The organism is Myxococcus eversor (genome assembly GCF_010894455.1).
Lineage (GTDB): Bacteria > Myxococcota > Myxococcia > Myxococcales > Myxococcaceae > Myxococcus > Myxococcus eversor.
Genome location: NZ_JAAIXY010000006.1, coordinates 342892 through 400562, shown reverse-complemented (window position 1 = coordinate 400562; position 57671 = coordinate 342892). Strand labels below are relative to the sequence as shown.

Here is a 57671-nt window from a genome sequence, read left to right as displayed (position 1 = left end):
GAGCCACTCGGCGGCGTACGGCCTCGTCACCATTCACACCGCGTGGCTGAAGGCGCATTACCCCTGCGAGTTCATGGCGGCCCTTCTCTCCAGCGAGAAGGACAACACGGACAAGGTGGTGAAGCACATCGGCGAGGCGCGCGAGTCGGGCCTCCAGGTGTTGCCGCCGGATGTGAATCAGTCGGACCTCCAGTTCGGCGCGGTGGAGGGGAAGATTCGCTTCGGGCTGGGCGCCATCAAGGGCGTGGGTGAGGGCGCCATCGAATCCATCCTGGAGGCGCGCAAGGACGGCTCCTTCAAGAGCCTCTTCGACTTCTGCGAGCGCGTGGACAGCCGGCGCGTCAACAAGAAGGTGTTGGAAGCGCTGGTGAAGGCGGGCTCGTTCGACTTCGAGAAGCGTCCGCGCCGGCAGATTTTCGACACGATTGAGCGCGCGATGAACCGCGGCTCGTCCAGCCAGAAGGACAAGGCGGCGGGGCAGAGCTCGTTGTTCGGCATGCTGGCGGGGCCTGCTTCGGGTGGCGCCGCGATGAAGGACGACTACGTCGCGGTGGAGGAGTGGTCGGAGAAGGAGCGGCTGGCGCTGGAGAAGGAGGCCATCGGCTTCTACGTGTCCGGCCATCCGCTGCATCAGTACGACAAGGAGCTCAAGCGCTACGCGAAGCCGATTACGGCGGTGCAGCGCGCGCGCAAGGACGACAAGCTCACGGTGGCGGGCGTTGTCACGGTGTTGCGCGAGCGGCCCACGAAGACGGGCAAGCGCATGGCCTGGGTGACGATTGAAGACCTGTCCGGGTCGATTGAGCTGGTGTGCTTCCCGGGCAAGGACGGCACGCGCAACGTGATGGGACGGGACGGCAAGTGGGCGAAGCAGGGGCCCAAGCCGGGGTTCGAGAACTGGGAGCACCTGCTCAAGTCGGACGACCCGATTCTGGTGACGGGGACGGTGCAGATCAGCCAGCGCGACGAGGACTCGCCCACGCCGGAGTTGATTGTCGACGACATCCAGAGCCTGAAGGAGGTGCGTGAGAAGCGCACCAAGCGGCTGGAATTGCGCGTGCCGGCGGACCTGCTGACGGAGGACCGCGTGGCCAAGCTGCATGAGCTGGCGAAGAAGTACGCGGGGGCGACGCCGGTGGCGGTGAGTGTGTTGTTCCACGGTGAGGCGGAGGCGCTCATCGGGAACACGTCGCTCAAGGTGCAGGTGCATGACGACCTGCTGCTGGCCGTGGACCGGCTGTTTGGAATGCGGGTGGTGGAGTTCGGGTGACGGTGGGGTGCTTCGGCACCACACTGCTTCCGCGTGGGTGAGGTACGGTTCGCCCACTCACGCGGGAGGCCGTCATGGACACCACCTACAAGTCGCTGCGCATCGAGAAGGCGGATGGAGTCGCCGAAGTGATTCTCCAGGGCCCCGGTCGCGGCAACGCCATGGGCCCGGACTTCTGGCGGGAGATGCCTGAAGCCATCCGCGCGCTCGACGAAGACGAGTCCGTGCGCGTGGTGCTCGTCCGGGGCAACGGTGACAACTTCACCTACGGCCTGGACCTGATGGGGATGATGGAGTCCCTGGGGCCGCTGCTCACTGGGGACACCAATCTGGCCCTGGAGCGCACGAAGCTCTTGAAGCTGATTGGCGACATGCAGCAGGCCACCGAGGGTGTCGCCCGCTGTCGCAAGCCGTTCATCGCCGCCGTGCATGGCTGGTGCATCGGCGCGGGCATGGACCTCATCGCCGCGAGTGACTTCCGCTACTGCTCCCGCGATGCGAAGTTCTCCCTGCGCGAAGTGAAGGTCGGCATCGTCGCGGACATGGGCGCCCTCCAGCGCCTTCCCCGCATCATCGGCGAGGGCCACACTCGCGAGCTGGCCTACACCGGTGGCGACGTGGATGCAGAGCGTGCCCTCCGCATGGGACTCGTCAACGACGTCTTCCCGTCGGCCGAGGAGCTGCTCACCCACGCCCGCGCCACCGCGCGACGCATCGCCGAGAACCCGCCCCTCGTCGTCCAGGGTGCCAAGCAGGTGATGGAGTACTGCGCGGATAAGTCCACGTCGGACGGCCTGCGCTACGTCGCGGTGTGGAACTCCGCGTTCCTCCAGTCGCATGACCTCGCCGAAGCCTTCTCCGCCTTCGCCGAGCGACGCCCCCCGAAGTTCGTGGGGCGGTGAGCCCGCCCCTCTCACGAGGGGCTTTCGCCCGCTGCGCTCACAGTGCGAGGATTCCCATGAAGTCGAGGCTCGGGAGTCCCACGGAATGACGGAGACGGTTGGGTTGCTGGGCTACGGGCGCTTCGGTCGCGCCCTCTCGGGGTTGCTGTCCGACGCGGGCGTGCCGCACAGCGTGTTCGACCCGAGGCAGGACGAAGTTCCTCCGAAGTTGCAGGCCACCTCGCTCGCGGAGCTGACCTCGCGCTCCACGGTCCTCGTCCTGGCGATGCCCGTCACCGCCATGCACGACGCGCTGACCGCGCTGCGCCCCATGTTGTCGCCCACCCAGCTCGTCATCGACGTGGGCAGCGTGAAGGTGCGGCCGGTGCAGGTGCTCGCCTCCGTGCTGGGGCGTGACATTCCCTGGGTGGGCACGCATCCGCTCTTCGGCCCCGCGAGTCTCGCGCGAGGAGATGCCCGGCGCACCGTGGTGTGTCCCAACTCGCTTCACTCCGGAGCCACGCATCGGGCCCGCGCCCTTTTCGAGCGGCTCGGCTGCGCGGTGACGGAGATGTCACCGGAAGCGCATGACGAGCTGATGGCTCGCACCCATGTGCTCACGTTCTTCCTGGCCCATGGGCTCGTGAAGGCGGGAGTGGGGAAGGACCTGCCCTTCGCTCCGCCCAGCTTCCAGCCCGTGGCCCGGCTGGAGGAGTACGCGCGCACGGAGGTTCCCCACCTCTTCAACGTCGTGCAGTCGGAGAACCCCTATGCGCGCGAGGCCCGCGCGGGGCTGCTCGACGCGCTCACGGAGCTGCACCAGGGGTTGGAGGCCTCCGCGAAGGCCATTCGCACCCCAGCCGCGCCTCCCGCGCTGCTGGACGTGCGTCAGCGCATCGACCAGGTCGACCGCGAGCTGGTGGCCCTGCTGGCGCGTCGGGCTCGGCTCGTCCAGGAGGCGGCCCGTGTGAAGTTGGAGCACGGACTTCCATTCCCCGACACGGAGCGGGAGTCGTCCATGCTCGACATCCGACACGCCTGGGCGGAACACGATGGGCTCCACACAGGTGCGCTGGACGACGTCTTCCACGCCGTGTTGCGACTGTGCCGCGACACCGCGAGCACGAGCACCGATTCGGTGGCGTGAGGCCTCTCATCGGCTGATGAGAGCTGCCCCCGGGCCTTGCGGCACTGCTCGCGGACTCACACCGCGAAAGGCAGTCTCAGCGCTGCACGGTGAACGTGGGATTGAGCACCTTCATCGTCCCCTTCGTCACGCCGAACTGCTCATGCACGGCCGCGCGGCGCACGGTCTCCGCCGGTGAGATACGGCCCGCGAGCAGCTCCTGATACGCGCCCAGCACGCGCGTGGCCTCCTCGCGAGACTCCCGGACGAACTCCACCCGGAATCTCCGCACGCCACGCGCCAGCAATGAAGGCACCAGTGACGCCGCGCTCTGTGCCTGCGCGTTGAACACCGTGTTGCGGCAGCCCACGTCCACCACCACCGGATGCTCCAGGCCCTTGTGGTCTCGCAGCGACAACCGGTGCTTCTCACACGGACGTCCACAGCTCTTGAAGTCGCGCCCGTGCGACAGCGTGTGCGAATACACGCAGTGCTCGGTGTGGAACGTCGAGATGTGGTGGTGCACCGCCACCGCGAAGCGCTCGGCGGGCAGGTGCTCCAACATCGCGCCCAACTGCACCGCGTCCAAGTCATGCGCGAAGGTCAGCGTGTCCAATCCCAACCCGAGCAGATGGAGCGCCGTCACGGAGTTGGTGACGTTGAGCGAGAAGTCGCCATGCAGCGCGGGCCGCGTCTCCCCCGGAGCGAAGGGCCGCTCCAGGAAGTGCATCATCGCGCCCCAGTGCCGCGCCAGCACCGCGTCCGGCTTCAGCTTCGCGATGCGCGCGTCGTAGCCCTCCTCTCCGGGCTTTTGCACCCGCACCGTCGCAATCGTCACGCGCAGCCCCGCCGCGCGCGCCCGCTCGACCGCTCGCTGGAGGCCCACCAGCTCCATCCAGTCCAGCTCCACCTCCGGCAGCCCCGCGGCAATCACCGCCTCGAGCTGCTCGTCCGTCCGGCACAGCGGCAACAGCCGCGCGCCCTCGGCCGCGGGTGACGCGACGACGCGCTCCCGCTGCGAGGCCCGCACCTCCTCCAGCACCGCCGTCTCCCGCACCGTGCGCGCCGGCCCGCGCGACACCGTCTCCGTCAGCTCCGCCACCAGCGAGCGACGCAGCGCCTTCAGCTCCGACACCGGCAGATGCAGTCCCGACTCGAGCGCCGTCGTGTCCAGCTCCGTCAGGTGGAACGACGTGCCACCCAGCGCCGCCAGCTTGTCCTTCAGCAGCGCCGCATCCATCCCGCCACCGCGCGCCTGCGCCAGCGGCACCGCGCTCGACGCCGTGGCCACATGGCCTCCTCGCGCCGTGCCCATCACCACCAGCGGACCACCGGCCGTCCCCGACACCGTCAGCGCCAGCGGGACACGGCCCTCGGGCTCACCCTGCGCCAGCAGCTCCTCGGTGTGCTTCACCAGGGAGGGATCACTCGTCACCCAGACGCGCTGCCCCCGCGTCACCCGAGCCATGTCCGGCCCGGGATTGCCGAAGCCCAGCACCCAGCCGTCACCCCTGCGCTCGACGCGGAACAGCGGCCCGCCCGCCTCGTGCTTGTCCTCCGGGTGACCATCGTCGAAGACCACGCCCATGCCCGGGCGAGGGGACAGCTCCGCGGCCACCGGCGCATCACCCTCCAGCGGAGACGACACCTTGCCCTGCGGCGCCGCCGGCTTCGTCCGCGCGTCGTCCTGCCCCAGCCCGCCCGTCCACGGACGTCCCTCCGGGTCCTCCGCCACGAGCACGTCGCGACCCTGCACCGCCTCCACCACGCCCAGGTACGCGCCCCGGTGCTTGGGGAAGCGCCCCTCCACCAGCGTCTGATGGTCCGAGCCCGCGAAGAAGCCGTGCGAGAAGCCCCGGCTGTACGACAGCGTCATGTCGGCCAAATCGCGGCGCAGCGCCCCCGTGTCCGCCTTGCCCGCCGCCACACCGTCCACCCAACGCCGATAGCCCTGCACCGCCGTGGCCACGTACTGCGGCCCCTTCTGTCGGCCTTCAATCTTCAGCGAGTGCACGCCAATCTCGATGAGCTTCGGCACCGCCATGACGCCAGCCAGGTCCTTGGGGCTGAGCAGGTAGCGCACGTCGCCCAGGTCCTTCGTCTGCCCGTCCACCACCAGGTCATACGGCAGCCGACACGACTGCGCGCACTGGCCCCGGTTCGCCGAGCGTCCACCCCATGCCTCGCTGGTGAGGCACTGGCCGCTCCACGACATGCAGAGCGCGCCGTGGATGAACACCTCCAGCTCGATGTCCGTCTCCGACGCCAGTCGCCCAATCTCCGCCACCGACAGCTCGCGCGGCACCACGATTCGCGTGGCACCCAGACCGCGAGCGAAGCGTGCACCCTCCGCGCTCGAAATCGTCATCTGCGTGGAGGCATGGACCTCCATCCGCGGACACACCGCGCGCGCCACCAGCGCGATGGCCGGGTCCTGGACGATGAGCGCGTCCACGCCCGCGGCGGCCACGCGGCGCAGGATGTCCTCCACCACCGGCAGCTCCGGCTCGAACACCAGCGTGTTCATCGTCAGGAACGCACGGGCCCCCGCGCGGTGCACCAGCGCCAGCGTCTCGGGCAGGGTGGCGAGCGAGAAGTTCTCCGCCCGGGCCCGGGCATTGAAGCCCTCGTCCAGCCCGAAATAGATGGCGTCCGCGCCACTGGCCAGCGCGGCCTTCATCGAGTCGAGGTCACCAGCGGGGGCCAGGATTTCAGGACGACGGCGCATGGTTTTGCCCTCTACCACAGCGAGCCCTGGCACGCGCCCGTGGACGCAGTGCGGGAGGTTCTGTTCAAGTCGCCGCCAGGTTGCTTCCACAGGAGACGAGTCATGGCTGAAGGCGTGTTCAAGGACGGGCTGCTGGCGGGCAAGGTGGCGTTCATCTCGGGCGGCAGCAGCGGCATCAACCTCGGCATCGCCGAGGCGTTCGTGAAGGCGGGCGCCAAGGTGGCCATCAACGGCCGCAACGTGGAGAAGCTGGAGGGCGCGGTGAAGGGCCTCCAGGCCCACGGCACCGCCATGGGCGTGGCCGCGGACGTGCGCGACTATGCCTCCGTGGAGAAGGCGCTCCAGACGGTGCGCGACGCGTACGGTGAAATGGACATCCTCATCTGTGGCGCCGCGGGCAACTTCCCCGCGCCCGCGCTGGGCATGTCCTCCAACGGCTTCAAGGCCGTGATGGACATCGACGTGCTGGGCACCTTCAACCTCTGTCGCGCCGGCTTCGAGCACCTGCGCAAGCCCGGCGCCTGCGTCATCAACATCTCCGCGCCCCAGGCCTATCTGCCCATGGCCATGCAGGCCCACGTGTGCGCCGCCAAGGCCGGCGTGGACATGCTCACCCGCGTGCTGGCGCTCGAGTGGGGCGGCGCCGGCGTGCGCGTCAACGCGATTACCCCCGGCCCCATCGAGGACACCGAGGGCATGCGCCGCCTGGCCCCCAGCCCGGAAGGACACGAGAAGCTCGCCCAGGCCCTGCCGCTCCAGCGCTTCGGCACCAAGACGGATATCTCCCGGCTCGCCCTCTTCCTGTCCTCGGAAGGCGCGTCCTACATCACCGGCTCCATCATGGTCTGCGATGGCGGCCAGTCCCTGCTGGGCGGCGCCGCGCTGATGGCGGCCATGGGGATGTAGCCAGTCCCCAAGGCTCGAGAGGAGGCTGGGGCACCCACGACCTCCTCCTGGGTGGGATTTGTTGTAACTGCAAACTTGTGGCGTGGGTCTACGTGGAGGCGCGATGTCTGGTACAAGGCATCGCACCTCGCGAGCGGAGTCTTCCCTGGGGGGACTGCTCGCATCCCGGAGACACGCATGTCCGTACGCCTTGCCCCGTCAGCCCGACTCCTCGGGTTGGCTGTGTTGAGCCTTGGCCTGTTGCTTGGCTGTGGCGATGACCCGAAGCCCCTGCCGTTGCCGGTGCCCTCGACGCTTCCGGACGCCACCGCGTCCACCGTGTCCCTGACGCCGACGAGGGAGCTGCTGGCGGACGGCGCGGACCGGGGCGAGGTCACCGTCATCGTGAAGGGCAAGGACGGCGCGCTGCTCGCGGGACGTTCGGTGATGGTGGCGGTGGCGGGCGAAGGCAACACGGTGACGCAGGCGGGGCTGACGGACAGCCAGGGTGTCGCCGTCGCCTTCGTGGTGTCCACGCGCGCGGGCGTAAAGCGGGTGACGGTCTCCGTCGCCGCCGAGGGAGGCGCGGTGGTGCTCGCCTCGCAGCCCTCGTTCACCTTCGTCGCGCCGGTGGCCACGCGGCTGGCGTTCTCCACGTCGGCCGTGGAGGCCACGGCGGGCGCGGTCATCAACAGCCTGGAGGTGCGCTTCCTCGACTCCCAGTCGCGACTCGTCCCAGGTGCGACGGCGCCGGTGACGCTGTCGCTGGCGGCGAACCCGGGGGCCGCGACGCTGGAGGGGACGCTCACCGTGGTGCCGGTGGACGGCGTGGCGCGCTTCACGGACGTGGTGCTGAAGAAGGCCGGCGCGGGCTTTCAGCTCCTGGCGGCGGCGACGGGCGTGGAGAACGCGACGACGGAGACCTTCACGGTGGTGCCGGCCGAGGCGGCCTCGCTGGAGCTCGCCGGCCTGACGCTCACCGCGGTCGCGGGTGCGACGCGCGAGGTGCAAGTGACGGTGTGGGACGCGTTCGGCAACGTGGCCACGAACTACACGGGCACGCTGGTCGTGCGGTCCACGGACGCCACGGCCTCGCTGCCCGCGTCCCATGTCTTCACCGCGACAGATGCGGGACACTTCACCTTCGCGGGCATCGTCCTCAAGCGGGCGGGCAGCCACCAGGTCACCGTGCAGGACGTGGGCGTCGCCACGCTGAGCGGTCTTCAGAATGTGGGCGTGGTGGCGGGGGAGCCCTCGACGCTGGCGTTCACCCAGGTGCCCACGTCGGGCTCGGCGAGCACTGCGCTGTCCTCGGTGGAGGTGTCGCTGCGGGATGGCTTCGGCAACACGTCGGCCGTGGGGGCGCCCCGCGTGACGGTGTCGCTGGTGGAGGCCGGTGACCTCGCCGGCGTCGTGGAGGTGGCGCCGGTGGAGGGCGTGGCCCGCTTCACCGGGCTTCGCGTGAGCACGGAGGGCAGCTTCCACCTCCGGGCCAGCGCGCCCGGCCTGACGGCCGTGGACAGCACCGCCATCGCCATCGTGGATGACGTGCCGCCCGCGCGGCCCACGCTCTCGGTGGGAACGCTCGGCGCGGATTTCGCGACGGTGACGTGGGTGGCCGTGGGGGATGACGGCAACGCGGGACGGGCGCTGTCACAGAGCCTGCGCTACTCCCTGGCCCCCATCACCACCGATGCGGAGTTCATCGCGGCGACGCCGGTGGGAGGCGTGAATGCTCCCGCCCAGTCGGGCACCACCGAGTCCGCCCAGCTCACCGGCCTGGTCGCGAACCAGACGTACCATGTCGCGCTGCGCGTGGAGGACAACCGGGGCAACACCGCGCTCTCCAACAGCCTGTCCTTCCAGACGCTGAACTCCGACGTGACGCAGGTGGCGTTCACCACGCAGCCGGCAAACGGCACCGCGGGCCAGTCGCTCGCGGACGTGGGCGTCTCCCTGCTGAACGCGCAGGGCGAGGTCGTCACCACGAGCAACCTGCCGGTGACGCTGACGCTGGTGGGCGGCACGGGCTTCGAGCCGAAGCAGGTCTCCGCCGTGTCCGGCGTGGCCCTCTTCTCGGGCCTGCGCGTCGACACCACGGGCACCTATCGCTTCCAGGCCAGCGCGAACGGCCTCACGGTGCAGAGCGCGGAGTTCGTCATCGCGGCGGGCGCGCCGTCGCGGCTGGCGCTCACGGGGCTGGTGGCGCCCGTCGTCGCGGGGCAGTCCCAGAGCGTGGAGGTGGCGCTGTTCGACGACTTCAACAACGTCGCCCAGGGCTACATGGGCACGGTGCGCTTCACGTCCACGGACCCGGCGGCGGAGCTGCCCGGCGACTACACCTTCACGGCGCAGGACCAGGGTCGCCACGTCTTCACGGACGTGGTGCTGTTGACCACGGGGCCTCGCCGCGTGACGGCGACGGACACGGCCAACGCGCAGCTCACGGCCTTCCTCGAGGTGGAGGTGACGAACGACGCGGGCCACCACCTGGTGCTGGAGGGGCTTCCGGCGCAGGTGGCGGCGGGCAGCAGCCACGAGCTGACGCTCAGCGTGAGGGATGGCTCCGGCAACCTCGTCACGGGCTACACCGGCGAAGTGGACTTCGCTTCGGACGACCCCCGCGCCACGCTCCCTCCCGAGCATGTCTTCACCGCCGAGGACGCGGGTCGCTACACCTTCAGCGTGACGCTGGAGACCTCCGGCGGGCACTCCATCACCGCGTCTGAAGTGGGCAGCTCCCGGTCCGCTTCCCAGAACACGCAGGTGTCTTCGGGGGCCGCGGAGTCGCTGACGCTGGGGCTGTCCACGACGACGCCGGCCGCCGGACAGGCGGTGGTGGCGACGGTGACGCTGATGGACGCCTATGGCAACCAGGCCTCCAGTTATCGGGGCACGGTGGTGCTGAGCGTGGCGCAGGACCCCGGGGCCTCCGTCCCGGGCGCGTACACCTTCACCGAGGCGGACGAAGGCCGGCACGCCTTCAACGTGACGTTCGCCCAGGCGCAGGCGACGACGCTGTCCGCCGTGGACACGCAGCAGGCGACGCTGACGGCCTCCGAGGCCGTGACGGTGGGCGCGGGTGTGGCCACGGCCCTTCACGTGGTGCCCGTGACGGGGCCGCTGACGGCCGGTGTCGTGCAAGCCTTCTCCGTCAGCGCGAGGGACCGCTTCGGAAACCTGTCCCGCGACTACCTGGGCACGGTGCAGCCCTCGTCGACGGACGCGCAGGCGGGGCTGCTCACCGCCCACACGTACACCTCCGCGGAGCAGGGTGAGCACACCTTCTCCGTCACGCTGCGCACGGCGGGGACGCAGACCGTCACCTTCGCGGACTCGGGGCTCGCGGTGTCGGAGGCGCTCCAGGTGACGGTGGAGGCCGCGGCTCCGGAGCGGCTGGGCTTCGTCTCGGTGCCGGCCTCGGCCTCGGTGCGTCAGGTGTTCCCCGAGGTGCGCGTGTCCGCGCAGGACGCGTTCGGCAACACGACGTCCTCCCAGACGCCTGTCGTGACGCTCGCGCTCTCGGGCGGCGGAGGGCTCGAAGGCGACGTCACGGCCACCGCCGTCGCGGGGGTGGCGCGCTTCACCACGCTCTCGGTGGTCCACGAGGGCGACTACACGCTGACGGCCTCCGTGTCAGGCGCGAGCCTGACGGTCGCCTCCAGCGCGCTGTCCATCATCGACGACCAGGTGCCGGCGAAGGTGGCCACGCTGGAGGCGAGCGTGGTGGGAACCGACTCCGTGCGGCTGCGCTGGGTCGCCACGGGGGATGATGGCCAGCTCGGCCAGGCCGCGTCCTACCAACTGCGCTACGGCCTGGCGCCGCTGAACGAGACGAACTTCGAGACGGCCGTGCTGGTGCCCACCGGCGCGCCCGGCCTGCCCGGCACGCAGGAGGAGGTGACCGTCGCGAGCCTCCCCACGGGCCGCACGTATCACTTCGCCGTGCGCGTGCTGGACGGCGCGGGCAACACCGGCCTGCTGACGGGCACCTCGTTGGATTTGCCCGGCGAGTGCGGCAGTCACGTCTGCGCGCCCCGCGCTTCCGAGTGCTCCGCGTCCGGCGTGGAGGTCGTGACGTACGAAGCCACCTGCGAGGTGCTCGCGGGCGAGCCGACGTGCCGCTATGTGCCCACCTCGACGACGTGCCCCGGCGCGGATGCCGTCTGCCACCAGGCCGCGTGCACCACGGCGGCGGCGCCTGGGGAGCGCTCGCTCATCATCACCGAAATCATGGCCTCCCCGAGCGCCGGGACGACGGAGTACATCGAGGTGACGAGCACGTCCGACGCGCTGCTCAACATCAACGGCCTGTCGCTCATCTCCTCGGGCACGAGCACCGTCTCGGTGGACCGGGGCGCGGGCGCGGCCGTGGTGCTGCCGGCGCGCGGCATCCTGGTGCTGGCGAGCAACGCGGACTTCGCCACCAACGGCGGCGTGGCGGCCGACTACAGCTACGGAAACGGCCTGGACCTGGAGGCCACGGGCCAGTTGTCCCTGCGGGTGAACGGCGTGGTGATGGACGACGTCACCTATGACGAGGAGTTCCCCCAGCAGACGGGCCGCTCGCTGAGCCTGTCCTCGGAGCTGGTGGGCAGCACCGCGAGCCGCTACTCGTGGTTCTGGTGCGCCTCCAGCGACGAGCTGTCGGGCGGAGACAGGGGAACGCCGGGCCTGCCCAACGAGACGTGTGGCGTGGTCATCCAGCCGCCCGTGGAGTTCTGCGCCATCGAGTCCCCCAAGTCGTTCCCGTCGGCGATTGCGCCGGGCTCCTCCCACGAGGTCACCAGCCGCGTCTACGAGCCGCAGGTGACGACGCGCAGCACGTCGGGCAATGACCGCTTCCCGTACCTCGTGTCGGAGCTGGGCTACGGCACGGACGCCAACGCGCCCGAGTCCTGGACCTGGGTGCCCGCGACGCCGAACCCCAGCTATGGCGCGCTCGGTGGCAACGACGACGAGATGTTGGCCACCCTCCAGATTCCCGCGAACGGGAGCTACCTCTACGGCTTCCGCTACCGCTTCACGCGCGGCCCGGTGGGCGCCGACACGTGGGTCTACTGCGACCAGAACGGCGTCGTCGCTCCGGGCGTCCCGGCGAACTACGGCACCGTGACGGTGGACGAAGTCGTCCCCGTGTCGAACCACGTGGTCATCAGCGAGGTCAGCGGCCGTGGCGTGACGTCACAGACGGACGAGTTCGTCGAGCTGTACAACCCGACGAACCAGGCCGTGGACCTGAGCGGCTGGATGCTCCAGTACAAGTCGGCGACGGGGACCACGTACTCGGGCACCTTCGTGATTCCCGCGGGCAAGGTCATCCCGGCGCACGGCTACTTCCTGCTCGCGCACACGGGCTACACCGGAACCGGAGCGCTGGCCGCGGATGCGACGTGGTCCGGCTTCGACATGTCGGCCTCGACGACGGCGGGCGGGCATGTCCGCATCGGCCGGGACTTGACGACGCCCTCGCCCATTGAAGTGGACAAGCTGGGGTGGGGCACGGCGAACACGCCGGAGGGCGGCGCGAGCGGTCCGTCCCATCCGGCGGCGGGTGGCAGCATCGAGCGCAAGGCGCTGCCCACGTCCACGCAGGCCACGATGGCGGAGGGCGGCTCCGACGCGAGCCGGGGCAATGGTTCCGATACGGACAACAACGGGGCGGACTTCGTGATTCGCGCTGCCCGCCAGCCGCAGAACTCCGCCAGCGTCACCGAGCTTCCGTAGTCCTCGGGACAACTCAAGCGGGAGGGGAGGCCGTCCTGGCTGTACGCCGGGGCGGCCTCCTTGTTTTCGCAAGGGTGGGGCCTGGCTGTCCCACTGTCGGCCAGCGTGCCGTCCGGTCATCAAAGGCTGCTGCTCACGGGCGGCAGGCGGATTACCTTTGCGGCGCACACTTCCCGTCAGCACGCCCAGGAGAGCAGCCCGTGCCTGAAACGCCTGTCCCCGACGCCGTCCGCCTCATCACCTGTCCGCCCGCCGAGTTCCGACGCTCCGGCGAAGCCGCCATGGAGGCCACCCGCGCCGGAATCGCCCGCCTCAAGGCCCTCCGCGCCCCCTTCGACGTGGTCCAGGTGCTGGAGCTGTATGACGAGGCCATGGCCTCGCTCGATGATGCGGGGGCTCGCGCGAGCGTCGCGCGGCACTCCCACCCGGAGGCCGCCATGCGCGAGGCCGCCGAGTCCGCCGAGCAGGAGCTGGAGACGCTCGCCACCGACATCCGCATGGACCGGGGTGTCTACGACGTGCTCGCGTCGCTGGACCTCTCCGGCCAGGACGCGCAGACGCGCAAGTGGATGGAGAAGGTGCTGCGCGACTTCCGCCGCTCCGGCGTGGACCGGGACGACGCCACCCGCGCCCGCGTGAAGGCCCTCAACGAGGAGCTGGTCCGCATTGGCCAGGAGTTCAGCCGCAACATGCTCCAGGACACGCGCACCGTGTCCCTGCCGCCCTCCGCGCTGGACGGGCTGCCGGATGACTATGTCCGCGCCCACCCTCCCGGCGCGGACGGCCAGGTGAGCATCACCACCGACTATCCGGACATCATCCCCTTCATGACGTACTCGCGCGACGCGAAGTCGCGCGAGCAGATGTGGCGGGCCTTCCGCATGCGCGGGCACCCCAGCAACACGGACGTGCTGGAGCGCATGGTGGCGCGCCGTCACGAACTGGCCACGCTCCTGGGCTATCGCAACTGGGCGGCCTTCGCGACCGAGGACAAGATGATTCGCGACGAGCAGGCCGCCGCGGATTTCATCGCGAGGATTTCCGACGCGTCCGGCGCGCGGATGCAGCGCGACTACGGGCTGCTCCTGGAGCGCAAGCGTCGGGACGTGCCTGGCGCCGCGCGCGTGGACCCGTGGGACCAGGCGTACCTGGAGGACCGCATCAAGGCGGAGCAGTACGCCTTCGACTCGCAGGCGGTGCGGCCGTACTTCGAATACACGCGCGTGAAGCAGGGCATGCTGGATTTGACGGCACAGATGTTCGGCGTGACGTACCGGCGCATCCAGGACGCCACGGTGTGGCACCCGGACGTGGAGGCCTACGACGTGCTGGAGGACGGCACGGTGAAGGGCCGCTTCTACCTGGACATGCATCCGCGCGCGGACAAGTACAAGCACGCGGCGCAGTTCACGCTCACCAGCGGCAAGGCCGGGCAGCGGCTCCCGGAGGGCGTGCTGATGTGCAACTTCCCCAAGCCCGGCACGGAGCCCGCGCTGCTCCAGCATGACGACGTGGAGACGTTCCTCCACGAGTTCGGCCACCTGCTGCACCACATCTTCGGTGGCCACACGCGCTGGGCCGGCGTGTCGGGCGTGCGCACGGAGTGGGACTTCGTGGAGGCGCCGTCGCAGATGCTGGAGGAGTGGGCGCGCGACACGGCGAGCCTGCAGACCTTCGCGAAGCACTACCAGACGAACGAGCCGCTCCCCGCGGAGATGGTGACGCGGATGCGCCGCGCGGAGGAGTTCGGCAAGGGCCTGTGGGTGCGCCAGCAGATGTTCTACGCGGCGCTCAGCCTCGAAATCTACCGGAGGGACCCGGCGGGCCTGGACGCCACCGCGCTGGTGCGCGAGCTCCAGGGCACGTACACGCCGTTCCCCTACGTGGAGGGCACGTACTTCCACCTGTCCTTCGGACACCTGGAGGGGTACTCGTCCAACTACTACACGTATATGTGGTCGCTGGTCATCGCGAAGGACCTCTTCACCGTGTTCCAGAAGGAGGGGATGTTGTCCCCCGAGCCCGCGAAGGCGTACCGGCGCGCGGTGCTGGAGCCGGGTGGCTCCGACGACGCGGCGAAGCTGGTGCACGCCTTCCTGGGGCGTGACTACGACTACACCGCGTACGAGGCGTGGCTGAACAAGGCGGCGTGAGCGTCGTCGGTTGAAGGGTGGGGCGCCTTCACCGGGCCCCACCCGCGCATCGTCCCAAGGTCGATTGGCGTCTGGCTCCACGCTGGAGAAGGATGGGCGTGGAGGGAGTCGCCCACCATGGACACCAGGCTCGTGGCAGTGGGAGTGCTGTTGAGCGCGGCGATGGGCTTCGCGCAGCCCACCCCTCGGCAATTGGAGGCGGCGAGGCAGACGGCGCGCTCCACGCAGAACGTCTGCGGGGATGTGCGGCCGTTCTACTGGGAGATGGGGGACGCGAGCGGAAAGCGTGTCGGCGGGTCGGTGGGCCTGCTCGCGCCTTCGGAGCGAAGCGTGATGTACCTCGCCTCGGCCTCCAAGTGGCTCTACGGCGCGTACGTGGTGGAGGTGCGCGATGGTGCTCCACTGCCCGGCGACCTGCCCTTCCTCAACTTCACCAGCACCACGCCCCGCCTCGATGCCGCGGGCGTCTCGGCCTGCAAGGCGCGGCATGCCACCGTCCACGGCTGCGACCTGAGCAGCGGCATCACCGGGCCGCTGTCCGACTACGGCCCCGCGACACCCGCGCGCTTCGTCTACCAGCCCGGGCACCTGGAGGCCCATGCCGACTACGCCATGGGGCTCGGCGGCTCGGGCACGCTCGCGCTGGCGGCCGCGCTGAAGAGCCGCCTGCCGCTCGACGTCTCCTACGGCAGCGTCAACCTCGCGGGCGGAGGCCGGTCCAGCGCCACCGAGTACGCGAAGTTCCTGCGCGCGCTCATGACGGGCTCGCTGAAGCTGGGCGCCTTGCTGGGCACGTCCAGCGTCTGCGCCTCACCGGCTTGCGGCAACACCGGCTACAGCCCGTGGTTCGCGAGCGAGCCCGTGCACTACTCGCTGGCCCATTGGGTGGAGCCGGACGACGGCGCGGCCCACAGCGGGGGCTTCAGCAGCCCGGGGATGTTCGGCTTCTACCCGTGGGTGTCCAAGGACAAGTCCACGTACCTGATTGTCGCCCGCGAAGCCCTGCTGGGCGTGGTGGGCCAGACGTCCACCACCCCCGCGGAGCAGACGCCCTCCGGCAAGTCCGTGCTCTGCGGCCGGCTCATCAAGAAGGCGTACTTCACGGGGCAGGTCCAGCAGTGAGCGGGCCCTGAGCTCCCGGCCACGCGGTAGCGGCTTCGAAGCCGTCATCCCTTTCGCGCCTATATGTCGATATTGATTTGCAGAGTCAAGTAGTGCGTGCCCCGGCGGGGGCTGGTATGTGAGGCCGCGCCGTCCCGCGCCCTTCGCTTCCGTTCCGCGCGCACTGGCTGGATGAAACCGTGAGCACACCTGACAGGCGTCCCTTCCCCCTCTTCGCGATACTCGGTGTCGTTGCCCTGCTGGCCGTCGTCGGAGTCGTCGTGGCGTTCCAGCGTGGCGCTCCGTCCTCCGCGCCGGTGACGGCCCAGGCTCCCGAAGCCCCCGAGGCCGTGGCGCCCGCCGCCGCGCAGGGCCGCACCGTGAAGCATGGCCAGGGAAGCTCGGTCGTCCCGCTGAATCCCCAGCGCGTCGTGGTCTTCGACCTGGTGGCCCTGGATATCCTCCAGGCGCTGGCAGTGGACGTGCTCGGCGTCGCGGGGGACCAGTTCCCCCACCACCTGGCGCCGTTCGCGGACGCGAAGTACCCGCGCATGGGCACGCTGTTCGAGCCCAACTACGAAGCCCTCCACGCCGCGAAGCCGGACCTCATCATCACCGGTGGCCGCTCCACCGCGAAGTACGCGAGCCTGTCGAAAATCGCGCCCACCGTCGACCTGCCGATGGGCGGGGTGAACTACATCGACACGGTGGTGGCCAACACGGAGCTCCTCGCGGGCATCTTCGGCAAGGAGGAGAAGGGCCGCGCGCTCGTCGCCGAGCTGCGTGCGTCCATCGCGAAGCTGAAGGAGACGACGGCGAGCCGGGGCAAGGGGCTGGTGGTGCTCGTCACGGGAGGCCGCATCAGCGCCTACGGACCTGGCTCGCGCTTCGGCGTCATCCACGGCGACTTCGGCGTGCCCGTCGCCGCCGAGGGGCTCAGTGCATCCCTGCATGGCGAGGTCATCGGCTCGGAGTTCATCCGCGAGAAGAACCCCGACTGGCTCTTCGTGATTGACCGCGACGCGAGCATGGGCCAGCAGGGAGGGGCGCGGCAGGTGCTCGACAACGAGCTGGTCCAGCAGACGACCGCCTGGAAGAACGGGCAGGTCGTCTACCTGGACCCGATGAACGCCTACCTCATCGGCGGGGGCATCCAGGCGGTGGAAGCCCTGCGCCATCAGGTCGCGGAAGCCTACGCGGCGCGAACCCGGTAGGCGGCCCGGGTCGTGAAAAGTCTCCTCGCCGCCGCCGCGGTCATCGTCATCGTCCTGCTGGCCCTGGTCAGCCTGTTCATCGGCGTCGGCGACGTGTCGTGGGCCGCGCTCTTCTCGCCGAGCCCCGACGAGCGCGCCCTCCAACTGCTGGTCATCAGCCGCATCCCCCGGCTCCTGGCCGTCATGCTGGTCGGCACGTCGCTGGGAGTGGCGGGGCTGCTCATGCAGATGCTCGCGCGCAACCGCTTCGTGGAGCCCGCGACGGCGGGGTCGGCGGAGTCCGCGAGCCTGGGCGTGCTGGCCGCCACGGCCCTGGCCCCGCAGCTCCCCGTGCTCGGGAAGATGCTCGTCGCGGCATGCTTCGCCCTGGCGGGGACGGCGCTGTTCCTGCTCATCCTGCGCCGCATCCCCCTGCGCTCGGTGCTCATCGTTCCGCTGGTGGGCCTGGTGCTGGGCAGCGTCTTCGATTCGGTGACGACCTTCGTCGCCTACCGCTTCGACCTGCTCCAGTCGGTCAACGCCTGGAAGACGGGTGACTTCTCCACCGTCCTGCGCGGTCGCTACGAGCTGCTCTGGGTGACGCTGGGACTCACGCTGGGCGCCTATGTGGCGGCGGACCGCTTCACCGTGGCTGGGATGGGGGAGGCCTTCACCACCAGCCTGGGACTGCGCTACTCGCGCATCGTCGCGCTGGGACTCGTCATCGTCTCCCTGGTCACCGCGATGGTGGTCGTCACCGTGGGGATGGTTCCCTTCCTGGGGCTGCTGGTGCCGAACGTCGTCAGCCTGTTCATGGGCGACAACGCCCGGAGGTCCATTCCCTGGGTGGCGGTGGGGGGCGCGGGCTTCGTCCTGCTCTGTGACGTCCTCGGCCGCGTGGTGCGCTTCCCGTACGAAATCCCGGGGGCGACCATCGCCGGAGTCATTGGCAGCGTGCTCTTCCTCTTCCTCCTGTTGAGGAGGGACGCCCGTGTCGGCTGACGGCCTCGTGGTGGTGAGGAGGCCCGAGCGCACCCTGTTCATCCTCGGGTGCGTGGCGATGGCCTGCGCGGCCCTGTTCATGCTCATCGACGTGGGCGGCCAGTGGGACTTCGTCCTGCCGTTCCGAGGGCGGAAGCTGGCGACGGCGCTCCTGGTGGGCTACGCCATCGCGGTCTCCACGGTGCTCTTCCAGACGGTGACGGGCAACCGGGTGCTGACGCCCGCGATTCTCGGGTTCGACAACCTCTACGTGCTCATCCAGACGTGCCTGCTCTTCTTCCTGGGCTCCGGCGCGGTGGCGAACCTGGACCCCCGGCTCCTGTTCGGCGTGGAGGTCCTCATCATGGTGGCCTTCTCGGGGCTCCTGTACTGGGGGCTGTTCGGCGGAGCGCGGAGAAGCCTGCACCTGGTGCTGCTCACGGGCGTGGTGCTGGGGGTGTTGTTCCGGAGCCTGTCGTCCTTCCTCCAGCGACTCATCGACCCCAACGAGTTCATCTTCCTCCAGGACCGGTTCTTCGCGAGCTTCAACAACCCGGACCAGGAGCTGCTCGTCGCGTCGTTCCTCGTGACGCTGGGCGTATCCGTGGTGGGCTTCCGGATGCTGCGCACATTCGACGTGTTGGTGCTGGGCCGGGAGACGGCCATCAATCTGGGCGTGGACTACCAGCGCACGGTGGCGCTCATCCTGGTGCTGGTGGCCATCCTCGTCTCCGTGTCGAGCGCGCTGGTGGGGCCGGTGACGTTCTTCGGCCTCTTGGTCTCCAACCTGTCCCACGCGCTGGTGCGCACGTACCGGCACGCGCTCGTGCTGCCCGCCGCCGCGCTGGTCGCCGCGGTGGCCCTGGTGGCGGGGCAGGTCGTCCTGGAGCACGTCTTCGCTTTCGACACCAACCCGCGCGTCATCATCGAGTTCGTCGGCGGGCTGGTGTTCATCACGATGCTCATGAGGAAGGCCCCGGGATGATCGAGGCGAAGAACGTCACCAAGCGCTACGGCACGGCCCTCGTCGTGGACGACGTCTCCCTGCGGCTGCCCGTGGGCGGCATCACCTCCATCATCGGCCCGAATGGCGCGGGCAAGTCGACGCTGCTGTCGATGATTTCGCGCGTGTTGCCCATGTCCTCTGGCAACGTCCTGGTGGATGGGCTGGACGTCGTCACCACGCCCGGGGACGTGCTCGCCAAGCGGCTGGCCATCCTGCGCCAGGACAACCACCTCACCTCGCGACTGACGGTGCGCGAGCTGGTGACGTTTGGCCGCTATCCGCACTCGAAGGGGCGGCCCACGGTGAAGGACCAGGAGCACGTGGAGCGGGCGATTCAGCACATGGGCCTGGAGGCGCTCTCGGCGCGCTTCCTGGACGAGCTGTCGGGAGGCCAGCGCCAGCGCGCCTTCGTGGCCATGGTGCTCTGCCAGGACACGGACTACGTCCTCCTGGACGAGCCGCTCAACGGACTGGACCTGAAGCACGCGGTGTCGATGATGAAGCAGTTGAGGACGGCCGCAGACACCCTCGGCAAGAGCTTCGTCCTGGTGCTGCACGACCTCAACTTCGCGTCCTGCTACTCCGACCACCTCATCGCGATGCGGGACGGCAAGGTCGCGTTCCAGGGGCGCTCGGAAGACATCATGCGGCCGGACGTGCTGCGGGCTGTCTATGATTTGGAGATCGCCATCCAGCACATCAATGGCGACTGGATTGCCACGCACTACCGTTGACGGGGAGGCACGAGCCCCACGACGCCGTCAGTTGCGTCCCCACTGCCGGGGCCGGGAGAAGCGCAGGAAGCCACCGGCCTCTTCCTGGCCAATCGTCTCCGCCTCACCGCCGAAGTAGCGCGCGCGAAGCTCCACCAGCTTCGCCTCCAGCGCCTCTCCGGACAGCTCCTTCGCCAGCACCTCCCGCTCCGCCATGTACTTCGCGCCCGCGTCCCAGCGCGCGTCCCGGCTCTGGTCCAGCGCGTCCCAGCGCTGGAGGGCCTCGGCGTCCAGGCCCATCTCCTTGCGGACCGAGCGCAGGCTCTGGGAGCGCTCCGCGGGCGTCATTCCTCCCAGGTCCGTCTGCACGGAGGGCAGGTCCAGGAAGCGGTTCATCAGCTCCTGCTGGTGGCGCTCCACATAGGCCGCCGCCTGCTCGCCGTGAACCTCCTGGAGGCGCTCCTTGTACGTGGACAGCTTCTTCTCCAGGCTCACGCCTTCCTGCGCGCCGAGCGTCCGCAGCGTGTCCGCGATGGCCTGGTTCTTCCGCTCCGACACCCAGATGCGCTCGGCGTTCTCCTTGCCGAAGAGGCGGTGGCGCGCATCCCACGTCGCGGACCGGCGCTGCTCGGCGGTCAACCCTCTCAGGTATGACTCGCTGTCCTTGACCCACTTCTCGTAGTCCACGCGGTTGCGCAGCATCGCCGCGAGCGCGTCGTAGTGCTCCGGGAAGTTCGCCTTGAGGAAGGCCAGCAACTCCTGCTCCCAGCGGTCCGGGAAGCGCTCCTGGAAGAAGCGCATCAGCTCCTCCACCATCCGTATCTGGAGATACGGCTCGTGGAGCTTCGCCCCGTACTTCTCGCGCAGCGACGTCGCGAGCGCCTCCAGCTCCGCGTCCACGTTGCCGGGCACCGAGGCAGGGGAGGGCATCACTGGGGGCGGCGCGACAGCCGAGGGACTGGCCGCGACAGGCGTCGTCGGTGGAGGCTGTCCGGGTGTCGACGCCGCCGCGGGTGTCGAGGCCGGGACAGCCGCCCCGGTGGGCCTGACGAGTCCCCAGCCCAGCACTCCACACGCCACGGCCACCGCGCCCACCAGCAAGACCTTCGTGCGCTGTCGCATGAATCCACTCCCTGGGGCACCGTGAAGAACGCCGGGAGGCCAGGTGACGGCCCTCCCGGCGATGGACGACTCAGCGCGGGGTCAGTCGACCTTCGCGATGTAGTCGATGATGGCCGCGTAGAACTCCATCTCGCTGAACGTGTCGGGCCCCAGGCCGATGACGTCCAGGTGGTCCTGGTTGATGACGCTGGACATGGAGGTCGACTGCAACGAGCTGGGCGCGTTGATGTTGGACACGTAACCCAGCGCGGTGTCCTGGGCGATGAGGTCCGAGCCCAGGCGCTCCGTGTAGCGCAGCCGGTAGCCCATCTGCTGCGAGTTGATGCCCACCAGGCCGTCGTCGTCCTGCTCGGCCTTCACGCCGTCACCCTTGCCGCCGGCGCCGTCGTTGTCGCAGTCGTCGGCGCAGAAGCCGTCCCCGTCGATATCGAACAGGAAATTGCGCACCAACCACAGCGCGGGGTTCACGCTCAGGCCCTGCTGCGCGGTGATGAGCGACGCGTAGTGGGACGCGTAGGACGCGCTGATGGGGTTGGCGATGTTGAACGCCTTGGCTCCCGTCGTCTTCCCGTCGTTCGCGTCCGCGTCGTTGTAGATGAGCGCCTTCACCGCCGCGTAGCCGTCATTGCCCGGGGCGTAGACGATGTCGCCGTAGAGGCGGAACAGCGCGTCCAGCACGCTGGTGATGCCGGGGCCCAGGTCCAGGATGTACTTGGCGACCGGCGAGCCACGGTGAGGAGAGGACACGCTCACCAGCGCCTTCACCACCGTGTAGCCCTTGCGCTCGCGCAGCACGCGCGCGGCCTTGCGCACGTCGAACCCACCCTGCGAGTGGCCCACGAGATTCACGTAGGACGACCCCGCGGAGGCCATGAAGCCCTCCACGTCATTGGCCAGGTCCAGGCCGCGCACGTCGGAGCTCTGCACCGGCGCCACCGCCGCCGCGAAGGCGCGCTGCCCGCTGTTCAGGCCGCTGTTGCACGACACCTCGAACAGCTCGTTGCACGGGTCACCCACGAAGGTGCCATAGTCGTCTCCCCAGTAGTCGTACCCGAGGATGTCGTCGAAGCCGCCCAGCCCGTGCGCGAATACGACGGGGTAGGTGGTCTTCTCCGCGGCGGTGGCCGGGCCCGCGACACCCAGGACACCGAGCGTCAGGACTGCAAGGAACAGCGGCTGTTGCTTCATGGGGGACTCCTGTCTTTGGGAGGAACGCCTGCTGCAACCGATGCACGTCGGAACAGAACCCCGGGAGCCGGCCTCACTCGGAGGCACCCCTGCGACTCAGCCCATCCCCACGACCGAGCGAATCCCGAAGAACGCGAGATCAGTGCCTCAGGATTGATTCCAGAGTCAATACATCGCGCCGCGTTGGCGTCACGCGGCAATCCTCTTCTGTCGGGTGTCGCACTGCGTTGTCTGTGATTGCGCGGTGCGTCGTCTTGTTGCGTCAATCGTTACGCGCTGCGTCGCCCTGTGAGGACACGCCTCGCGCGCGTCCCTCGAATGGGGCGCCCCCCGTCGCCGGAGCGGTCAACGGGGGGCGCGGGCGGGGCCTTACGGCTCCACGGGCGTCTGCTGGATGCGCCAGATTTCTTCCGCGTACTGCTTGATGGTGCGGTCCGAGGAGAAGATGCCGGCGCGCGCCACGTTGATGATGCACTTGCGCGTCCAGTTCTCGGTGTCCTGGTAGGCGCGCACGACTTCGTCCTGCTTCGCCGCGTAGGCCGCGAAGTCCGCCAGCACCAGGTAGCGGTCCTCGTCCAGCAGGCTGTCCACCAGCGGCTTGTAGAGGGCGCGGTCCTCCGGGGAGAAGAAGCCGGTGGAGATGAGGTCCAGCGCCTCACGCAGCTCCAGGTTCTTCTCGTACTCGTCGCGCGGCCGGTAGCCGGCGCGCTTGCGGGCAATCACCTCGTCGGCGGTGAGGCCGAAGAGGAAGAAGTTCTCGTCGCCCACCGCCTCGCGAATCTCCACGTTGGCGCCGTCCAGCGTGCCCAGCGTCAGCGCGCCGTTGAGCATCAGCTTCATGTTGCCCGTGCCGGAGGCCTCCATGCCCGCCGTCGAAATCTGCTCGGACACGTCCGCGGCCGGGATGATGCGCTCGGCCAGGCTCACCCGGTAGTTGGGGGCGAACACCACCTGCAGCCCCGTCGTCCCCGCGTCGCTGTTGACGACCTCGGCGATGCCGTTGATGAGCCGGATGGTCAGCTTGGCCAGGTGGTAGCCCGGCGCCGCCTTGGCGCCGAAGAGGAACGCGCGCGGGTGGATGATGGTGCTCGGGTCCCTGCGCGCCCGCATCCACAGCGCGACGATGTGCACCGCGTCCAGCAGCTGGCGCTTGTACTCGTGCAGGCGCTTTATCTGCACGTCGAAGATGGCGTCCGGGTTGAGCCGCACCGAGCGGATGTCCCGGATGTGGTTGGAGAGGTCCTCCTTGTTGGCGCGCTTCACGTCGCGGAACGCCTTGCGGAATGCGGGGTCCTCCGCGTGCGGCTCCAACTCGCGCAGCTTGTCCAGGTTGGTGGCCCAGCCCTCGCCGATGCGGGACGTAATCAGCTTGGACAGCCGCGGGTTGCACCACGCCAGCCACCGGCGCGGCGTCACGCCGTTCGTCTTGTTGTTGAAGCGCTCCGGATACATGGCCGCGAAGTCCGGCAGCACGTCCCGGCGCAAGAGGTCCGTGTGCAGCGCGGCCACGCCGTTGATGCTGTGGCTGCCCACCACCGCCAGGTGGGCCATGCGAATCTTCTTCTCCGGCCCCTCCTCCACCAGGCTCATCCGCTTCAGCTTCTCCTGGTCATAGGGGTAGCGAATCTGCACCTGGCGCAGGAAGCGCTGGTTGATTTCGTAGATGAGCTCCAGGTGCCGGGGCAGCAGCCGCTCGAACAGCGTCGCCGGCCACTTCTCCATCGCCTCCGCCAGGAGCGTGTGGTTGGTGTAGCCGAACACCGCCTGCGTAATCGACCAGGCCTCCTCCCAGCCCAGCCGCTTCTCGTCCACCAGCACGCGCATCAGCTCCGCCACGCCGATGGCCGGGTGCGTGTCGTTGAGCTGGATGGCCGCCTTCTTGGGGAAGTCCCTGAAGTCCGTGTGGTTCTTCAGGTAGCGCCGGACGATGTCGGCGATGGAGCACGCGACGAAGAAGTACTGCTGCTTGAGGCGCAGCTCCTTTCCCGCCTGGAACGCGTCGTTCGGATAGAGGACCTTGGAGATGACCTCCGAGTCGTTCTTCTCCACGACGGAGCGCTCGTAGTCGCCCGCGTTGAACAGCAGCAGGTCGAACTCCTCGGACGCGCGCGCCTGCCACAGCCGCAGGGTGTTGACGGTGTCATTGTGGTAGCCGGCGATGGGTGTGTCGTAGGGGACGCCGACCACCGTCTTGCCGCCCACCCAGCGCGCCACGGGCCTGCCGTCCGGACCCTGGTGGTGCTCCACGCGTCCGAAGAAGCGCACCGGCACCGCCTTCTCCGGCCGGACGATCTCCCACGGGTTGCCGAACTTGAGCCACTCGTCGGCGCGCTCCACCTGGTAGCCGTCGACGATGTCCTGCGTGAAGATGCCGAACTCGTAGCGGATGCCGTACCCCATGCCGGGGTAGCCGAGCGTCGCCAGCGAGTCCAGGAAGCATGCCGCCAGGCGCCCCAGGCCGCCGTTGCCCAGGCCCGCGTCGGGCTCCATCTCCAGGAGGTTGGTGAGGTCCACGCCCACTTCGCGCATGGCCTCGGACGCGGCGTCGTGCATGCCCAGGCTCAGCAGGTTGTTGCCCAGCGCGCGCCCCAGCAGGTACTCGGCGGACAGGTAGTAGGCGCGCTTGACGTCCTTCTCGTAGTAGGTGCGCGCGGTGCGGACCCAGCGGTCCGCCAGCCTGTCGCGCACCGCGAGCGACAGCGCCATGAAGCGGTCGTGCGCGGTGGAGGTCTCGTAGTTCTTCCCACGCGAGTAGCGCACGTGGTCCAGGAAGGAGCGACGCATGGACGTCGCATCGCGCCCGGTGCGGCCGCCATCGTCAGTGGCGTTCGTCGCTGCGGGACGGGGCTGCGGGGAAGCAGAGGCGGGAGAGGCCATGTCGCGAGAGGTCTCCATCCGGGTGTGACTTCGGGTGGGAAGAAGGGTGATGCGGGGTGTCAGGGTATCGCAGCCCTGGCGGACATCGCATGGGAAAGCGCGGAGCCAGGAAGAGGGAGGATGCTCCCTGGGAAGGACCTGGGACGTCCAGGAGGGATGCGCGACGCGTGTCCATCCGCCCGCTTTCCCACAACGCGCGCGTGGAACGGGCGCCCGTGGCCGGCCGGTTTGATGTAGAAATCAACGCTCATGGCCTTCGCGAAGAATGACTTGGACCAGCGGCTCGCGCTGGTGCGGCCCGAAGACACGGTCCGCGGCCTCATCTTCAACGCGGTGCTGACGCTCGCGGAGAAGCAGCTGGGGCCGGACACCGCCGCCCGGCTGCGGGAGCCGCTCTTCAAGCGCTCGCCGGTGGACTTCTTCTCGTACTCCGCCGTGGACGCCATCCGGTTGCTGTACGCCACGTCGGAGGCGCTCGAGAAGGCGGGGCGCTTCGGCACCCAGGAGGACGCGGTGCGCGCGTGTGGCGCCGCCGCGGTGACGGGCTTCTTCTCCTCCACGGTGGGCCAGACGCTGACGCGGTTGATTGGCAAGGGAGACCCCAAGCGCCTCCTGTCCAACGCGCCCACCGCCTACTCCACGTTGGTGAGCTACGGGCGCCGGGAGTACACCGTGGTGTCGGAGCGCCACGTGCGCCTGTCCTTCCATGGCGACATGCAGCCGGTGCAGTTCCACGAGGGCGTGCTCCAGGAGGCCCTGAAGGCCATCCAGTGCAAGGGCACCGTGGTGGGCACGCCGCACGGCTACTTCGCGGCGGACTACGACATCGTCTGGGAGTAGTCCGCGCCGGGCCTCGTGAAGCGGGCTCAGGGCGCCGCGGGGGCCTGTCCGGCGACGGCGGCCAAGGAGACGACCTCCATCTGTCCGGCCAGCTCCTGCGCCTTGGCGAGGAAGTCCGGCAGGAGCGTCTTGGGCAGCGGGTCCGCGCGGGGGAACTGCTGGTTGAGCGGGTTGGTGTACCCGCCGCCGCGCTTCATGCCGAAGTGCAGGTGCGGCCCGGTGGAGCGGCCGGTGTTGCCCGAGTAGGCGATGACCTGCTTCTGGCTGACGCGAGCGCCCGCGCGCACGCCCTCGCCCAGCTTCGACAGGTGCATGTACTGCGTCTCGAAGCCGTTGGCGTGGCGCAGCACCACCATGTTGCCAGCCGCGCCGGCCCAGCCCGCCTGCGTCACGGTGCCGTCCGCCACGGCCCACACGGGCGTGCCGATGGGCGTGCCGTAGTCCACGCCGTTGTGGTTCTTCAGGTACTGGAGCACCGGGTGGAAGCGCGAGCCGAACTTGCTGGTGACGTGCGCGTACTTCAGCGGGCTCTTGAGGAAGGTCTTCTTCGCGCTGGCGCCGTCCGCCTGGAAGTAGTTGGGCTGCCCGTCCGGCAGCACGTAGCGGTAGACCTTCTTGGGGCCGACGAGGCCTCCCTGGTACTGGGCGGCGAGCACCTCGCCGTAGCGCAGCACGCGGCCCTTGGAGACGAACTTCTCCACCAGCGCGCGCGCGGTGTCGCCCTTGCGCACGTCCCGGTAGAAGTCGATATCCCACGCGAACACGTCCGCCAGCACCATGCCGATGGCCGGGTCCTCGCCCGCGTCCACCGCCGCCTCGTAGAGCGACGTCTGGATTTCGAGCGAGACGACGGACACCTGCTTCTCCACCTCAATGGAGCGCTTGCTGCCCACGTACTTCTCGCCGTCGCGGCGCACCTGCCACTCGTCGACCAGGCTCTGGCGGTAGTCGAAGAAGTCCAGCTCGCCGTCGCGCAGGACGATGCGGAACTGGTCGCCCACGCGGGACTTGCGGAAGTCGAACACGCCTTCCAGCGCGGAGATGACCGCGGTCACCTGGGCGTCGGGTAACTGGGCCTCATGCAGCGCGCCCGCCAACGTCTGGCGCGGTTCGATGCGGCGGTTCTTGATGTCGTACCGGACGGCGGCCTCGGAAGCGGAGGACACGGTCAGCACGGCGGCCAGGGCGAAGAGGGGGGCAAGTCGCATGGGGCGGGGAGCGAGTGTAGTGGACACCCGTGCCCCTGCCCAACTGGCGGCTCTGGTTTTTCCCGAGCCTGCCTGCCCGGCTGCTCCACCCCGTCGTCAATTCCGGCGTCGGCGCCGGGCCGTGAGCAGCAGCGCGCCGAGCAGTCCCAGGGGCCACGCGAGGCCCGCGCCTCCGCCTCCGAAGCTGGTGCAGCCGGAGTGCATCCCCGGACGTCCGAAAGACTTGTCGGTCCCCGCGTCCGGTTCACCCGCGTCGGGGAGGGGGCCCGCGTCGGGAGTGCCTGCGTCGGGTTCCTCCGTGGCCTTGGGGCGCGCCGTGATTCTCACCAGGTCGGTGGCGGTGACATCCGCGACGCTGACGGTCAGCTCGAACTCCAACTCCATCACTTGTGCCACGGTGGGGGCCGTGAAGCCCGGCCTCTTGGTGTTCGCGCCTTGAAGGGCCACTGGGGGGCCGGACAGTTGTCGCCAGGAGAAGGCGAGGGGCGCGAGGCCCACGTCGGAGCTCAGAGAGCCGTCGAGCTCCACCGGGGCGCCGCCGAGGACGCTCTGGTCTTCTCCAGCGAAGGCGCGCGGTAGGCATGGGCCCGTGGTCTCCTCGACTCGCGCGAAGAAGGGCGGACTCTCGGTGCCCTGCACGGTGATGTTGTCGATCTCCCACCCATGCGCCTCGAAGACCACGGCGGACCCCAGGCGGAAGCGGAACTTCACGTTTCCGCTCAGCTTCGTGCCGAAGTCCAGGGTGACCTTTTCGCTCCCGGGCCAGTCCTTGTTCTGCCCGGCGTAGGCGGGGCTGCCTCCCAGCGGGTTGCCCGTCCCGGATTCAAGCGGTCCCCTGTAGCCGACGTCGATGAGGCTCGAGACATCCGTCCACGTCTTGCCGGGGGCCTGGAGGAACTCGATGACTCCACCGTTCCAGTATTCGAAGGCGCCGGTCCTCGCGTCCCTCCTGAAGTCGAACCAATGGCGGTGCTCGAAGCTCAGGGAGAACGGTGTCCCCGATGGGATGACCAGCGTGGGTGACTCCAGCACCGTGTCCGCGAAGTCGTAGTGGTCCGCCGCGAACCAGACCTTCTCGCCGTTGTGGATGGGCGAGTCCACGACGCGCCACGCCTGCGTGGGCCGACCTCCCAGCACTTCGGTGCGCCACGGCGTGCGAAGGCCCTCGACCTTGTCCAGGTGGGAAGGCGCCAGGTCGTAGTGGGTCAGCACGGAGCGCGGCTGCTCGACGCGCGGCTCGCAAGCCTCGGCGCTCTCCAGGACGAGCGTGTAGTTCCCGACGCGGGAGCCCACCCGCGTCGAAGCGAGCGCGATGGGGATGGCCACCGAGGTGGATTTGAATGGCTCCACCCGACCGATGGGGAACGTGGTCCCCTCGGGGAACGACAGCGTGGCGTCAGCGCTGGAGATGCGCAGGGTCCCATCCGTCGACGCGACCGGACCGTGGTTCCAGAGGACGACCTCGACGATGCCCTGCTCCGAGGCGTCGAGCAGCCCATCCTGGTCGCACGAGCGCGCGCCGTCCTTCACCTCCACGGACTCCAGCCGCAGGTTCGAGTGGGCCCGGCCGTCCTCGACGACCTCGGTGAACTCCTCGGAGTCGTAGGGAGGTGACACGGCGCAGGTGCCCGCCCCGCGACGCGCGAAAGCGTGGGCCAGCACCTGCATGTCCCGGGGGTCATCATTCGAAATGGCGGCCATGAGCAGCGCGTCTCGCTGCTGCGTGAAGGTGACGTCCATGGGCGCCGTCTTCATGCTGGTGACGACGTAGTCGGCCATGCGCCGCCGGGCCTCGTCGAAGGAGGCGATGCGAGGCGCGCTTCCTCGCGTCTCCTCGAGCAGGGCTTGATACGCGTCGAAGAGCAGGGAGGCCCAGACCTCCCCCGCGTTGTGCATCTGCGAGTTCTCCAGGCCATTGTCACGCAGGTAGGGTTGGTCGGGCAGCGCCACGCCATTGGCGAGGTGGCGGAACCGGAACCCGTTCTTCGTGAGGTCTCGCGAGTAGGGGGACCGGCGGACGCCGTAGTAGGTGCTGTCACCGAGGAACTGCGCGGCATAGCCGCCAATGGCATAGGTGCCATCGGCATCGTCCCCTTCCCGAACCATCAGGTGCAGGGCCAGGAAGTCGCTCCAGCCCTCGCCCATGGCCCGGCATTGGGGCGTGGTGCAGTCGATGAGGCGGCGGGACATCACATGCCCCCACTCGTGCGCCACGATGGTGTTGTCGAGCGAGGCATCCCGCTCGGGAAGCGTGGCGCGAGACATGGTGCCCGAGAGCGTGCCCCGGGTGAGCAGCTCCTTGAGCGCCAGGCCGGTTTCGTAGGTGACGGAGAGGACGGGGATGGTGGCGGTGAGCGTCGCGTCCACGTCGAACATCTCCGGCGGGGGCTCGCCGGGCGTGTGATTGATGATGATGAGCCCCGCGGCCTGGGCATTCTGGGCGTTCACCGCCTTCAGTTCGTAGAGGCAGGTGCCCCGGTCGGCCAGGACGATGGCGCCGACGACGTCGTTCTGGAGCGGCTCGCAGGCGTCGGCCGTCGGATTTCCACTGTCCACGGCGAGCACCAGCGGGAGCTCGAGCAGGTTGAAGTCCTGTGCGCCGAACTCCGCCTTGCCTGTCTCGTAGGGCCCCCCCGAGGTGTTGAACGAGCGGGTCTCCGAGGTTGCCCAGACCGAGAACTCCAGCCGGGGAGAGAGCCCGTCCCGAGGGACATAGGCGACCGCCCGGTTGCGCGGACGTGCCACCTCCCGCTCCTGGTTCTGGGTCTCCGCCAGGAGCGCATCTCCGGCCTCCCCCAACGGCCCTTGATTGACGTCCTGGGCATTGCCCGCGGCCTCGTCGAAGCCCGAGTCGTGGAAATAATCGTGGAGCCAGTTGGTGGTGTAGAAAAGCTGCGCCACCGAGGCGGCGGCCTGCGTCGAGCTGCTCAGCGGACCTGCGTTGGTGTCATACACATGCGGGAAGTCCCGGGTGCCCGGTGTCACCAGGGCGCGTGTGTCCCGGCCGTCGGTGTAGCCGTCCGGGTCGAAGTGGTCGGCATAGGCGCGCACGTTGTTGCCGGAGGTGAAGGTCGCTCCTGGCGGTAGCCACGGGGCGACTTCGCCGGAGCCAGGGGAGGGGCGTCCCTCCACGGTGACCTGGCGAGGCGACGTGAAGCCGGGCTCGACACCGTCGGGAATGCCCGTGGGATGCGGCGTGAAGTCGACCTGGGGGCCATCCAGCGGAGTCCCCTCCGCGTCGGCCCAGACCCGATAGGTATAGGCGTCACTCGCGGTCCGGTCCTCGCGCAGGAGCACCTCGCCGGTGTCCGCGTGAATCACGTAGGCGTCGCCATGGAGGCGCGCGTCCCCGGCGCGCCTGGAGAGGATATCCACCGCGTAGGCGGGAACCAGCTGGCCGGCCACGGGGTGGTAGAGCGGCGTGACGCGGGCGGGCGTCACCAGGGCGATGCCGGTGTGCTGGAGGGCGCCGCCGGACGCCACCTCGAAGAGGGGCTGCCCGGGACGCGTCAGCCCCACTTGTCTGACCTCTCCCGCGAGCGACAGCCCATGGGAGTCTCCCAGGGCCTTCAACACCGCCTCGGAGGGGGGATGCCTGAAACGCGCGTCCTTCAGCACCTGGTCCACGCCGTGATGCAGGTTCCCGGTGAGCGCCACCAGCTCCAGGTCTCTCGTCATGAGCACCTTCAGCTCCGTGCGAGCCACCTCCAGTCCCGCGACGCGCTGCCGGAAGAAGACGATGATTCCACCCCGGCCCACATCATGGACCTGATGGACATACGCGGCTTCCAGGTCCGCGGGGGAAAGTCCATACACTTGCGCCTGTTGCTCAAGGTAGGCGCGGGCCGCGGCTTCGGGCGTGTCATGACGGTGTCCCAGGCCCGCCGTGTCACTCCGCTCCGCCCAGAGCATGGTGGGAACTCCGCGCTCCGCATCCCGCGACACGACTGTCACGGCATGCGGAGCGTGTGAGGACTTTCCGACCTGTGCATCCAGGTCGGGAGTGCTGCCCGTGGGTGGCTCCACCGCGCACCCGCCGAGGAAGGCCAGGGTCAACACGATGGCGGACGCACGGCTTCTAGGACTCTTGGGCACTTGACCCCCCCACGGGTTTGCACCGGTCCCACGAGGGGACTCCAACTGTCACTGGCAGATATCCGTGTCCCGCAGCCGGTTGATATGGCCTACGGCATTGCCTGCCAGTGAGCGAGCGTACATGCCGCCGACCCAGCTTCCGGCATTGAAGCTGACGTGTGCATTTGGTGCAAGGACTGTTCCGTAGAAACCATAGTCAAATGCGGTGAGTGAGGTGGCCTGCGGAAAGTTGAAGAGGATTCCGCTCTCGTCGATGCCGCCGCTGAAGACATGGCCAAAGTTGCTGAAGCGGGCGGAGGTCCCCCGGACGTTGATGATGGCGAGCGAGTTCACGGGCGCTTCGACGGAAAGCAGCGTCGCGTTCGTGAAGCTCTCTGCCTCGACCCAGAAGACATTCACCTTGGGGTGGGTGCCACGCAGCAGGATTCCGCCCCAGCTCTCCACGGTGGTGGTGCCCTGAACGGGAAGGGCGGCCAGGCGGGTGGAGAGCGTGCGCAGGGCGGCGCCTCTGGCGGCGAAGTCGACGGGCGTGCCACGACTCGCGGAGCCGCGCTGGATGCTGAGGGTTCCTTGAGGGATGAGCTGGCCTCCGTACCTGGCATCACCCCAGACGGTGCCATTGTTCAGGTTCAGGTTGATGCCCGCCACCAGGATGTTGTCGGTGTCGGTGTCCGGCAGCTTCCAGCCCACCCGGAAGTCCTTCAGGAAGATGCTGCCGCCGGCCGCGATTCGTCCTCCGACATCGATGCCCTGTTTGTAGTCCTCGAGCACGAAGAGGTTGTAGTCATTGAGGCGGACCTGGAGACAGTTCGCGACAGGCGCCTCCAGGACCGTCACGGAGATGCTCGTGGTCACATCCGCGTTGCGGACCACGATGGTGGCGATGCCTGGGGCCCTGCCGGTGACGACGCCCGCGGTGGTCACCGTGGCGATGCCGTCATTCGAAGACGAGTACAAGGTTCCCAGCGCCTGGGCGGTGATGTTCCGTTGGACGCCGTCACTGTAGAGGCCGGTGACTCCCAGGTGGCGGGTCGACCCGGGCCCATGAATGACGCCGTCTCCATTGGTGACGGACATGGAGGTCAGTTGCGCCGATGAGACGATGGGAAGGACGACGGCTTCCGCGCTCACCATCTGTCTTTGCGCGCTGATGGCGGTGACAGCCAACGACAGCGAGCCGATGGCATGGGCCGGAATCTGGAATGAGGTGGTGAAGGGGGCCTGTTCGATGATGACCGCCTTTCCCGCACCCATGACATAGGCCACCATGGGGACGAAGCCGCCCGTGCCCTCCAGAACCACGTTCACCGTGCCGCCTGGGCTCACTGGGGTTCCTGGGGCAGGCGAAACAATGCGGATGCCACCCGCGAGCACGCTCGGACCACGCGGTGCTGGCGGCTCATCGGGCCTTGTCTGGGCCTGGGAGGGCTCGAACCACTCGGGGTCGGGGCCCTCGTCGGAAAGCAATGCGACGCTGCCGCCTCCTCCGCCCGTGCACAGGGGGGGGGCGCTGGGGGCGGGGAGTGAAGGGTCGAAGGAACCGCCATTGATGGGACTGTTGAGCAACTGGATGATTCGCGTGGTGACCGCGGCGTTGCTGGGCGCCTTGAAATGCTCCAGGTCCAGGGCGGTGGCGCTCATCTGGAAGGTCGTCGTCCCCGCATCGGAGGCTCCCCCCCGTTGGTCCATCTCGGAGGCGAACAGGTCAAAGTCCTGGTTGCAGAACAGCCTGCTGGGCTGGACATTGCTGGCGGGGAGTCTCTCGATGTTGGCGCGCATGATGAGATTCCAGTACGCCGGAGGCAGGAGGTCGTCCGTCAGCGGATGGTACTTCTCCATCTTGTCGTACAACACCTTGAGCTTGTCGAAGACGAGCCCCCGTGCCTGGGGCCTCTCGAGGTTCATGGCATTGCGAGTCACCAGGACGTGAGAGGGAATCACGGTCGGTCCCGCGTCAGCGACAAGGATGGGGTTGTTGAGCTGCAGGTCATCGATGGCGAGCGGTCCCGCATCGGCGCCCGCGTCGGCGGCGCCGATGGAGATCTGGAAGTTCTTTTCCAGATCATTGACGACCGTCTGCCACTCGTTGGGGAAGACGAGCTTCATGTTGTTGCGGAGGTCAACCATGGCATTCGCCATGCGCGAGCCCCCATGGGGGGTGTTCAGGTAGATGATGCGGTTGAGATCTCCCTTTCCGAAGTTCAGTGCGTTCTTGTAGTTGGTCCACCTGGCGTACCGGCGAACCATCACTCCGCCCATGCCATGGGCGAGTGTGTCCACACGGGTCACCGCGGTGCCCTTCAGGCGCATCTCCAGCAGGGCCTCTCTCACCGTATTCGCGAAGACATTCCTGTTCGCGGGTGAGTCGATGCTTTCCGAGTTGGTCGCCGAATAGTCCGCACAGGTCACGTCGAGGTAGTCCTCACGGGAGATTCCCGCGTTCCACTCCCAGAACTCACAGTTCGACCAGATGTCATGAATGGCGACCACGGGTGGCCGGACCACGATGAGCTCGTGCGTGTCCGCGAAGCTGGCGCCGCTGACCGGGGTGTACGTCGTGGCGAGGCCCACCGTCCGCTGGGAGCTCTTGGTGTCACCGGGAGCAGGCAGCCCGGGGCGGTTGAAGTCCTCCGGCGCCGTGTACAAGGCAAAGGCGTAGTATTGTCCCGTGGAGATTTGCTGGACAGGCACGGTGACGATGTTGGTGGGAGCGGCGGTGCTGCCCACCGCGCCGAGCCCCCCGTTCGCGGGAATCTGGGTGTCGCCCAGCTTGAAGACCATGGAGCCGGGGCCGGGGAGTCTGGCGCGCAGCAGGACGATGGTCGCGCCGTCGGCGGCGACCGAGCTCGCCGCGGTGCCGAGTGCGGCGAGCCGGGGCAGGTTGGTCTCCACCGTCTCATGGTGTGTATCAATGAGGATGGGGTTGGGATCAATCACCTCCAGGCTCGAGAAGGCGATGTTGTCGATGACCACCGTGGAGTCGAGGATTCCATCCTCGAGGTCGCGAATCTCGAACACGAGCGTGACCTGACCTCCACCCGAGATGGCGACGTTGACGGTCTTGAAGTCGGTGATGCCCGCGTCGGGGTAGACCTGGGTGCCGTGCGGATAGGTGACCGGGAAGTAGTCGACGCCGGACGGGTCGTCCGCGAGCAGCGAGTCGAACTGGGTGTTGCCCGCGCGCGTCTTGGAGGCATCGAAGAAGTGGGCGCTGTTCACCGACGTCTGTTCAATCAGCCGTGGGAGTCCTTGCCCTTCCGTCACCTGCGCGGTGAACTGGTCGTTGTACAGGCTGCCGATGAAGTCAGGGGATTCGGCGCTCAGGAAGCGGTAGTCGAAGGACAGGCGGGTCATGCCCGGCCGGACGTTGAACGTGAGGCGGAGGGTGACGACGTCGCCAGCGGTTCCTGGCGGCGCGAAGTCAGTGCCTGGCTCGGGCACCCGGACGCGGTCGTTGACGTAGCCGGTGCTCAGGACGACCAGGGAGTTGCCCTTCCGGGGCAGGATATCCCCGAAGTTGGGCAGGACCACCGCGGCCTCGGCGGCGGGGGTGGTCAGCTGCCCGCTGACCAGGGAGCCCGCGGGAAGGTCGAGCGCCGTGGCCATTTCGGTGAAGGTGGCGAGCGTGGCTCCTGTTGAGGGCCGCACCAGATACCGGCTCGCGATGCGCTGGCGCTCCAGGTCGGGCTCCGCGCGCAAGGCCTTGGCGTGCCGCGGTGGCGGTTGGGGCTCGGGGAGGCTGGCGTCACCACACGCCACGGACATCGCGACGACGAGCGGGAGCAGGAGAACGGTGCGCGTCTGCATCAGGTTCACTCCGGTGCGTTGAGCGGGTAGGGCCGGTCGACTGCGTCATTCAGTGGGCGACAACGGGCACGGCCACCCGGTGGTCTCACACCAGGTGGCCGGCCATCTGGGGATGTGTCTTCAGCCTGGAGCGAGGCGCTCAGCCGTGGAGCGCCCCGTGGGGGGGCCTCTACTTGCGCCTGGCGGCCAGTTGGTAGTCGCGGTGCCACTTGCCCGGCAACGTGGCCAGGACGTTGGGGTTCTTGCGGGTCATCGCGATGGACTCGTACTTCCGCTGAATCTGGCCGTCGCCCACGACGAAGCCATTGGCATACACGACGGTCTGGTCCGCGCCGAGCGCCAGCTTCTCCGTGTCCGAGCCGACCTTCACGTTGTACACCTTGCCGGCGTACGGCTCGCGGCTGACCTCCACGAGCTTGCTGGGGCCCGCCTTGGTCAGGACCACGTCGCCCTTCTTCAGGGCCCTGGCCTGGACCATGCCGCGCGCCATGACCTGGATGGGGTGCATCTCCGTCATCAGCAGGCTGCGGCCGGCCTCGCTGCGGATGCGCACCATGGGAACGGTCTCCGTGCCGATGGCCGTGTCCATGACGGTGAGCGACGGCTGATGCGGGTTGAGCACCCGGTCTCCAGCCTTCAGGGCCTCCACCGGCGCCGTCTTGCCGGCGGCCAGTTCGATTTCGGTTCCCGCGGCCAGGCAACTGTTCGTGACGGTGATGGGCTTGAAGCTCTTCGCCAGCCTGGGGAGGTCCTCATTGGTCAACGTGACGGAGGTCTGGTACGTCAAGTTGTTCGCATCCGTGATGGGGATGACGATCTTCAGCGTCAGCTTCACGTCGTCCTGCACCTGACGGCAGCCGTCATCGAAGAAGGCGGCGTAGGCGCCCGTCAGGTCCCAGGAGAAGGTCTTCTTGTCCGCGCTCAGGGCGGTCCGGTTCCAGAACTGCCCCATCTTCGCCTCGATGAGGTTCCCATCCGTCACATCGCAGCCGCCTCCGGCGTTGGTGAGGATGAGCCTGAGGTGCCCCACGTCGTAGGTCGCCATGCCGGCGGCCAGGTCGGTCTTGAACTGGTTGATCTTCGCCTGGTCGAAGACGTGCTCGGGCGTCGTGAGGACGATTTCCCCCTTCAAGGGCATCTTGATGGCCTGGGGCGTGCCCGTCAGGTCGTAGTCGCAGTCCTGGGTCCAGGTGCGGTTGAGGCACACGGAGATGAGGTTGTCATTGAGGACCGTGTCCACGGGGGCGTAGATGGTGGCGGGCGACACCCCGGGCCGGATGGAGGTGGTCCCAGGGGGCGTGCCGAACTCGGAGAAGAGATACGAGTCCTTGAACCCGTCCTCGGAGTCCTCGACCTTGTAGGTGGAGACGCGGTAGCGCCCCAGCCGCGTGAGCGCCAGGTTGGCCTCCGCGGAGGCCGTCAGGTGCTCACCCCCGTCGAACTCCTCGACCCAGGCGAGCGCGCTCAGCGGATACCCTGTCACGTCCGTGAAGTTGGCGTCCGTATAGGTGTAGTAGGAGCCCCCGGGGATGGTGGAGGTGGCGGTGACGGAGCCGTCGTTGGCTTCCTTGGTGCCCTCACCCGCGTTGGCCTGGTCGAAGGCATGAACCTCCTTGATTTCGGCGGACGGTGCCAGGTCGCGCCCCTCGGGCGGGAGCAGCCCCGGTGCGTGGCCTTGCGCGACATGCTCCCGGTGTCGCTGCTCCAGGGCCTCGAACAGGTACGGCGAGTTCTGGGGCGTCTTGCCCGCGAGCTTGAGGCGCGCCAGCGCGAAGCGGTACTGCGCGGGGTCCGCCAGGTTCAGGCGGATGCGGACGTCGGGCCTGGCGATGCCGTGCAGGTATCGCTGGTCATCCTGATAGGTGGCCCACTCCTTCTGGGTCAGCCGCGTCGCGTCGCCGAGTCCCCGAGCGGTGCGACCGAAGTTCGCGATCTGCTCTTCTCGGGGGGTGGACGTGCATCCCGACAACAGCGCCAGGCACGCGGTGCTACCCATCACCAGAAAACGACGCATTCGAAACATGGTGTTTCCTCCTCCGCTTGGGACGGCTTTCACTGACACACTTCCTCGAAGTCGGGGCAGCAGTCGTTGAACTCCAGACAGCTGGGGTCGCAGAAGCAGCCATCCGCGGCCTGTCCACACAATCCCTTGCAGCTCGCGGTCTCCTCGATGCAGTGATAGTTGCCCTGGCTCAGGTCACTGAAGAGCAGCACGTTCGGAGAGCCTTTGAGGTCGCTCACGCAGCCCAGCGTCGCGGCGGCCTTGAGGTTGGTATCAATCTGCGCGGGCGTGGCGGTGGGGCGGGTGCTCAAATACTGGGCCACGGTGCCGGCCACGTGAGGGCTGGCCATGGAGGTGCCATCATCGACCTGGGTCTCCACGGCGCCGCCAATCCATGCGCCCAGGATGCTCACTCCCGGGGCGAAGAGGTCCACGCAAGACCCCCAGTTGGAGAACCCGGCGCGGACGTCGTTGTCGTCGATGGCCGCGACGGTGATGGCCGCGGGCTCGCTGGCGGGGGACTGGGTGCAGGCGTTCAGGTCATCATTGCCCGCGGCGACCACGACGGGGATGCCTCCGTTCACCAGGTTGGCCACCGCGGCGTTGACGGGTGGGTAGAGCGAACCGGTGAGGCTCATGTTGGCGACACAGCGCGCGGACTGCGCACGACAGTCGGTCTGGACGAAATCCAGGCCGGCGATGATTCCCGCCCAGCTGCCCAGTCCATTGCAGCGCAGCACCCGCACGGGGTGGAGGGTGGCCTCCCGGGCCATTCCATAGGTGGTGCCCGCGAGCGTGCTGGCCACATGCGTGCCATGGCCATGGCAATCAGCGATGCCCCGACCATCCAGGATGAAGGTCTCGTAGGTGCCGATGCGACCCGTGAACTCGGAGTGCTCCAGGTTGAGGCCTGTGTCGAGCACGTACGCATGGACGCCCGCGCCCGTGTTGCCGTAGTCATTGAAGTGGCCGTCGTGGCCCTTGCGCTGGTCCGAGCGGTCGACGCCATCCGCGGGGCTCGGATAGACGGCGCTGAGCGAGACCTGCTGATTCTCCTCGATATACGCCACGCCGGGCTCCCGGCGCAGCCTGTCGAGCTGCGCTTCATCCAGTCGCGCGGCGAACCCGGGGATGACGGTGTATGCGTGCAGCAGCGCGTTGTCGCCACCCGCGCGAGCGATGCGGCTCGTCACCGCTTCGATGGCCAGTCCGGTGACGCCCTCGGAGAAGACGACGACATACTCGTCGGGGATGCGGAGGTGGGCGGGCGCCTTGCCCAGGCGCGCGAGCTGGCGTGAAGTCGCGACGCCTTCGACGTGCGCCGGGGCGGACCGCTGCTCCTCGCAGCCGCTGCTCCAGCCGAGGGTGAGCAGCGCCAGCAGGGACAGCGCCTGGGGCTTGAGTCGATGAAGTCGGTGGGGGTTCGTCTGCTGAGGCCGCATGAGGGCTCCGCGGGTGGCGGGTATGGGAGTCCCGCGGAGCCGTGAGCACCGTCAGGACGCGCGTGGAGTGAGCCGGCGATGCCGAGGCTCCGCCGGGACCGTCAGGCTGGAGGGGTTGAGCGGTGGGGACCTGGGGACGCCCTGCCAAGGCAGCGCTCGCCAATGAATGACGCCCGCTGGAATCAACCTATGCAGAAATTCTCAATATTCACTTGGAGTGAATAGTTTCATTGAGGATGCGACTGAGGCTGAGGTTGATCCGGCTCTCCACGGTTCGCAACACGCTGGTGAACTCCTGGGAGGAGAGGTCCAGGCGTTCCTTGAGCAGGCGTCGCGTCTCTTCATTCACGGTCTGCTGCGCGCTCTGGAGCCAGCGTGAGACGGTGGATTGGTTGACGCCGAAGAGCGCGCCAATCTTTGTCGTGGAGAGGTGGTCCACGAAGTGGAGCCGGAGCAGGTAGCGGTGCTCGCCAGGCAGGGTGGCGAAGGCGTCTTCCAGGGCCTGGCGGAACTCGTCGTGATAGCGCCGCCGGATGGCCTCGATTTCAGGGTCCGAGTCCTGGGCGGGGAGCAGTTCCATCAGGGCATCGCTCAGCGGGCCCTCGTCGTGAGGCTTTCGCAGCAGGCTCAGCGCCGTGCGCAGGCAGATGACCCGCACCCAGTTGGAGAGGGTGCCCCGGCCGGAGTAGTCGGCGATCTTCGGTGCCCCGTCGGTGCGTACCAGCAGCCGCTCCCGGACTCGCTGGCGGATTTCGTCGACCACCGCCGCGGACAGCCGCATGTGCGCGAGCGCCGAGGACAGGCCCGCCATGTGGTGCCGCTCGAAGGCGGCGAGCGCGGTGGGAAGGCTCTCGGCGCAGGCGCAGGCGAGGAAGAGGTCCGCTGGGACGAACTGGGAGAGCAGTTGCTCCAGCTTCTCTCCAGGCGCCTGTCGTGGAAAGTGCGTGGCCAGGTGACGGACGAAGCTGTCGGCACTCAGCGGGACATCTGGCCATTGTTCACACCCCGCCCTCCAACAGCGGAGCAACAGGTGCTCGAGGTGGTCGGGGGAGAGGGCTCCCTTGCCCTGACAACCCACACGCGCGAGGAATAACGCTGCGAATGCCAAGTCCCCCTCCTTCCCGCGCACCACTATACGGCGCGGACTGACTTTGCTGGCTATGCAGGTTAAGCTGGGTGAAGGTCGTCTTTGGGCATGAAATGGGGGAGCCCCAAGGTTTTCCGAAGGGCAGCCATTTCGTGCGAGTCTTCACTCGGGGTATGTCAGGGGGTGCCAAATCCTTTCAGCCAACTGCCTGTGCGAAGACGACGTGGTGGGCCTGATGGAAGGGCGGCTGGAGACAGGGGCACGGGCCCAGGTGCATCACCATGCCGCCGGATGCCCTGCCTGCCGTGAGTTGCTGGTGGCCGTCGTTCGCAGCGAGGCCTTTGCCGTGGACCCGGCTTCGGCGGAGCCGGTGCCTGCTCCGGAGCGAGGCCCTCCCCTGGGGGCGACGTGGAAGCCGCCGACGGAGCTGGACGAGTTCCGCCTGATGCGGCTGTTGGGGCGAGGTGGCATGGGGGCTGTCTACCTCGCGCACGACACCTCGTTGGACAGGCTGGTGGCGTTGAAGCTGAGCATCGCGCTCCAGCCGGACAGGAGCACCCTGGAGAGCTTCGCCATCGAGGCGCGCGCCATTGCCCGCATCAAGCACCCCAATGTCGTCACGGTGTTCCGAGCGGGGGAGGTCGCCGGGCGGCCGTACCTCGTCTACGAGTACGTGGATGGCAAGAGCCTGGCGGAGCTGAAGCCGCCGCTGCCGTGGCGGTACGTGCTCGACATCGCGGTGGGGCTCGCGCGGGGGTTGAGGGCCGCGCACCAGCGCGGTGTGCTCCACCGCGACCTCAAGCCGAGCAACGCCATCCTGGAGACGGACGGCACCATCAAGCTGCTCGACTTCGGCCTCGCGGCCTTCGTGGGGACGGACCACTGCACCCCCTGGGCGGTGCCCGGTGTCGTCGGCACGCCGCGCTACATGGCCCCGGAGACGCGCCTGGGCGCGCCCGCCACGCCGCAGAGCGACCTCTACGCGCTGGGGCTGCTGCTGTACGAGCTGTGCACGGGGACGGTGCCTCGAGCCTCGCGGCAGGCTCCCGCGGCCATGGGCCTTGCGCTGTCGGAGCGGGTGCCTGGAATCGCCCCCGACTTCGCGGAGGCCATCGAGCGCTGCCTCATGGAAGACCCCGTCGGGCGCTTCGGCCGGGCCGATGCGTTGTGTGTCGTGCTGGAGCGGCTGACCTCGGCGGGCTCCGACGCGGCGTTCCCTCCCGCGAGGTCCGCGTCAGCGCCGGAGCCGCGCCCCTGGGCGGCGCTCAATCCCGTCTGAGGTCCTCTCGGTTCCCCCGGGCGCGAGCGATGCGCCCGAGGGGAGGCGGAAAGCTACAGCTCGACCTTCTTCTCCGTCTGCGTCGTCCCGTCGAAGCGGAGCATCACGCCCTTGTTGTCATAGCGGGTGATGATGTTGACGGGCCTGCGCCAGAGGGACTGGAGGTTCTTGAGCGTCTCGCGCGCGTAGTCGCCCTTGAGGTCCTGGCCGTCGTGCTTGTGCGCGAGCAGCAGCTCCCCGCGGTTCTCGTGGTTGGCGTCCACGACCTCGATGATGGGCTGGCCGAAGTTGGTGAGCCCCTGGAGCAGCTTGCTCTTCACCTTGCGGAACTCGCGGTCCAGAATCTCCCACGAGTTGCGTTTGTCATTGAAGCCATACACGAAGAGCTTCTGCTCCATCGCGAACTCGGGCGTCAGGAACGTGTCGATGAAGGTGATGTCGTTGTAGTGCTTGCGGACCTCGAAAATCTTCTCGCGGCCGGCGCCCGACTTCTTGTCCCAGGAGCGGCGGGCGCGCAAGTCGTCACACTCGTCCCACTCCTTGCCGAAGCGGCCCTTGTTCCACCGCTCCTCGATATCCCGCCACAGCTCGATGCCCAGCTTGTAGGGATTGATGGCGCCGGGACGGGTGCCCATGGTGCCGGAGTGGTGGTCCGCGTAGTCGATGATTTCGTCATCGCGCAGGGCGCGGCGGGTCATGATGGTGGAGTGCCAGTAGCTGGCCCAGCCCTCGTTCATGATTTTCGTCTGGCCCTGGGGCGCGAAGTAGTGCGCCTCCTCGCGCAGAATCGCGAGGATGTCCGACTCCCACGGCTCCAGCGGCGCCTCTTCCAGGAGGAAGAGCAGCACGTCGCGCTGGGGGCGCTCGGGGAACTTCTTGGCCCGCTGCTTCTCGTCCTCCACCTTCTTGCGCTGGGAGTCGAGGAACTCGGACGGGTTGATGTAGCCGCGCATGTACTCGCGGCCGACCTTGAAGCCCTCCACGCCCTCATTGGCCTTGAGCTCGTCCGCCGCGCGCTTGGGGTCCGGGTTGCGCCGGATGTGGGGCGAGTGCTGGTCGATGAGGTTCTCCAGACTGAGCGTGCGGTCGATGAAGTCCTCGACCTTCTCCACGCCAATCTTGTCCACCCAGCGGCGCACCCGCGTGGCGTGGTTGGCCATCTCGTCAATCATCCGCCGGTTGGTGTGGCGGAAGGAGAAGTTGTTCTTGAAGAAGTCGCAGTGTCCGTAGACGTGGGCCATGACCAGCTTCTGGTCCACCTCCGGATTGCTCTCCATCAGGTACGCGTAGCAAGGGTCATTGTTGATGACGAGCTCGTAGATTTTGCTGAGCCCGTACTCGTAGCCCTTGGCGAGCTGCTCGTATTCCATGCCCCAGCGCCAGTGGGGGTAGCGCGTGGGGAAGCCGCCGTAGGCGGCCACCATGTTCATCTCGTCGTAGGACACCATCTCGAAGACGGTGTCGAAGAAGTCGAGGCCGAACTCCTTCGCGTAGCCGTGGATTTCATCCCTCAGCGCGGCGAGGCGGGGTGTGAGGCTCTTGGGCATCGGGAAGTCGCTCCGAGGGGCACGTGGGGGAGGCCAGACGTCAGCGGCCCTTGCCGAGGAAGTCCTTGATGGACGCGTAGATGGCGTCCTTGTCCGCGATTTCGCTGAGCGCGACGTTGGGCGTGTCTCCCACCGCTTCGCGCAAATCCTTGATGAACTGACCGCTGCCGTAGGGGGACTCCACCTGTCCGTAGGCGAACTGGTTGACGTTGGGCAGCACGTCGTTGCGCAGCATCTCGATGCACTGGCGCGTGTCGTCCGCGCTCCAGTTGTCACCGTCGCTGAAGTGGAACGGGTAGATGTTCCACGCGCTCTTCGGGTAGTCCGACAGGATGATGTCGCGGCAGAGCTTGTAGGCGCTGGAGATCATCGTCCCGCCGGACTCGCGGGTATGGAAGAAGGTGTCGCGGTCCACTTCGCGCGCCACCGCGTCGTGGATGATGTAGCGCGCCTCCAGGCCCTTGTATTGGTGCCGCAGCCACGTATCGAGCCAGAAGCTCTCGATGCGCACGATCTCCTTCTGCTCGTCACCCATGGAGCCGGACACGTCCATCATGTAGATGATGACCGCGTTGGTCTCCGGCAGGTTCTGGAGCTTGTAGCTGCGGTAGCGGCGGTCTTCTCGCGTGGGGATGATGACCGGGCGCGCGGCGTCGTAGGTGCCCGCGGCGATCTGCCGCCGCAGGGCCTGCTTGAAGGTGCGCTTGAAGTGCCGGAGCGACTCCGGACCGGTGGTGTTGATGCCGGTGTAGCGAATCTTCTGGGTGACGAGCCGCTCGTTCTGACGCCGCTCGATGTTGGGGAGCTGGAGCTCCTCGCCCAGGATTTGCGCCAGCTCCTCCAACGTGACGTCCACCTCCAGGGCGTGGTCTCCCTCGCCCTGGCCGGCCTGGTGTCCCTCCCCGGGCTCCACGGCCCCGGGGCCGAGCTGCTGACCCACCTCACCCTCGCCCTGTCCGACGCCGCCCTGCTCCTTGTGGCCGTACTTGAAGCGAGGGATGTCGATGAAGGGAATGGGGATGCTGATGGCATCCTTGCCCTTCTTCCCAATCATCTCGCCTTTCTGCACGTACTTGCGCAGGTTGGCTTTGATCTTCCCGCGGACGATCTGCTTGAAGCGGGAGTGGTCCTGGTGGATCTTCAAGGTCACGACGGCTCGCCCTTCTCCTGAGGTGGTTACTCCTTCGCGTCGCCGCGGGCGAAGATGCTCGCCACGAAGTTCAACACGTCGGTGGAGCAGATCTCGCAGTAGCCGTAGTTCTTCATCATCCGGTCCTTCACCAGGTCGATCTTCTCCTGGGTCTCCTTGTCCACGACGGAGGAGACGAGGTTCTTGAGCTTGATGCTGTCCTTCTGGTCCTCGAACAGCTTCAGCTCCAGCGCCTTGTGCAGCCGCTCGTTCGTCCGGTAGTTGAAGGTCTTCCCCTCCACCGCCAGCGCGCCGATGTAGTTCATGATTTCGCGGCGGAAGTCATCCTTGCGGCTGTCGGGGATGTCTATCTTCTCCTCAATCGCACGCATCAGGCGCTCGTCGGGCTCCTCGTAGAGACCGGTGTACTTGTTCTTGACCTTCTCCTTCTGGGTGTAGGCCTTGATGTTGTCGATGTAGTTGCCGCACAGCTTGCCGATGGCGTCCTCGTCGGCGGAGATGGCGCGTTGGACCTCGTTCTTGACGATGTCCTCGTACTCCTGCTTCACGGAGGTGAGCAGCTCCTTCATCCGCTTGCGCGCGTCCTCGTTGCTGATGAGCGAGTGCGTCTTGAGGCCCGCCTCCAGCTCGTTGAGGACCATGAAGGGGTTGATGCAGCCGTCTCCCTTGTCGCTCACCAGGGCGTTGGAGATTTTATCCTGGATGTAGCGCGGAGAGATGCCCTCCAGGCCCTCCCGGTTGCTCTCCTTGCGCAGCTCCTTGATGTTGTCTTCGGTGAAGTTGGGGAGCGTCTTGCCGTTGTAGAGCTTGAGCTTCTGGAGGAGGGAGAGGTTGTGCTTCTTGGGCTCCTCCAGGCGGGTGAGGACGGCCCACATGGCGGCCATCTCCAGCGTGTGCGGGGCGATGTGCTTGCCCTTGATGGCGCGGGAGTTGAAGTCCTTCTCGTAGATCTTCACCTCTTCCGCGAGCTTGGTGATGTACGGCACGTCAATCTTCACCGTACGGTCGCGCAAGGCCTCCATGAACTCGTTGTTCTCGAGCTTCTTGTACTCGGGCTCGTTGGTGTGGCCGAGGATGACCTCGTCGATGTCCGTCTGCGGGAACTTCTTCGGCTTGATTTTGTGCTCCTGCGACGCGCCGAGCAGGTCGTAGAGGAACGCGACGTCCAGCTTGAGCACTTCGACGAACTCGATGATGCCGCGGTTGGCGATGTTGAACTCGCCGTCGAAGTTGAAGGCGCGCGGGTCGGAGTCGGAGCCGTACTCGGCGATTTTGCGGTAGTTGATGTCGCCGGTGAGCTCGGTCGAGTCCTGGTTCTTCTCGTCCTTGGGCTGGAAGGTGCCGATGCCGACGCGGTCCTTCTCGCTGAAGACGAGCCGGTGGACGTGGATGTGGTCCATCACCCGGGCGAAGTCACCGTGGTACTGCGTCATCAGGTCCTTGAAGACGAAGCGGCACGCGGGGCACAGCTCGGAGCCGTCCGGAATCGTGTGGCCGGACTCCGGCGGGGAGATTTCCGCGTAGACCTTGGCGCGCCACTCCCGGGGAACGAGGTTGAGCGGCTCCTCGTTCATGGGGCACTTCATCTTCTCCTTCACGGTGGTGCCATCCGGCAGCTTCTTGTCGGTGGTCCAGGAGAAGGTGTACGCGGCGCCCTCGGGTGTCTTGGAGTAGTCCTCCGTGCCCTTCTTGAGCAGGCGGGCGATGGTGGACTTGGAGGAGCCGACGGGGCCGTGCAGCAGGATGACGCGCTTCTCGGTGCCGTAGCCCTGGGCCGCGGACTTGAAGACGTTCACCAGCTTCATCAGCGGCACGTCCAGGCCGAAGATGGCGTCGCGGCCGCCGAACTTCTCGTCGCTGAAGAAGTGGTAGCGGATGAGCTTCTTCTTGTTGTCGATGTACTCCGTCTTCCCGTGGCTGAGGATCATGTCGTAGATCCTCTGGAAGGCGGTGCGTGTCACCTTGGGGTTCTTGCGGACCACTTCGAGGTAGTCCTCGAAAGAGCCTTCCCAGGTGAGCTCTGCGTAGGTCTTCGCGTCCTGGAGCGCGGCGATTTTGGAGACCCACGAACCCTTTTCAGCGTCCTTCATGTCTCTCCCTCGGGGGCCGGCCAGGGGTGCGAAATGTTCACACCCGAGGGGGCCAGAATGGTGAACCTGGAGGGCTGGATTGCCATTCCACAACCATCCCGCCGAGGTCCCAGGCACGACAGCCCTGCAGCCAATTCGGGACCCCGCCGCGGAATGGGACCGCGCGTTACGCTCGTGTCAGGGGCTGGACGCCGACCAGGCGCGCCCCCTTCACGGGGTGAAGAGGCAGAGGTGATTATAGGGCCGCTCCCGCGAGGGGGTAGATGCCCCCCCCGAACGCGAAGGGTATTGAACGCCTGAGGGGGTTTCCGGGCGCCTGCCGAGCGCCAATTGTCCGCTGGTTGTGGGGCGGCGTCTCCGTTCGCTCCACATGTCGGCGCCAGGGTTTGCACCCGTGCGAGGAAATAGCGGCGACCAGGCGGGCGACCCGGGCCTGGAGGGTGATACATTCGCCCGTTTCCGCACGCTGGGCGGCCCCGGTGGAGGCACACGCACGGTGAGGCCTCGCGCGTTCCGGGGCGGGCCGCGCCGAGGGGGAGGGGCCTGGAGTGGGAGAAGCCAGGGTCGCCAGCTTGGCTTTGGGCCGTGCCTGCGTATCCTCCCGCGCGTCATGGCGACCGCACCTACCCCCGTCTCCCACCCTTCGTCCCCCGTGCCGAGCCTGGCGGCGGTCCCCACTCCCGCGCACGAGCCGAGCACGCGCTGGTTGTTGGGGGTCCTGCTGGTGGTGGCCCTGTTGCCGCGGCTGGTGGTGTTCTTCGTCAACGAGAACCTCTACGGCGACGCGGTGGTGCGCACGGAGCTGGCGGAGCGCTGGCTGCGCGAGCCGCACCTCATCACCGCGTACGGTGATGGCGCGTACCAGTTCGGTCCGCTGCACCTGTACCTGGTGGGCGTGGCCCTGTCGGTGTTCGACCGGGAGGTGGCGGGGCGCGTGGTGAGCCTGCTGTTCGGCGTGCTGTCGGTGGTGCCGCTGTTCGCGCTGACGCGGCGGCTGTTCGGCTGGCGCGCGGGCGTGGCGGGCGGGCTGGCCTTCGCCGCGTGGGGCATGCATCTGCAGTTCTCCACCACGGCGGGCAGCGAGGCGGTGTCGCTGTTCTTCATGCTGGCCGCCTTCGCGCTGTACGCGGAGGCCGTGGAGGAGAACCGCTTCGCGCCGCTGTTCCAGGCCGCGCTGATGCTCAATCTCGCGTGCGCGCTGCGCTACGACGCGTGGATGTACATCCCGTTGATGTGCGTGGCGCTGCTCTTCAGCAGCGAGGACAAGGTGGCGTCGGTGACGCGCGCGGTGGGCTTCGGGCTGGCGTGCCTGCCGTTCCCCTTGCTGTGGATGCAGGGCAACGAGCTGATGCACGGCGACCCGTTCTTCCCCGTGAAGGCGGTGGAGGCGTTCCATCGGGATTGGGTGACGTCGTCAGCGGGCTCGGGAGCCGCCATCGGATGGCGCCTGCAACAGCTCTTCTTCTGGCCCGGGGTGGCGCTGCTCACCCTGACGCCGGGGGTGGCGCTGCTGGGCATGGTGGGCATGGTGAAGGCGTGGAAGGCGCGCCCGGACACGCGCTGGCTGGTGGCGACGGCGGTGGTGCCCACCGCGTACTTCACGTTCCGCGCGGTGGTGCTCTTGAACTTCGTCCCGCTGGGGCGCTTCACGGTGACGCAGCTGGCGGTGCTGCCGGTGTTCGTGGCCTTCGGCTTCGCGGCGCTGGTGGGCAGCAGGGGCGAGGGGCTGCGCAAGGGGGTGCTGGGCGTGACGGCGGTGCTGGCGGTGGTGCTGCCGGTGGCCATGGGCCTGTACACGTTCCGCGCGGAGGGACGGCTGCAGAACTCCTTGCGGCCGGTGAGCCCCACGTCGACCAACCCGGTGCCGGTGATGCAGGTGGCGGACCACGTGAAGGAGCAGGTGGCCGAGAAGGGTGGCTCGCTGGCCCTCGACGACGACCCCAGCTACATGGACCTGCAGGTGGCTTTCTTCTCCGGGCTGCCGGAGGAGAGAATCGCCCGCGTGCGCTGGGACACGTTCCGCAAGCTGCTGGCGGAGGCTCGGCCGGAGACGCTGGTGCGCTTCGACCAGGGCTCGCTGGTGAAGGACCCCGGTGTGAAGCTGGAGGGGCGCACGCTGACGCTGGACGGCGTCGCCTACGACGAGGTCGACGGCTTCACCGCGCCGCTGCACGTGTACCGTCGCCGCCCGTAGTGGCGCGAAGGCCTCAGGGCTTCCGGGGCGTCGCCTGCTGCTTCTGGAAGTACTCGACCTGCCATTGCTTCACGAGCGCCTGGTGGCAGTCATAGGTGGGGCAGAAGACGTGGGTGCCGTCGTTGCGCGACACGAAGAAGAGGTCCTCGCAGTCCTGTGGCGCGAGCGCGGCCTGGAGCGCCGCGGCGCCCGGGCTGGCGATGGGTCCTGGCGGCAGGCCCGCGACTTTGTAGGTGTTGTACGGGTGGAGCGTCCGCAGGTCCTCGCGGGTGAGGTTCTTCGTGAAGACGCCGCGCAACAGGCGCATGGCGTAGAGCACCGTCGGGTCCGTCTCCAGGCGCATGCCCTTGCGCAGCCGGTTGTGGAAGACGCAGGCGATGCGAGGCCGCTCCTCGGGCGCGCCCGTCTCCTTCTCCACGATGGAGGCGAGCGTGAAGGTCTGCAGCAGGCCCAGCTTCACGCCGGGCTTTCGCGCCGCGTCCGCCTTCCGGTACTCCTCCAGGGCTCGCGCCACCATCTTCCCGAGCACGGCCTCCTCGCGGACGCCCTTGGCGAAGGTGTATGTGTCCGGGAAGAGGAAGCCCTCGATGGACTTCGCGGGCACGCCCGCTTCGCGCAGGAAGGCCGCGTCGGTGGTGAAGGCCTCCAGCTTCCGGAGGTCGAGCCCCAGTCCGGAGGCCCCGAGCAACGGAAGGATTTCCTCGGCGCGCAGTCCCTCCGGCACGGTGAAGCGGTGAAGCTTCACCTGACCCGAGGCGACCTTCTCCGCGGCCTGGGCCGGCGTGAGGGGGCCTTCGAACTCGTACTCACCGGCCTTCAGCCGAGGGCCGAGGTCTTCGCGGCGCAGGTAGCGATAGAACAGCTCCGCGTCCGTCACCACGCCCCGGTCCGCCAGCAGCCGCGCGAGCGCGCGAGGCCCCGTGCCGGGAGGAATGTCCACCGTCACGGGCGCGGGCAACGCGGTGGGCGTCGCGGCGAACTCCGAGAGGTGGCGCGACTGCTGGAAGTACCAGCCTCCCACGCCCGCCGCCGCGAGGACGGCGAGCACGAGCACGGCGACGAGGGCCTTCTTCACTCCGACGGCTCCGAGTCGTAGTCGTCGTAGTCATCCGCGTGCATCGCCGTGTCAGGGGGCCGGCGGGCGTCCAGCCACCCCTGGAGGATGAACTGCGCGGCCACCTGGTCGATGACCTCCTTGCGGCGGGCGCGGCTGACGTCCGCTTCCAGGAGCGTGCGGGTGGCGGCCACGGTGGACAGCCGCTCGTCCAACAGCTCCACCTGGACGCCGAGCGCCTGCGTCACCGCGTCCGCGAACTTGCGCGAGGCCTCCGCGCGCGGGCCCTCGGAGCCGTCCATGTTGAGCGGCAGTCCGATGACCATGCGGTCCACCTCGTGCTCGCGCGCCAGGGCGCCGAGCACGGCGAGGTCCGCCTTGAGCGAGGTCCGTCGGATGGTGGTGACGCCCTGGGCGGTGAGGCCCAGGCCATCCGAGACGGCCACGCCGATGGTCTTGGTTCCGTAGTCCAAACCGAAGGTGCGCATGTGCCGCCGGACCTTAACCGCATCCTTCGTCGCGGACCGCTCCGTCCGACGTCGGGGACGCGCCTCGCCTGTCAGTCAGGCTAACCGACGGAATTCGCTGCGACGCCATCCGAGCCGCCGGGCGGCATCCCCGCTGCAACCCCCTCTGCCCATCGCGCGGCACTGCTTCCAACACGCCGCGCGGGAGGGCTCATGGTGGACTTTCTGAAGGGCGCGACGAACCTGCTGGCCAGCCCCGAGGGCACGGCGGTGGAGGGCGCGGGTGACACGCGGGGGATGACGCCCCTCATCTCTCACTCCATCAAGACGGTGGAGGGTGTGGCGACGGGCAACGTGTTGCTGGCGGCGAGCGGCGCGGTGGGGGTGGCGGAGGACCTGAAGAAGAATCCGGCGGCGAAGACGGAGTACGCGGCAGCGAGTGGCGCGGCGAAGACGGAGGGCTATGCGCCCATCCTTCCCACCGGCACCAGCGCGTTGGACCCGAAGATGCTGGACTACGAGGCCGCGCTGAAGGTGCTCGAGGCGAACTTCGACCAGCTGGACCTCGCGGATGGGAAGAAGTCGGGCTCGCTGTCGAAGGAGGAGCTGCGGCGCGCGGCCAATGACATGAGCCTGTCCCCGCAGTTGCGGAGCGCGGCCCGCTTCCTGACGGAGAACGCCGCGCTGTTCGAGCGGGTGGACTCGAGCGGGCTGCTCGCGCGGTTCATGCCGGTGGTGGGGAAGCTGTACAACGACGACCGCATCAAGTTGTCGGGAGTGCGCTCCGAGCTGAAGCGCGTGGGCGAGGAGTTCGCTCGCTACGGCCGGCCGGAGCGTCCGCGGACTCCGAAGCCCGAGGCGGAGACGTGTCCGCCCTCGACGGGGACGCCGGGCACGCGTCCTCCCTCCACGGGAGGTCCGTCGCCGGGCACTCCTTCACCGGGCACTCCTTCACCGGGTCCGCGTCCGCCCACGCCGGGCACGGGGCCGACGCCGGGGACGGGGACGGGGGGCGGGCAGGGCCCCGTGGGTGGCGGTGGCAAGCCGCCCACGTCGAAGGACCCGGACTTTCGCGAGTACCTGGATGCGGTGGCGGTGCTGCGCGACAACTGGGGCACGTTCGACACGGCGGCGGGAACGAAGGATGACCGCGTCACGCGCGAGGACATGGCGGCGCTGCTGGCGAATCCCGCGGCGTCCTCGACGCTGAAGAAGGCCGCGCAGTTCTTCAAGGACCACCCGGAGTACTTCGACCGGCTGGAGATGGCGGCGGGCATCGACGGCCGCGACGGCATCATCGGGTGGCTGGACGTGAAGGCGGAGCTGGAGTTGTCGGGGGGCGGAAAGCCGGGCACGTCGCCGACGAAGGTGTCGAGCGCGCGCTCCATCGTCGACAACCCGAACATGAGCATCGAGGACAAGGTGCAGGCCATCCTCGGCGCCATCTCCACGGAGACGGACGCGGAGATTCTGCAGGTCATGGACAGCATGGCGAGCGCTGGGGAGGACCGCGCGGCGCTGGGCACGTCGGACGCCGACAAGAAGAAGGCCGCGACGCTGGACGGGAACATGCGCGAGCTGGAGCTGCGGCTTCAGCGGCTCTTGGAGAAGCGCAAATCCATGTTCGACCTGATGAGCAACATGTCGGCGAAGTTCAACGAGATGGCGAAGACGGCCATCTCCAACCTGCGCGGCGCCTGAGGGGCCCATGGGACGCGTCATCAAACACGAGGCGGCAGTGGCGATGCGGATGGAGAGCGGAGCGGTGCAGCGGATGCGGTCCTTCGCGAGGGGGGAGGCGACGTGGGCGGAGGTGGAGGGGATGACCTTCGAAGAGGCGAAGGCGATTGCGCAGGTGGGATGTGACCTGGCGGCGGCGGGGCGGCTGGAGGAGGCGCGCATCCTCTTCGAGGGACTGGTGGTGGGGAACCCGAGGGACGCGGGGGCTCACGCGGCGCTGGGCACCGTGTACCAGAAGCTCGGGAGGCTGGAGGAAGCCATCGCGGAGTACAGCGCGGCGCTGGCGAGGGATGCCGGTCATCCGGTGGCGCTGGCGAATCGGGGGGAGCTGTACCTGCGCAAGGGGGAGCGGCAGGGCTTCACGGACTTGTCCAACGCGGTGGAGGTGGACCCGCACGGTGAAACGGCGGCGGGGCGGCGGGCGAGGGCGCTGGTGAAGTCCATCACCCTGGCGGCGGTGGAGAAGCTGAAGCAGGACGCCCAGCAGCCGTAGTGGGGCGGAAGGGAGTGGGGGGAAGTGCCGCCGGCGCTCGGGGGAGTGGCCCGGTGGCGGCTGTCGGCGGGTGGGCTCGGGTGGAGAGGGAACGGGAAAAGGGGGAGCCCACCTGCCGGCCGCTTTTTCGTGTCGTGTCAGGGGTGAGGCAGGTCGGCCAGCCGCTCGCCAATGGGGGGATGGCTCTGGCCCTTGAGGACGACCCAGCGGGGGGGCTGGGGGTCCATCTTGTTGACGCGGGCGGCCTTCACCAGCATGCGGCGGAACGCGTCGACGTCATGGGTGAGGCGCAGGGCATAGCGGTCCGCCTCGCGCTCTCGCTCGCGGGAGAAGGCCCCGGCGATGGGGCCGCCGACGAGCAGGACGGCGGAAAGCAGGAGGGAGAGCAGGGGGAGGGTGCGGATGTCCGCGAAGCGCGTGGTGCCGAACCAGCCGCGCGCGGACGCCACGCGCAGCATCCGGTCGATGGCGAAGAGGAGCGCCACCAGCGCCAGCGAGGAGGCGATGCGGCCGGGCCACTTCGGCTCGTGCACATGGCCGGCCTCGTGGGCCACTGCGGCGAGCACCTCGTCCTCGGTGAGCTCCTGCAGGATGATGTCGTTGAGGACGATGGTGCGCGTGGGGCCCTGGCCCGCGAAGTACGCCTGGAGCCGGCGCGAGGCGATGGAGGTCTTCTCCACCAGTACGTCGGAGAAGGCGATGTCCGCCTGGGTCATCAGCTCCGTCATCCGCGTGCGCAAAGGGCCCGAGGGGAGGGGCTGCTGCTCGAAGTAGAGGCGGCCCCGGTAGGGGTCCAACGCGGAGGAGACGAGCAGGAGGAGGGCGACGGGCACGCCCAGAATCCACCACCAGCGCCGCGTGCGACGGGCCAGTCCGTACAGGCCGATGACGAGCGCGGCGATGGCGAGCGCGCCCAGCAGGTGACCCTTGAGCATGTCCCGGGCGAAGGCGGCCGGGGTGTAGTTGGACATGCCGTGCTGGTGTTCCAGCGTGTACGCGAACCAGATGTCCACGGGCGCGTAGACGAGCTTCACGAACAGGTCCGTCATCAACGCGAAGATGACGGCCGCGCCCCAGCCCGGCTCACCCCACAGCCGGTCCATGGCGCTGAAGAAGGCGCGGCTGACGGGCGCGGTGCGCAGGAAGCCGAGCCGGCGCTCCAGGCCCGCGGCGAACGCCGTGGCCATGCGGAAGAAGGGCCGGACGAGCACGCCCAGCAGCAGCGCCAGCAGGGCCAGCCGCGCGAAGGGGTCCACCGCGGCCCGGACGTAATAGGGCAGGTGGTAGGCGTGAATCTCCGCCAGTTGCTCGGGCGTGAAGAGGGGCTCCATGCGAGGGCCCCAGGCTACGCCGCGCGGCCCCTGGCTGCCCAGCCAGGGGGCTCCTCCGCTCTACGTATGGGGCTCCTGCTCGGAGGCGGGCGGGGCGGGAGCGGGCTCTCCCTCCGCGTCCGCCAGCAGCAGTGCCTTCACCTTGGCGAGGCTCTCACGCGTGCGGTCCACGAAGGCGCTCTGCGAGCCGATGCGCTCGGCCGTCTCCAGCGTGCGCTCGTAGATGTTGATGGACTTGGTGAGCAGCACCCGAATCTTCTTCCGCAGCTCCTGGCGGTAGACGACGGCCTCCTCGGCGTTGAGCTCCGAGGGAGCCGGGGAGCTGACCATCTGCGCGTAGAGGTCCTCGTACATCGCGCCAATCTGCGCGCCCGCGGCGGTGGCCCAGTAGCCGTTGCCCACGCGGATGGAGCGCAGGTAGTGGCCCTGCGCGGACAGGAGCAGCTCCGCCTTGTAGTTGAGGTCCTCGGCGAGCTTGTCGGCGCCCTTGGCCGGGTCCAGCTTCACGTTCTCGTAGTGCAGCCGGTACAGCTCCCCCATGAAGAAGTGCGCCTGCGCGGGGAAGTAGTCGTCCACCTCGTCCTTGTCGGCCAGGGCCTCGTAGGAGGAGATGGCCTTGCGCAGCGTCGCCTCCGCGGCGTCGGTGCGGCCCGCCTCCAGCTCGCAGACGCCCTGCTGCACCCGCGCCTCGATGCGGCGGTTGGCGGGAAGGTCCTCGCGCTCGGCCACGGTGGTCAGCACCGCGATGGCCTCGTCGTAGCGCTCCAGGTGGTACTGCGTCTCCGCCACGCGGAAGGACGCGTCCAGCGCGTCGCCCTGGCCCCTGGCCGGGTCCGCCAGCTCGGAGAAGCGGTGCCCCGCCTCCTCCCACTCCTTGAGGCGCTGGTGGGCGAGGCCCGCATTGTAGAGGGAAGCGCGGCGGTGCTGGCTGTTGGGGTGGAAGTCCACCAGCCGGCCGAAGTAGCGCGCCGCCTGCTTGAAGTCGTTGGCCGCGAACGCCGACGTCCCTCCGGCGAACAGCTCCTCGTCGTTGAGCTTGTCCAGCTCCAGGTCCGCCGTCACCGTCACGGCGTCGAACTGGAGCTCCTGCTTCACGGGGCCCGTCTCGGAGGACTCCGGACGCGCGGCGGCGCCCGTCGTCCGACATCCGGTGACGCCCAGTCCCAGGGCGACCACCCACCACCACCGGCTGACCGACATGTACGTTCGCTCGCTTCCCGTCACGGAATGCGCCTCCTGCCCTGCCGCCTCAGGACAACGCCCAGTCCCTCGGAGTTCCCACCGCGCGGGTGGGCGCGCCCAGTTTAATGCGTCCCCCCGCTCCGCGCCGCCTCGGCTGGTCGCTCGTCGGGCGGACCTCGCGTCAGAAGGTGTCGTCGCCGAGCAGGAAGCGGCCCGTCTGCCAGAGGCTGGTGATGTCGTGCACGTCCAGCCCGAAGCGCGGCACCTGAATCAGGGGGATGCCCGGGCAGGCGGCCTGGAGCTGGGCGATGCCACGTCCATCCTGCTCGGCGAGCACCTGCAACTCGCGCAGCGTCTCCTCCACCTTGGCGCGGCGGGTGGGCGTCAGCGTGGCCGCGTCCTGCCACATGGCCTCGGTGGGCAGCGGGTGGACGCGGTTCACCACCAGCGCCACCACCTCCATGCGGTGCTGCTTCAACAGGGTGCTGAAGTGGATGGCTTCATCCATGCGCTCGGGGTGCGGGCTCGTCACCAGCACGAAGCCCGTGGACGCATCCTCCAGCAGCGCCCTCACGCCGCGCGCCCGCTCGCGGAAGCCCTCGTTCATGCCGGACAGCGAGAGCATGAAGCTGGACAGCTCCTGGAGCATCTCCGTGCCGGTGAACTTGGACAGCGCGCGCAGCACGTAGCCGCTGCGGTTGAACAGCGACATGCCCAGCTTGCCCGCCTTCAGCGCGGGGGCCAGCAGCCACTTCGCCGCCTCATTGTCCAGGAAGTCCAGGACGCGGTTGGGCGCGTCGAGGAAGTCCAGCGCGTGCGCGGTGGGCGGCGTGTCCAGCACGACGAGTTCGTACTCGCCCTTGCGGCGCAGCTCCCACACCTTCTCCATGGCGATGTACTCCTGGCTGCCGGCCAGGGCGGTGGAGAGCGATTGGTAGAAGCGGTTGGCGAGGATGCGCTCGCGCTGGTCGGGCGGAGCGACGCGGGTGATGAGGTCATCCCACGTCTGCTTCATGTCCAGCATCATCGCGTGGAGCGACGCGCGGGCCGTCACGCCCAGCGGCTCCAGCGCGGAGGCCGGCACCTGCGTCTCCGCGTTGCCCAGCGCGGACAGGCCCAGCGAGTTGGCCAGGCGCTTCGCCGGGTCGATGGTGCACACCAGGCTGTCGCGGCCATCCACCGCCGCGCGCAGGCCCAGGGTGGCCGCCACCGTCGTCTTTCCGACACCGCCGGAGCCGACGCAGATGAGGACGCGCTTCTTGGCGAGCGCGGGACCCAGAGCCGTCGTGCTCACTTGTCCCCCATCACCAGTGCTTCGAGGTGGCCCATGACCTGTTCAATCGCGTCCCGCCCGAAGGTCGGGAGGTACAGCCGGGGGACGTTGAACACCGGCGCGTGGAGGTTGCGCTCCAGCTTGGTGCCCGCGAGCACCGTCAGCGAGGCGCGGTCGTGGTTCGCCTGCGCCACGCGGTGCAGCTCCGGGTGGCCCGCCAGCGCCTCCAGGTCCGCCTCCGTGAAGCGCTCCGGAATGGCCTGGTTGAGCACCGCCGCGTGCGTGCGGATGTGCACCTTGTCCTTCAGCGCGGCGTGCAGCTCCAGCGCCTCGTTCACCGGCATCTCCTCCGGGAGCGCCACCAGCACCGCCGCCGTCACCGCCGGGTCCACCAGCAAGTCCCTCATCTTCTGCGCCTCGCGCGACATGGGCCCCTGGGGCACCGTCTGCACGAGCACCTGCGGCACGCTGAGGAAGGAGATGGCGTGGCCCGTGGCCGGCGCGTCCAGGACGATGGTGTCGAAGCGCCACCGTCCGTCCGGCAGCTTCTCCTGCAGGTGGTACATGATCTTCCCCAGCAGGACGAGCTCCTGGAGGGACGGGATGAAGCGCAGGAAGTAGCGCACCAGCCGGTTCTCGAAGACGGTTTTGTAGAGGGCCTCGAAGCGCAGCACCATGAGGCCGTACTCGCGCATGGCCTCCTGCGGGCGCACGTCCACCGCCCAGAGGTTCTCCTCCAGCAGCTTCACTTCGGGGCCCGCGGCGGGGTGCTCCAGGAAGCGGCTGATGCGCTCCTGCGTGTTCACCTCGCACACCAGCGTCCTACGCCCCGCGCGCGCCGAGCGAAGGGCGAGCGCCGCGGCAACCGTGCTCTTGCCCACGCCGCCCTTGCCGGAGACGACCCACAACCGCTTGTCCAGGAGCCCTGCCATAAGAGAGCGGCGAACCGTAGGAACCGTGTCTCCCGGAGTCAACGCGTTTGGCCAGGAGGAGGTGCCCAACTTGACACGTCGCGTTGCCCCCTCGCAGAGTGCGGCGTCTTTTTCCTGACGTCCCGATGGCGGGGGGCTCCCGCACGGGTGAAGCTCCTGGTTCCCATGCTCAAGAACAACCCGGTGATGAAGAAGCTCGTGGAGACGGGCGAGGAGCGCGTCGGCAAGCTGGCGCAGCAGCTCCTGTCGAACGAGAAGTTCGTGTCGACGGTGCAGACGCTGGTGTCGAGCTCGCTGGCCGCGAAGGGCACGCTGGACAGCGCGCTGCGCTCGGCGCTGTCGGCCATGAACCTGCCGTCCACCGCGGACCTGGAGCAGCTTCGCTCGAAGGTGGACGACCTGGAGCGGCTGCTCGCGTCGGTGGAGAGCAAGGTGGACACCCTGTTGGCGCAGAAGGCGCCGTCGTCGAAGAAGTAAGCACCCGGAAGCGAGCCGGGGAGTCCAAGGCCCATGCGGCGCATCGCCTTCATCAACGAGAAGGGCGGCACCTGCAAGACGACGCTGGCGGTGAACACCGCCGCGTGGCTCGCGCGGGAGCGGGACTTGCGGGTGTTGCTGGTGGACCTGGACACCCAGGGCCACGCCGGCAAGGCCCTGGGCCTGGACGTGCGCACGCTGCCTCGCAACGTCTTCCACCTGCTGACCGACGACGCCGTGCGCCTCCGGGACGTGGTGTATCCCTCGGCCGTGTCCGGCCTGGACGTGCTGCCCTCGTACAAGGAGATGGCGGACTTCCCCCTCGCCGTGGCGGGGGACGCGCGACGGGCCCACCGGCTGGCGGACAGGCTGGAGGCGGCCCGGGAGGCGGGCTACGACGCCGTCGTGTTCGACTCGCCGCCGTCCATGGGGCTCACCACGCGCAACATCCTCGTCGCCGCCACGGAGGTGGTGGTGCCCGTGGCGCTGACGTACCTGGCGCTGGATGGCTGCGCGGAGGTGGCGGACACGGTGCGGCAGGTGGGGGAGGCGGAGGGACGTCCCGGGCTGGGCGTCACCAAGGTGGTGCCCACGCTGTACCGGAAGACGGCGCTGGCCACGGCGATTCTGGACCGGCTCCGGGCGTACTTCCCGGACTCACTGGCCACCACGCCCCTGGGCTACGACGTCAAGGTGGACGAGGCGCAGAGCCACGGGAAGACCATCTTCGAGTACGCGCCCAGGAGTCGGGGGGCGCGGATGCTGGCGGCCATCGCGGCCGAAATCCACGGCGGGCCCGCTCCCCGGAAGCGGAAGCGGGCACCGCGAGCCGGCTAGGGCTCCTGCTTCTTCTGCTGCTCGAACTGCTCGAGCTTCTTCTCCAGCTCTTCCAACCGCTGGGTGAGCGACTGCATGTCGCGGCCCAGGGCGGGGAGGTTGCCGGTCAGGTTCTCGACGACGTGCTTGACGCGCTCGTCGATCTTCCGCTGCCAGTCCTCGAAGGCGCGCTGGCTGGCCTTCAGCAGGTCGG

At 68.3% G+C, this 57671-nt stretch carries 38 protein-coding genes (2 of these 38 only partly in view); 18 read left to right on the top strand and 20 right to left on the bottom strand.

Annotated features, from left to right (window positions below):
* From dnaE to G4D83_RS15150, 3 genes are all read left to right on the top strand, one after another.
* A protein-coding gene (gene dnaE, locus G4D83_RS15160) for a DNA polymerase III subunit alpha (RefSeq protein WP_163865446.1) crosses the window boundary here: on the top strand, positions 1-1270 show its final stretch. It extends 2282 nt beyond the left edge of the window; the window shows 1270 of its 3552 coding nt (coding positions 2283-3552); its start codon lies off the left edge, out of view; the stop codon is at positions 1268-1270.
* Between the two features lie 74 nt (positions 1271-1344).
* Positions 1345-2172: a crotonase/enoyl-CoA hydratase family protein gene (locus G4D83_RS15155; protein WP_163865445.1), complete on the top strand. Its 828-nt coding sequence runs from the start codon at positions 1345-1347 to the stop codon at positions 2170-2172.
* An 85-nt stretch (positions 2173-2257) separates the two neighbouring features.
* Positions 2258-3298 (top strand): prephenate dehydrogenase/arogenate dehydrogenase family protein, encoded by a 1041-nt coding sequence (locus G4D83_RS15150; RefSeq protein ID WP_163865444.1) that lies wholly within the window; start codon positions 2258-2260, stop codon positions 3296-3298.
* Positions 3299-3374: 76 nt separating this feature from the next.
* Here G4D83_RS15150 and G4D83_RS15145 read toward each other — a convergent pair whose 3' ends face one another.
* Positions 3375-6005, bottom strand: a complete 2631-nt coding sequence (locus G4D83_RS15145) for a U32 family peptidase (protein ID WP_163865443.1) — start codon at positions 6003-6005, stop codon at positions 3375-3377.
* 102 nt (positions 6006-6107) lie between these two features.
* Here G4D83_RS15145 and G4D83_RS15140 point away from each other — a divergent pair, with 102 nt between their 5' ends.
* The 8 genes from G4D83_RS15140 to G4D83_RS15105 all read left to right on the top strand — a co-directional run bounded on the left by G4D83_RS15140 (position 6108) and on the right by G4D83_RS15105 (position 19785).
* The gene (locus G4D83_RS15140; RefSeq protein ID WP_163865442.1) at positions 6108-6911 is read left to right on the top strand and encodes an SDR family oxidoreductase; all 804 of its coding nucleotides are present in this window, start codon (positions 6108-6110) and stop codon (positions 6909-6911) included.
* A gap of 177 nt (positions 6912-7088) precedes the next feature.
* A complete protein-coding gene (locus G4D83_RS15135; RefSeq protein ID WP_163865441.1) occupies positions 7089-12617 on the top strand; it encodes a lamin tail domain-containing protein in 5529 nt (1842 codons plus the stop codon).
* Positions 12618-12817: 200 nt separating this feature from the next.
* On the top strand, positions 12818-14770 hold the full coding sequence (locus G4D83_RS15130) for a M3 family metallopeptidase (RefSeq protein ID WP_163865440.1): 1953 nt from the start codon (positions 12818-12820) through the stop codon (positions 14768-14770).
* A gap of 117 nt (positions 14771-14887) precedes the next feature.
* Positions 14888-15892, top strand: a complete 1005-nt coding sequence (locus G4D83_RS15125; protein ID WP_163865439.1) for a hypothetical protein — start codon at positions 14888-14890, stop codon at positions 15890-15892.
* A gap of 179 nt (positions 15893-16071) precedes the next feature.
* Complete coding sequence (locus G4D83_RS15120; RefSeq protein ID WP_163865438.1) at positions 16072-17085, top strand: siderophore ABC transporter substrate-binding protein; 1014 nt, start codon at positions 16072-16074, stop codon at positions 17083-17085.
* 12 nt (positions 17086-17097) lie between these two features.
* Complete coding sequence (locus tag G4D83_RS15115) at positions 17098-18066, top strand: ABC transporter permease (protein ID WP_163865437.1); 969 nt, start codon at positions 17098-17100, stop codon at positions 18064-18066.
* Complete coding sequence (locus G4D83_RS15110) at positions 18056-19030, top strand: iron chelate uptake ABC transporter family permease subunit (protein ID WP_240356336.1); 975 nt, start codon at positions 18056-18058, stop codon at positions 19028-19030. Before G4D83_RS15115 ends, G4D83_RS15110 begins: the two co-directional genes overlap by 11 nt.
* A complete protein-coding gene (locus tag G4D83_RS15105; RefSeq protein WP_163865436.1) occupies positions 19027-19785 on the top strand; it encodes an iron ABC transporter ATP-binding protein in 759 nt (252 codons plus the stop codon). The genes G4D83_RS15110 and G4D83_RS15105 overlap by 4 nt, the downstream gene beginning before the upstream one ends.
* Before the next feature lie 27 nt (positions 19786-19812).
* On the opposite strand, the gene G4D83_RS15100 is transcribed toward G4D83_RS15105, so the two are convergent.
* From G4D83_RS15100 to G4D83_RS15090, 3 genes are all read right to left on the bottom strand, one after another.
* The gene (locus G4D83_RS15100; RefSeq protein WP_163865435.1) at positions 19813-20886 is read right to left on the bottom strand and encodes a hypothetical protein; all 1074 of its coding nucleotides are present in this window, start codon (positions 20884-20886) and stop codon (positions 19813-19815) included.
* A gap of 81 nt (positions 20887-20967) precedes the next feature.
* Positions 20968-22074, bottom strand: coding sequence for an esterase/lipase family protein (locus tag G4D83_RS15095; RefSeq protein ID WP_163865434.1), 1107 nt, complete (start codon positions 22072-22074; stop codon positions 20968-20970).
* A 369-nt stretch (positions 22075-22443) separates the two neighbouring features.
* A complete protein-coding gene (locus G4D83_RS15090) occupies positions 22444-24951 on the bottom strand; it encodes a glycogen/starch/alpha-glucan phosphorylase (RefSeq protein WP_163865433.1) in 2508 nt (835 codons plus the stop codon).
* Positions 24952-25200: 249 nt separating this feature from the next.
* Here G4D83_RS15090 and G4D83_RS15085 point away from each other — a divergent pair, with 249 nt between their 5' ends.
* Positions 25201-25791 carry a DUF2378 family protein gene (locus G4D83_RS15085; protein WP_163865432.1) on the top strand — a complete coding sequence of 197 codons (591 nt, stop codon included), beginning with the start codon at positions 25201-25203 and terminating at the stop codon, positions 25789-25791.
* Positions 25792-25817: 26 nt separating this feature from the next.
* On the opposite strand, the gene G4D83_RS15080 is transcribed toward G4D83_RS15085, so the two are convergent.
* The 6 genes from G4D83_RS15080 to G4D83_RS15055 all read right to left on the bottom strand — a co-directional run bounded on the left by G4D83_RS15080 (position 25818) and on the right by G4D83_RS15055 (position 39453).
* Complete coding sequence (locus G4D83_RS15080) at positions 25818-26999, bottom strand: M23 family metallopeptidase (RefSeq protein WP_163865431.1); 1182 nt, start codon at positions 26997-26999, stop codon at positions 25818-25820.
* 96 nt (positions 27000-27095) lie between these two features.
* Positions 27096-30911 (bottom strand): M36 family metallopeptidase, encoded by a 3816-nt coding sequence (locus G4D83_RS15075; RefSeq protein ID WP_163865430.1) that lies wholly within the window; start codon positions 30909-30911, stop codon positions 27096-27098.
* 231 nt (positions 30912-31142) lie between these two features.
* Entirely contained in the window at positions 31143-34901 is a 3759-nt protein-coding gene (locus G4D83_RS45540) for a choice-of-anchor A family protein (RefSeq protein WP_205522639.1), read from the bottom strand.
* Positions 34902-35070: 169 nt separating this feature from the next.
* On the bottom strand, positions 35071-36924 hold the full coding sequence (locus G4D83_RS15065; RefSeq protein WP_163865429.1) for a Hint domain-containing protein: 1854 nt from the start codon (positions 36922-36924) through the stop codon (positions 35071-35073).
* Between the two features lie 29 nt (positions 36925-36953).
* Positions 36954-38345: a S8 family serine peptidase gene (locus tag G4D83_RS15060; protein WP_163865428.1), complete on the bottom strand. Its 1392-nt coding sequence runs from the start codon at positions 38343-38345 to the stop codon at positions 36954-36956.
* Between the two features lie 208 nt (positions 38346-38553).
* The gene (locus G4D83_RS15055; protein WP_163865427.1) at positions 38554-39453 is read right to left on the bottom strand and encodes a sigma-70 family RNA polymerase sigma factor; all 900 of its coding nucleotides are present in this window, start codon (positions 39451-39453) and stop codon (positions 38554-38556) included.
* Positions 39454-39655: 202 nt separating this feature from the next.
* Between G4D83_RS15055 and G4D83_RS15050 the strand changes: the two genes are divergently transcribed.
* Complete coding sequence (locus G4D83_RS15050) at positions 39656-40711, top strand: serine/threonine-protein kinase (protein ID WP_240356335.1); 1056 nt, start codon at positions 39656-39658, stop codon at positions 40709-40711.
* Positions 40712-40764: 53 nt separating this feature from the next.
* Here G4D83_RS15050 and G4D83_RS15045 read toward each other — a convergent pair whose 3' ends face one another.
* The 3 genes from G4D83_RS15045 to G4D83_RS15035 are packed head-to-tail and all read right to left on the bottom strand — an operon-like array spanning position 40765 to position 45498.
* Positions 40765-42258: a SpoVR family protein gene (locus G4D83_RS15045; protein WP_163865426.1), complete on the bottom strand. Its 1494-nt coding sequence runs from the start codon at positions 42256-42258 to the stop codon at positions 40765-40767.
* A 40-nt stretch (positions 42259-42298) separates the two neighbouring features.
* Positions 42299-43408, bottom strand: a complete 1110-nt coding sequence (locus tag G4D83_RS15040; RefSeq protein WP_163865425.1) for a DUF444 family protein — start codon at positions 43406-43408, stop codon at positions 42299-42301.
* 26 nt (positions 43409-43434) lie between these two features.
* A complete protein-coding gene (locus G4D83_RS15035) occupies positions 43435-45498 on the bottom strand; it encodes a PrkA family serine protein kinase (protein ID WP_163865424.1) in 2064 nt (687 codons plus the stop codon).
* Between the two features lie 610 nt (positions 45499-46108).
* Between G4D83_RS15035 and G4D83_RS15030 the strand changes: the two genes are divergently transcribed.
* Positions 46109-47692, top strand: coding sequence for an ArnT family glycosyltransferase (locus tag G4D83_RS15030; RefSeq protein ID WP_163865423.1), 1584 nt, complete (start codon positions 46109-46111; stop codon positions 47690-47692).
* Between the two features lie 13 nt (positions 47693-47705).
* Here G4D83_RS15030 and mltG read toward each other — a convergent pair whose 3' ends face one another.
* Entirely contained in the window at positions 47706-48767 is a 1062-nt protein-coding gene (mltG, locus tag G4D83_RS15025) for an endolytic transglycosylase MltG (protein WP_163865422.1), read from the bottom strand.
* The gene (gene ruvX, locus G4D83_RS15020; protein WP_163865421.1) at positions 48764-49234 is read right to left on the bottom strand and encodes a Holliday junction resolvase RuvX; all 471 of its coding nucleotides are present in this window, start codon (positions 49232-49234) and stop codon (positions 48764-48766) included. The genes mltG and ruvX overlap by 4 nt, the downstream gene beginning before the upstream one ends.
* A 192-nt stretch (positions 49235-49426) precedes the next feature.
* Between ruvX and G4D83_RS15015 the strand changes: the two genes are divergently transcribed.
* A complete protein-coding gene (locus G4D83_RS15015) occupies positions 49427-50914 on the top strand; it encodes a hypothetical protein (protein WP_163865420.1) in 1488 nt (495 codons plus the stop codon).
* A gap of 7 nt (positions 50915-50921) precedes the next feature.
* Positions 50922-51446 (top strand): tetratricopeptide repeat protein, encoded by a 525-nt coding sequence (locus G4D83_RS15010; protein WP_163865419.1) that lies wholly within the window; start codon positions 50922-50924, stop codon positions 51444-51446.
* Positions 51447-51583: 137 nt separating this feature from the next.
* Here G4D83_RS15010 and G4D83_RS15005 read toward each other — a convergent pair whose 3' ends face one another.
* The 4 genes from G4D83_RS15005 to G4D83_RS14990 all read right to left on the bottom strand — a co-directional run bounded on the left by G4D83_RS15005 (position 51584) and on the right by G4D83_RS14990 (position 56164).
* Positions 51584-52777, bottom strand: a complete 1194-nt coding sequence (locus tag G4D83_RS15005; RefSeq protein ID WP_163865418.1) for a M48 family metalloprotease — start codon at positions 52775-52777, stop codon at positions 51584-51586.
* A 60-nt stretch (positions 52778-52837) separates the two neighbouring features.
* Positions 52838-53977 carry a tetratricopeptide repeat protein gene (locus G4D83_RS15000; RefSeq protein WP_163865513.1) on the bottom strand — a complete coding sequence of 380 codons (1140 nt, stop codon included), beginning with the start codon at positions 53975-53977 and terminating at the stop codon, positions 52838-52840.
* Positions 53978-54140: 163 nt separating this feature from the next.
* The gene (locus G4D83_RS14995) at positions 54141-55253 is read right to left on the bottom strand and encodes an ArsA family ATPase (RefSeq protein WP_163865417.1); all 1113 of its coding nucleotides are present in this window, start codon (positions 55251-55253) and stop codon (positions 54141-54143) included.
* Positions 55250-56164 carry an ArsA family ATPase gene (locus G4D83_RS14990; RefSeq protein ID WP_163865416.1) on the bottom strand — a complete coding sequence of 305 codons (915 nt, stop codon included), beginning with the start codon at positions 56162-56164 and terminating at the stop codon, positions 55250-55252. The genes G4D83_RS14995 and G4D83_RS14990 overlap by 4 nt, the downstream gene beginning before the upstream one ends.
* Positions 56165-56329: 165 nt before the next feature.
* On the opposite strand from G4D83_RS14990, the gene G4D83_RS14985 reads away from it, so the two are divergent.
* Together G4D83_RS14985 and G4D83_RS14980 are read left to right on the top strand one after the other, a co-directional pair.
* Positions 56330-56641 carry a hypothetical protein gene (locus tag G4D83_RS14985; RefSeq protein WP_163865512.1) on the top strand — a complete coding sequence of 104 codons (312 nt, stop codon included), beginning with the start codon at positions 56330-56332 and terminating at the stop codon, positions 56639-56641.
* Positions 56642-56674: 33 nt separating this feature from the next.
* The gene (locus G4D83_RS14980) at positions 56675-57478 is read left to right on the top strand and encodes a ParA family protein (protein ID WP_163865415.1); all 804 of its coding nucleotides are present in this window, start codon (positions 56675-56677) and stop codon (positions 57476-57478) included.
* Here G4D83_RS14980 and G4D83_RS14975 read toward each other — a convergent pair.
* Positions 57475-57671 carry the final stretch of a polyhydroxyalkanoate synthesis regulator DNA-binding domain-containing protein gene (locus G4D83_RS14975; protein ID WP_163865414.1) on the bottom strand. Its footprint extends 460 nt past the window's final position, so the window shows 197 of its 657 coding nt (coding positions 461-657); its start codon lies off the right edge, out of view; its stop codon occupies positions 57475-57477. The genes G4D83_RS14980 and G4D83_RS14975 overlap by 4 nt on opposite strands.

What these genes read in the sequence shown, in the direction of transcription:
- G4D83_RS15060 (WP_163865428.1), bottom strand. Translation starts at nt 38,345, where the DNA reads ATGCGGCCTCAGCAGACGAACCCCCACCGACTTCATCGACTCAAGCCC.
- G4D83_RS15140 (WP_163865442.1), top strand. Translation starts at nt 6,108, where the DNA reads ATGGCTGAAGGCGTGTTCAAGGACGGGCTGCTGGCGGGCAAGGTGGCG.
- G4D83_RS15095 (WP_163865434.1), bottom strand. Translation starts at nt 22,074, where the DNA reads ATGAAGCAACAGCCGCTGTTCCTTGCAGTCCTGACGCTCGGTGTCCTG.
- G4D83_RS15155 (WP_163865445.1), top strand. Translation starts at nt 1,345, where the DNA reads ATGGACACCACCTACAAGTCGCTGCGCATCGAGAAGGCGGATGGAGTC.
- ruvX (WP_163865421.1), bottom strand. Translation starts at nt 49,234, where the DNA reads ATGCGCACCTTCGGTTTGGACTACGGAACCAAGACCATCGGCGTGGCC.
- G4D83_RS15045 (WP_163865426.1), bottom strand. Translation starts at nt 42,258, where the DNA reads ATGCCCAAGAGCCTCACACCCCGCCTCGCCGCGCTGAGGGATGAAATC.
- G4D83_RS15105 (WP_163865436.1), top strand. Translation starts at nt 19,027, where the DNA reads ATGATCGAGGCGAAGAACGTCACCAAGCGCTACGGCACGGCCCTCGTC.
- G4D83_RS14980 (WP_163865415.1), top strand. Translation starts at nt 56,675, where the DNA reads ATGCGGCGCATCGCCTTCATCAACGAGAAGGGCGGCACCTGCAAGACG.
- G4D83_RS15000 (WP_163865513.1), bottom strand. Translation starts at nt 53,977, where the DNA reads ATGTCGGTCAGCCGGTGGTGGTGGGTGGTCGCCCTGGGACTGGGCGTC.
- G4D83_RS15030 (WP_163865423.1), top strand. Translation starts at nt 46,109, where the DNA reads ATGGCGACCGCACCTACCCCCGTCTCCCACCCTTCGTCCCCCGTGCCG.
- G4D83_RS15150 (WP_163865444.1), top strand. Translation starts at nt 2,258, where the DNA reads ATGACGGAGACGGTTGGGTTGCTGGGCTACGGGCGCTTCGGTCGCGCC.
- G4D83_RS15080 (WP_163865431.1), bottom strand. Translation starts at nt 26,999, where the DNA reads ATGCGACTTGCCCCCCTCTTCGCCCTGGCCGCCGTGCTGACCGTGTCC.
- G4D83_RS15090 (WP_163865433.1), bottom strand. Translation starts at nt 24,951, where the DNA reads ATGGCCTCTCCCGCCTCTGCTTCCCCGCAGCCCCGTCCCGCAGCGACG.
- G4D83_RS15085 (WP_163865432.1), top strand. Translation starts at nt 25,201, where the DNA reads ATGGCCTTCGCGAAGAATGACTTGGACCAGCGGCTCGCGCTGGTGCGG.
- G4D83_RS15125 (WP_163865439.1), top strand. Translation starts at nt 14,888, where the DNA reads ATGGACACCAGGCTCGTGGCAGTGGGAGTGCTGTTGAGCGCGGCGATG.
- G4D83_RS45540 (WP_205522639.1), bottom strand. Translation starts at nt 34,901, where the DNA reads ATGCAGACGCGCACCGTTCTCCTGCTCCCGCTCGTCGTCGCGATGTCC.
- G4D83_RS15010 (WP_163865419.1), top strand. Translation starts at nt 50,922, where the DNA reads ATGGGACGCGTCATCAAACACGAGGCGGCAGTGGCGATGCGGATGGAG.
- G4D83_RS15145 (WP_163865443.1), bottom strand. Translation starts at nt 6,005, where the DNA reads ATGCGCCGTCGTCCTGAAATCCTGGCCCCCGCTGGTGACCTCGACTCG.
- G4D83_RS15100 (WP_163865435.1), bottom strand. Translation starts at nt 20,886, where the DNA reads ATGCGACAGCGCACGAAGGTCTTGCTGGTGGGCGCGGTGGCCGTGGCG.
- G4D83_RS15015 (WP_163865420.1), top strand. Translation starts at nt 49,427, where the DNA reads ATGGTGGACTTTCTGAAGGGCGCGACGAACCTGCTGGCCAGCCCCGAG.
- G4D83_RS14985 (WP_163865512.1), top strand. Translation starts at nt 56,330, where the DNA reads ATGCTCAAGAACAACCCGGTGATGAAGAAGCTCGTGGAGACGGGCGAG.
- G4D83_RS15065 (WP_163865429.1), bottom strand. Translation starts at nt 36,924, where the DNA reads ATGTTTCGAATGCGTCGTTTTCTGGTGATGGGTAGCACCGCGTGCCTG.
- G4D83_RS15005 (WP_163865418.1), bottom strand. Translation starts at nt 52,777, where the DNA reads ATGGAGCCCCTCTTCACGCCCGAGCAACTGGCGGAGATTCACGCCTAC.
- G4D83_RS15075 (WP_163865430.1), bottom strand. Translation starts at nt 30,911, where the DNA reads ATGCTCTGGGCGGAGCGGAGTGACACGGCGGGCCTGGGACACCGTCAT.
- G4D83_RS14990 (WP_163865416.1), bottom strand. Translation starts at nt 56,164, where the DNA reads ATGGCAGGGCTCCTGGACAAGCGGTTGTGGGTCGTCTCCGGCAAGGGC.
- G4D83_RS15135 (WP_163865441.1), top strand. Translation starts at nt 7,089, where the DNA reads ATGTCCGTACGCCTTGCCCCGTCAGCCCGACTCCTCGGGTTGGCTGTG.
- G4D83_RS15035 (WP_163865424.1), bottom strand. Translation starts at nt 45,498, where the DNA reads ATGAAGGACGCTGAAAAGGGTTCGTGGGTCTCCAAAATCGCCGCGCTC.